Genomic DNA, 57,082 nt, shown 5'->3' with positions numbered 1-57,082 from the left:
GGGTGGTGAGCGAGAAGGTCAGCGACCGCCGGCCGTCCGGTGTGGCCGCGATCAGCTGGGTGTAGCCGGGGAAGTTCCCGGTGTGGCCGAGGACCACTCCGCAGCGGGTGGAGTAGCGGAAGATCGCCTCCCCCGCCTTGTTCTCACCGGGTCCCGCCGGCTCCGAGGCCCCTTCGATCCAACGGCGCTGCTCGCGCAGGGTCGCCTGGGAGATCAGGGCCCCGCCCGCGTACCCGCGGATGAAGCGGGTCAGGTCCGCCGGGGTCGAGATGATGCCCCCCGACGCCCATACGCCCGACGCGCTGAGCGCCTCGCTGACGTCCTCGGGGGGATTCGGCGGCGTGACGTCGTAGCCGTGCATGTACGGCCGCGGCATCTCGAAGCCCTGCGGGAGGCTCGTGTCGCGCAGACCGAGCGGCCGGTAGACGAGCCCGCGCAGCAACTGCTCGTAGCGCACGCCCGTCGCCGCCTCGGCCATCAGCGCGACCGCGATGTTGTCCGAGTTCGAGTACTGGTACCGCGATCCCGGCCGGAAGAGCAGCGGTTCACCGGCCACGTAGTCGAGCAGTCGGCGCGAGTCGAAGTGGTGGTGCGGATCGGCGGTGAGGACCTTGATGAAGTCGGGGCTCTGCGAGTAGTCGGGCAGCCCGCTGGTGTGGTTCAGCAGCTGGCGCAGCGTCACGGCGTGCCACTGCCGGGGCAGGGACGGCAGCCGGCGGCCGATGGTGTCGTCGAGGGAGAGCGCGCGCCGGTCCACCAGGCGCAGCGCCACGGCACCGCTGAACGCCTTCGCGGTACTCGCGATCCGCGTGTGGTCGTCCGGCTCGATCGGGCGTCCGCCGCCCAGCTCGGCGACCCCCGCGCGCACGACACGGGACCGGCCCTCGCGGGTGAGGACGGCGATGACACCGGGCGGGCCGCCGGGGCTGCGCACCAGCGCTTCGAGCTGCTGCCGCAGGGCGCGGTCGTGGTCACGGTCGACGGAACCGGAACCGGAACCGGCGTCGGCCGGTCCGGCCATGGCGCCGGTCAGGCAGGCGGCGGCCAGCAGGGCGCCGAGGGACGAGCGCAGCCGGGGGCGGCGGGGCAGGGGCATGGGGGTCTCCCGAGTCGGGCGGGCCTGGGCACGCCCAGCTTCGGCCCCGGGTGATCGCCCCGCCTGCGCCGCTGCTGCATACGGAGGAGCGGACGCCCGGGGGTTGGGCCGTCCGGCTGCCCCGGCGGCGCGGGAACCCGGCCCGGGCGGCCGATGAGTTTCCCGTGGCGCCGGGGTCTACCCCATGGGACCGCGCCCACGGCCGTGCCTCGCGGGCATCCCGGCATGCGCACGGGCGCCCCACGGACATCTCCCGTGGGTCCCCGATGTGGATGCGAAGACGGACACACGTACTGAAGACGGACACACGTACTGAGGAGAATCGGATGACCGGCCAGACCTTCGATTTCGGGCCGCAGGCCCTCGTCGTGGCGCGCCTCGTGGAGGGTGTCACGGACGCGCAGCTCGACGGGGCGACGCCCTGTCCCCGGTACGCGGTGCACAACCTGCTCGGGCATCTGGCCGGACTGGCCGTCGCCTTCCGTGACGCCGGGCGCAAGGACCTGGGCCCCACGACCGACACCAGCCCCGCCGCCACCGTGCCCGACATCGAGCAGGGCTGGCGCGCGTCCCTGCCGAAGGCGCTCGACGAACTCGCCGACGCCTGGCGTGACCCGGCCGCCTGGACGGGCACGACCCGGGCCGGGGGAGTGACCCTGCCGGCCGAGGTCGCGGCGGCCGTCGCCGCCGACGAGCTGGTGGTGCACGGCTGGGACCTCGCGCGTGCCACCGGTCAGGAGTACGTCCCCGACGACACCGCCCTCCAGGTGACGCACCGGTTCCTCGCCGGAGTGGCCGACGACCCGACCCGCGTCGGTGGCATCTTCGGCCCGGTCGTCCCGGTGCCCGAGGCCGCACCGTTCCTCGACCGGGTGATCGGCCTCAGCGGCCGCGACCCGGGCTGGAAGCGGTAGCGCGCCCCTCCCGGAGAGGGCCCGCCGGGATGCCGCCGCGCCGGAGCCCCTTGCCGGGGTGCCGGCGCGCCGATGAACCACGGGCTGTCCGCCACGCGGGCAGCCCGTCCGCGTACTCCGGTACGGCGGCCCCGATGCCCCGATGCCCCGATGCCCCGATGCCCCGATGCCTCGATGCCCCGCGCGCCCTCAACTCCCTCTGGAATTAACCGTGTCGGAAGCGTTGACGAAAGACGGTCGCGCTCCTACGGTCGACGCGTCGTACTTCGTACGTCATATATGGGACGTGCTACGCGAGACCGGAGAGGCGCGCATGACCTCTGTGCCCATCCCGATCCCCTCCCGCACCGAGTTCGTGCTCGAAGGGATCAGACACCGCATCCTCACGGGGCAGTTGACCCCGGGACAGGCCCTGGTCGAGACCGAACTCGCCGCCCACTTCGGGGTGTCGAAGACCCCGGTGCGCGAGGCGCTCAAGACCCTGGCCGGCACCGGGCTCGTCGTGATGAGCCAGTTCAAGGGCGTCACGGTGCGCAGGGTCGACGCCGACATGGCACGCGAGGTGTACGACGTACGGCTGCTCCTCGAACCCGAGGCGCTGCGGCGGGTGGTGCGCCGTGGGGCCTCGCTCGACGCCGCCCGCGACGCGCTCACCCGCGCCGGCGCCGCCGCCGACACCGCCGAACGGTCCCTGGCCAACCGGGAGTTCCACCGGGCCCTGTATGCGCCCTGCGGCAACCCGCTGCTCGTCCGGATGCTCGACGAGGTGCGCGACCAGGCGGCCCTCGTCTCCGCCGTCGCCTGGGCCGTTGCCCCCTCGTGGGAGCGGGAGGCGGGCGAGCACGGGGAGATCCTGCGTCTCGCCCTGGAAGGCGACGCGGACGGCGCGGCCGCGGCCCTGCACGCGCACATCGCCTCGTTCGTGCGACGGGCCTTCCCGGAGGGCCAGGAGGAGGACGGAAGGGAATGACGGCGACCTTCGAGACCTCGCGGGCGGCACTCGCCGAGGTCGTGGCGATCCCGGTGACCCCGTTCGCCGAGGACGGCACGATCGACCGCGACGCCCACCGGGCCCTGCTGCGCCGGCTGATCGACGCCGGCGTCCGCACCCTCACCCCCAACGGCAACACCGGCGAGTTCTACGCCCTCACCCCCGAAGAGCGCCGTACCGTCACCGAGTCGACCGTCGAGGAGGCCGCCGGCCGCGCGGCCGTCCTCGTCGGCGTCGGCCACGACGTGCCGACCGCCGTCGCCTCCGCACGGCACGCCCGCGCCCTCGGCGCACCGATGGTGATGGTCCATCAGCCCGTGCACCCGTACGTCTCGCAGCGCGGCTGGGTCGCGTACCACCGGGCGGTCGCCGCGTCCGTGCCGGAGCTGGGCGTCGTCCCCTACATCCGCGACCCGGCGCTCGCGGGCGCCCGGCTCGCCGAACTCGCGGACGCCTGCCCGAACGTCATCGGCGTGAAGTACGCGGTCCCCGACGCGGCCCGCTTCGCGTCCTTCGCGCGGGACGCCGGTCTCGACCGGTTCGTCTGGGTGGCCGGACTCGCCGAGCCCTACGCCCCCTCGTACTTCTCGGCCGGTGCCACCGGATTCACCTCGGGCCTGGTGAACGTCGCCCCGGCCCTCTCGCTGGACATGATCGGTGCGCTCCGCCGCGGCGACCACCCGGCCGCGATGAAGGTCTGGGAGCGGATCCGCCGCTTCGAGGAACTGCGCGCCGCCGACGCCTCCGCGAACAACGTCGCCGTCGTGAAGGAGGCCCTGGCCTCGCTCGGTCTGTGCCGCCGCGATGTGCGTCCGCCCAGCGCACCGCTGCCCGAGAGCGAGCGTTCCGAGGTCGCCGCCCTGGTCGCCGGATGGGCCCGGTGAAGCGGCCCGAGGAGCTCAGGAGCCATCAGTGGTACGGCACCGACGGGCTCCGCGCGTTCAGCCACCGGGCCAGGACCCGGCAGCTCGGCTATCTCCCCGAGGAGCACCTGGGCAAGCCGGTCGTCGCGATCCTCAACACCTGGTCCGACATCAACCCGTGCCACGTACACCTGCGCGAGCGCGCCCAGGCCGTCAAGCGGGGCGTGTGGCAGGCCGGCGGATTCCCGCTGGAATTCCCGGTGTCCACGCTGAGCGAGACCTTCCAGAAGCCGACCCCGATGCTCTACCGCAATCTGCTCGCGATGGAGACCGAGGAGCTGCTGCGGTCCTATCCGGTGGACGGGGCGGTGCTGATGGGCGGCTGCGACAAGACCACGCCCGCGCTGCTCATGGGGGCGGCCTCGGTCGATCTGCCGACCGTCTTCGTGCCGGCCGGGCCGATGCTCCCGGGCCACTGGCGCGGCGAGGTCCTCGGATCAGGCACCGACATGTGGAAGTACTGGGACGACAAGCGCGCGGGCCTCATCGGGGACTGCGAGATGACCGAGCTGGAGGCCGGGCTCGCCCGGTCGCCGGGACACTGCATGACGATGGGCACCGCGTCCACGCTGACCGCCGCCGCCGAGGCGCTCGGCGTCACCGTTCCCGGTGCGTCGAGCATCCCCGCCGTCGACTCGGGACACGAGCGGATGGCGGCCGCGGCCGGGCTCCGGATCGTCGAACTGGTCCACCGGGACCGGAGGTTGTCCGCCGTCCTCACCGCGGACGCCTTCACGGACGCGGTCACGACCGTGCTCGGCCTCGGCGGTTCGACGAACGCTGTGATCCATCTGATCGCCATGGCCGGACGGGCCGGAGTCCCGCTCACCCTGGACGACTTCGACCGGATCGCCCGGACCGTGCCCGTCCTCGCCGACGTGCGGCCCGGCGGACGGAAGTACCTCATGGAGGACTTCCACTTCGCCGGCGGTCTGCCCGGCTTCCTGTCGCGGATCACCGACCTGCTGCACCTGGACCGGCCCACGGTGTCGTACGACAGCATGCGCGAGCAGCTGGCGGGCGCCCGGGTGCACGACGACGATGTCATCCGCACCCGGGACAACCCGGTCGCGGCCGAGGGCGGCGTGGCCGTCCTGCGGGGCAACCTCTGTCCCGACGGAGCCGTCATCAAGCACATCGCGGCCGCGCCCCACCTGCTCAGGCACACCGGCCCCGCGGTCGTCTTCGACGACTACCGCACCATGCAGCGCACCATCGACGACCCCGCTCTCGGCATCACCGAGGACAGCGTCCTCGTGCTGCGGGGCTCGGGCCCCAAGGGCGGCCCCGGCATGCCCGAGTACGGGATGCTGCCCATTCCCGGCCATCTGCTGAAGCGGGGTGTCCGGGACATGGTGCGGATCTCCGACGCCCGGATGAGCGGCACGAGTTACGGCACCTGCGTGCTGCACGTGGCACCCGAGTCGTACGTGGGCGGTCCGCTCGCCCTCGTCCGGAGCGGGGACCGGATCACCCTGGACGTGGGGGCGCGGTCGCTCCACCTCCACGTGGACGAGGCGGAGCTCGAACGCCGACGAGCCGAGTGGACCCCGCCGCCCGTCCGGTACGAACGCGGCTACGGCGCGCTCTACAACGACCAGATCACCCAGGCCGACACCGGCTGCGACTTCGCGTTCCTGGCCCGGCCGGGCCAGGTGCCCGACCCGTACGCGGGCTGAGGCCCCCGCGCCGTCGCACGGGCCGCCGTGGCGCTCAACCGGTGCCCGCCGGAGGGTGCTTGGGTCTCAAGTAGGCCGAAAAGTATGTATCGATCGGGCAAAGGGCCTCGCGCTCCGGGGTGTTACGCGCGTAGAAAACCTGTCATGCATAAGCCACTCCGCATCGCGGCCGTCGCCGCGACCTGTGCCGTCGCCGGTGCCGCCCTGTACGGCACCGGTGTCGCCACCGCCGGTCAGTCGACGGCGAACTCGACGCACGAGCCTTACAACATCGGCGTTCTCGTCAAGGACATCGACACCTACTACGGCACCACCGCCGACAGCAACGGTGTCTACCAGGCGTCCCCCGACAGCCAGTACGCCAAGGACCTGGCCCGTCTCGACGCCGCCGCCAAGCGGCACATCGACCAGGCGGCCCGCAAGGCCCACCACCGGCACGAGAAGGCCGCGGTCGTCTTCGACATCGACGACACGCTGCTGCTCTCGCTCGACTACGAGAAGAAGACCAACTACACCTACAACTCGGCCTCCTGGGCCGCCTACGTCGCCCAGGCGGACCGTCCGGCCGTCTTCGGCAGCCCCGACCTCGTCAACTACGCCGCTTCCAAGGGCGTCGAGGTGTTCTACAACTCGGGCCTGAAGGAGTCGCAGCGCGTCTCCGCGGTCGAGAACCTGAAGAAGATCGGCGTCGACGTCAATCTCGACTCCGCGCACATGTTCCTCAAGGACGCGGCCAACCCGCCCGCCTACCTGAGCGACTGCGCCACCGCCGCCGCCTGGAACTGCACGACGGTGCAGTACAAGTCCGGCACGCGCAAGCACATCGAGTCCCTCGGGTACGACATCGTCGCCAACTTCGGCGACCAGTACTCGGACCTCGACGGCGGCTACGCCGACAGGACCTACAAGCTGCCGAACCCCACGTACTTCGTGAGCTGACGCGCCCCCATGGTCGAACGCCCCCGCCGGTCGTCACCGGCGGGGGCGTTCGTCTGCCGGCCGAGGGGGGCTCAGGCCGGCAGGTCCACACCCTCGATGACGTCGGAAACGAGGGCGCGGTTGTTTCCGACGGGCGAGGGAATCCCCGCACTTGTACGGCCCTGTCCGCGCGGCGGGTCTCAACTCCGTTTCCGTAACACGGAGAAAACCTGAAACCGGTTGAAGGAGGGAACAATCCAGCCAGCATCCGCACGCCGAACGCGCAGGCAACGAGGAGAATCGCCATGTCCGAAGCTCAAAAGGTCGACAACCGGCCAAGTGCCGCACCACCGGCGGCAGGTGGGGTCGACGGGTTCTTCAAGATATCCGCCAGAGGTTCCACCATCGGCCGTGAGATACGCGGCGGATTCGCCACGTTCTTCACCATGGCGTACATCCTCGTCCTGAACCCCATCATCCTCGGCAGTGCCAAGGACAAGTTCGGGCACACGCTCGACACCGGCCAACTGGTCACCGCCACCGCGCTGGTGGCGTGCGTGATGACCGTCATCATGGGCATCGGCGGCAACCTCCCGCTCGCCATCGCCGCGGGCCTCGGCCTCAACGCCGTCGTGGCCTTCCAGCTCGCGCCACTGATGAGCTGGGACGACGCGATGGGCCTGGTCGTCCTCGAAGGCGTCCTGATCTGCGTCCTGGTGCTCACCGGCCTCCGGGAAGCGATCATGAACGCGATCCCGCAGCAGCTCAAGCAGGCGATCGGCGTCGGCATCGGACTGTTCATCGCCTTCATCGGCTTCGTGGACGCCGGGTTCGTCAGCCGCATCCCGGACATCGCGAACACCACCGTGCCCGTCCAGCTCGGCGCCGTCGGCCGGCTCACCGGCTGGCCCGTCCTCGTCTTCTGTCTCGGCGTCCTGCTGACCATCGCGCTGCTCGCCCGCAAGGTGAAGGGCGCGATCCTCATCAGCATCGTCACCATGACGGTGGTGGCGATCGTCGTGAACTCCGTCGCCGACATCAAGAGCTGGGGCCTGACCACCCCCAAGGTCCCGGACAAGATCGTCGACACTCCGGACTTCGGGCTCCTCGGTCACTTCAGCCTGTTCGGCGGCTTCGCCGAGGCCGGTGTGCTCACCGCGGTCCTGCTGATCTTCACCCTGGTCCTGTCGGACTTCTTCGACGCCATGGGCACCATCGTCGGGATCAGCGCCGAGGCCGGGCTGCTCGACGAGCAGGGGCAGGTCCCGGGCATCGGCCGGGTGCTGTTCATCGACGGCGCCGCCGCCGTCGCGGGCGGTCTGGGCTCCGCCTCCTCCAACACCGCCTACATCGAGTCCGCGGCCGGCGTCGGCGAGGGCGCCCGCACCGGCTTCGCCAACCTGATCACCGGCGGCCTCTTCGGTCTGGCCCTCTTCCTCACCCCGCTGCTGACCATCGTCCCGCTCCAGGCCGCGGCGCCCGCGCTGATCGCGGTCGGGTTCCTGATGATGACCCACGTCAAGCACATCGACTGGGACAAGTACGAGATCGCGATCCCGGCGTTCCTGACCATCGTCGCGATGCCCTTCACCTACTCCATCACCGACGGCATCGGCGCCGGGTTCCTCGCCTACGTCGTCATCAAGACGGTGCTCGGCAAGGCGAAGGAGGTCAACTGGCTGCTGTGGGCCGTCTCGGCGCTGTTCCTGGTGTACTTCGCGATCGACCCGGTGGAGCAGCTGCTCGGCGTGAAGTGACCGGCCCGCGCGTGCGGGCCGGCACCTGAAGCCGGCCGGCCGGCACCCCCGAGCCCCGTACATGAGCGGCCCCGCACCCCGTCCGATACGTCCGACAGGGTGCGGGGCCGTCCCGCGTACGGGCCGGGCGCGCCTCAGTTCTTCAGCGCCGCCCGCATCATCGCCTTGGCGACCGGCGCCGCGAGGCCGTTGCCGCTGACCTCGGAGCGTGCCGCGTCCGACTGCTCGACCATGACCGCGACGGCGACCTCCTTGCCGGTCGCGTCGGACTTCGCGAACGACGTGAACCAGGCGTACGGCGTCTTGCTGTTCTTCTCGCCGTGCTGGGCCGTGCCGGTCTTGCCGCCCACGGTCGCGCCGGGGATCAGGGCGTTGGTGCCCGTACCCTTCTCCACGACCGTCTGCATCGCGGAGCGGAGCTGAGCGGCGGTCCCCGAGCTCACGATCTCCTTGGTCCCCGCGCTGTCGTCGTAGTTCTTCAGCACATCGCCGCTGGAGTCACTGGTCTGCGACACCATGTGCGGCGAGACCAGCTTGCCGCCGTTGGCGATCGCGGCGGACACCATGGCCATCTGGAGCGGGGTGGCGGTGACGTCGTACTGACCGATGCCCGTCAGCGCGGTGGACGACCTGTCCATGCCCGTGGGGTACACACTGGCGAACGCCCGCACCGGCACGTCCTGCTTCGTGTCGTTGAACCCGAACTTCTCCGCCATCGCCCTGACCTTGTCCTGGCCCAGGTCGACGGCCATCTTGCCGAAGACGTTGTTGCAGGAGTACTGGAGGGCGACCCGGATCGAGGCGTCCTTGCAGGGCGCGGACCTGTTCTCGTTGCTCAGGGGGGTCGTCGTGCCCGGCAGGGTGTACGGGTCGGGGCTGTCCGTCTTCTTGTCCACGTTCGGGTAGAGGCCATCCTCCAGCGCGGCGGCCGCGACGACCAGCTTGAACGTCGAGCCCGGCGGCAGCGGCTGCCGCAGCGCGCGGTTGACCAGCGGCTTGTCCGGGTTCTTGGTCAGCCCGGTCCAGACACTGCTGTTGCCCGCGCTGATCGAGGCGGGGTCGTACGACGGTGTCGACACGACCGCGAGGATCTTGCCGGTCTTCGGGTCGATCGCGACGGCCGCGCCCTTGTTGTTCCCGAGCGCCGCGTATCCGGCCTTCTGCACGGCCGGGTCGATCGTCGTGACCACGTCACCTGGATCGGCGCGCTTGCCGGTGAGCGTGTCCAGCGGGTTCTTCAGCGTGTTGTCCGAGCCGTCCAGCAGCTTTTGGTAGACGCCCTCCAGCAGCGTCGCACCGTAGACCTGCGAGCTGTAGCCGGTGACCGCCGCGTACAGGCTGCCGTCCTTGTACGTGCGCTTGTACTTGAGGTCGCCCCCTGTCGTCTGCGCGGAGCCGGTGATCGCCTCACCGCCCACGATGATGTTCCCGAGCGGGTTCGCGTACAGCGCTATCGCGTTCCGCCGGTTGTCCTTGTCGTCCGCGAGTGCCTGCCCGTCGTAGAACTGCACCCAGGTCGCCCTCACCAGCAGAGAGAGCACGAGCAGCAGAGTGAAGACGGCGGCACGCCTGATCGTCTTGTTCATTCCGCACAGAAGGACGAGTGATCGGGGTCGAATCGTTCCCGTGCGCCCTGATTCTCATCGATCCCTCAGGAGGCCCGCCCCGCGCGGCACCGGCCCCTCCCGCCCGTCAGAGCCTGCGGGTGGCCAGGGTGAGCCGGTCGCGGGCGTCGAACAGGGCGTCCTTGACCATCTGCTCGTGCGCCGGGGTGAGCCGGGCCACAGGCACCGAGCAGCTGATCGCGTCACGGGAGGGCGTGCGGTACGGGATCGCCACGCCGAAGCAGCGCAGGCCCAGCGTGTTCTCCTCGCGGTCCACCGCGAAGCCCTGCTCCCGCACCTGGTGCAGCTCCTCGATGAGCTTCTCCCGGTCGGTGATCGTGTGCTCGGTCAGCGCGGGGAGCGTCTCCGGCAGCATCTTGCGGACCTGCTCGTCGCCGTACGTGGCGAGCAGCGCCTTGCCGAGCGAGGTGGAGTGGGCGGGGAGGCGGCGGCCGACCCGGGTGAAGGGGCGCAGATAGTGCTGCGACTGCCGGGTGGCCAGATAGACGACGTTCGTGCCGTCCAGGCGCGCGAGGTGGATCGTCTCGGTGGTGTCGTCGGAGAGGCGGTCCAGGGTGGGGCGGGCCGCGGCGACCACCTCGTCGCCGTCGATGTACGAGGTGCCGACCAGCAGGGCCCGTACGCCGATGCCGTACCGCGTGCCCGTCGCGTCCGTCTCGACCCAGCCGAGCTCCACGAGCGTGCGCAGCAGCATGTACAGGCTGGACTTGGGATATCCGACGGCCTCCTGGACCGAGGCGAGGGAGTGCATTCCGGGCCGGCCGGCGAAGTACTCCAGCAATTCAACGGTCCGCACCGCGGACTTGACCTGCGCCCCGCCGCTTGTCTCGCCTGCCGACATCGCCCTTGACCCCTTCGTTGGACGGGAAATAGTCTCCGACGGAGAGTTCATCATCAGAGACAGCGTTCAGCATATCGAACAGCCCTGGTGAGCGACACAAGAACGGTGGCATTACAGGTGAAGGGACCCTCGGTGGCAGCAGCACCAGTCTGGAGTGTCGACCCCCGTACCGGGAAGCAGCGGGAACAGGTTGCGGTGGAGGCCACAGACCAAGAGGTGGACGAGGCCGTCCGGGCGGCGCACGCCGCGCGGCCCGCGCTCGCCGACCGCGCCGTCCGCGCCGCGTTCCTGCGCACCGCCGCCGACCTGCTCGAAGGCGCCAGAGACCTGCTCGTCGAGGCCGCCGACGCGGAGACCGCGCTCGGCCCGGTCCGGCTCACCGGCGAACTCGCCCGCACCTGCTACCAGTTGCGCGCGTTCGCCGGAATCGTGGACGAGGGCGCCTTCCTCGACGTCGTGATCGACCACCCGGACGGCACGGCCACCCCGCCGATCCCCGACCTGCGCCGCCACAAGGTGCCGCTCGGCGTGGTCGCCGTCTACGCGGCCTCGAACTTCCCCTTCGCCTTCTCGGTGCCCGGCGGCGACACGGCGAGCGCGCTGGCCGCGGGCTGCCCGGTCGTCGTCAAGGCCCACCCCGACCACCCGGCCCTGTCCGAGCTGGTCGCGGCCGTCCTGCGCCGCGCGGCCGCCCGGCACGGCATCCCCGAGGGCGTCCTCGGCCTGGTGCACGGCTTCGCGGCCGGCGTCGAGCTGGTCAGGCACCCGCTGGTCACGGCGGCCGGCTTCACCGGCTCCGTCCGCGGCGGGCGCGCGCTGTTCGACGCGGCCGCCGCACGGCCGGTGCCGATCCCCTTCCACGGTGAGCTGGGCTCCCTCAACCCCGTGGTCGTCACCGAGGCGGCCGCCGCGGAGCGCGCCGAGGAGATCGGCACGGGACTCGCCGGCTCGATGACCCTGGGCGTCGGCCAGTTCTGCGTGAAGCCGGGCCTGGTGCTCGCCCCGGCCGGCGCCGCGGGCGACCGGCTGCTGAAGTCCCTGACCGACGCGGTGAGCGACACCGCCGCCGGGGTCCTGCTCGACCACCGCATGCGTGACAACTTCGTCGCCGGGGTCGCCGAGCGCGCCGCGCTCCCGGACGTCCAGGCCCCGGTCACCCCGGGCGCCGCGAGCGAGCACACGGTGAGCCCCGGCTTCCTGACCGTGCCCGCGAGCAGGCTCGCCACCGAGGGCGAGCACGATCTGCTCCTGGAGGAGTGCTTCGGGCCGCTCACCGTCGTGGCGCGCTACGAGGACGAGTCCGAGGCGGGCGCGGTGCTCTCCCGGCTCCCCGGCAACCTCACGGCCACCGTGCAGCTGTCCGCCGAGGAGGCCGCCGGCGAGGGGCGCGGCGCGGAGCTCCTCGCCGAACTCACCTCCCTGGCGGGCCGGGTCCTGGTGAACGGCTGGCCGACCGGTGTCGCCGTCGCTCCGGCCCAGCACCACGGAGGGCCGTACCCCGCGACGACCTCGACGTCCACCTCGGTCGGCGGCAGCGCCATCGAGCGCTGGATGCGGCCGGTCGCCTACCAGGGCGTGCCCGAGGCCCTGCTGCCGCCCGAGCTGCGCGACGACAACCCGCTGGGGCTGCCCCGCCGTTACGACGGACGCCTGGAGCGCTAGCACTCCTTCGTCGCGAAGGGCCGGTTCCGTGCGGACCGGCCCTTCCGGCGTGACCGCGGGTGCCGCACGGCCGGTCGCGCGGCCCCTCGCTCCGGTGGGGCGGCCCCGGACCTGACAGACTCGGAGCCATGGACGTCACACTCCCCGAACTCCCCTTCTCCTTCCGCACCTACGGACCCGACGGGCACTGGTCGTACGAGGACGGTGTGCTCACCGGGTGGGCCGGACCCCGGCAGGACCGCTTCGTGCCGCCCACCGGCGAGGGACTCGACCCGGCCTCCGACGCGCCCCGGCTGCTCGGCTCTCCGGAGGGGGACTTCCAGCTGATCGCCCGCGTGACGGTGGGCTTCGGGGCGGCCTTCGACGCGGGCGTGCTCTACGTCCACGTCGGGGAGCGGGCCTGGGCCAAGCTGTGCCTGGAGAACTCCCCGGACGTGCCCACCGTCTGCACGGTCGTCACCCGGGAGCACTCCGACGACGCCAACTCCTTCAGCGTGGACGGCAGTTCCGTCTGGCTGCGGGTCAGCCGCACCGGCCGCGCCTTCGCCTTCCACGCCTCACGCGACGGCGAGCGCTGGACCTTCGTCCGCCTGTTCACCCTGGGCGGCGAGAAGGAGACCGGGGCGGCGCTGGTGGGCTTCATGACCCAGTCGCCGATGGGGGAGGGCTGTGTGGTGACCTACGACCACATCGAGTTCAGGCCCGACTGGCCGAGCGACCTGAGAGACGGAAGCTGAGGGCGGACGTCACCGTCAGCAGGGCCGCGCCGGTGACCAGGCTCAGCCGCATGCCCGTCTCGAAACCGTCCGCGACCAGCGCCCCGAACACCGCGATGCCCATGCCTCCGGACACCTGACGGGCCGCGTTGAGCACCCCGGCCGCCAGCCCCGCGCGCTCGGCGGGCACGGCATCCATCATCGCGGCGGTGAGCGGCGGCACCGTCAGGGCGCATCCCAGCGCCAGCGGGATCAGCAGGAGGGCCACCAGCACCGGGGGCGTGCCCGCGTCGACGCACAGGAGGACCAGCAGCCCGGCGGCGGCCACCGGCTGTCCCACCAGCATCGGCAGCCGGGGCCCGTAGCGCCCGGTGAGCTTGCCGGCCACCACGTTCGTCACCGCGATCAGGCTCGTCATCGGCAGGAACAGCAGCCCGGCGTACAGCGCGGAGTGGTGCTGGACCTGCTGGAAGAAGAGCGAGAAGACGAACACCATGCTGTAGAAGGCCACGCTCACCGCCGAGCCGGCGGCGACCGCGGTGGCCACGGTCCGGTCGCGGAACAGGCCGAGCGGCACCACCGGGTGCGCCTGGCGCGCCTCGATCCACAGGAACGCGGCGCCCGCGACCACGGCCACCGCCACCGCGGCCAGGCCCGCCGTCCCGCCCTCGATCACCGCGAAGGCCAGTGCCGCGAGGGCCACCACCGCCGTCAGCTGTCCCGGCAGGTCCAGCGGGGCCGGGCGGGGCCGCGAGCGGGGCGCCCGCAGGAGCAGCAGCAGGATCACCGCCCCCACCGGCACGTTGACGAAGAAGATGCCGCGCCAGTTCCAGGCCGTGGTCAGCGCGCCGCCGGCCACCGGACCGAGCGCGACCGCGAGGGATCCGCCCGCCGCCCAGGCGGCCACCGCCCGGGCCCGCCGCGCCGGCTCCGGGTACGCCTGGCGCACCAGTGCCAGCGAGGCCGGGAGCACGACCGCCGCCGCGACCCCCTGCACCACCCGGGCGCCGACCAGGGCCGGCAGGCCCGGGGCCAGTCCGCAGGCCACCGAGGCGAGCGTGAACACCGCGGTGCCCAGCGCGTACGCCCGGCTCGCCCCGGCCCGGTCCGAGAAGGCGCCGGTGGACAGCATCAGCGCGGCGAAGGCCAGGGTGTAGGCGTCCACGACCCACTGGAGGCCGGACATCCCGGCGCCGAACGAGGAGCCGATCGTCGGCAGGGCCACGTTCACCACGGAGGCGTCGAGACAGGTCAGCCCGAAGCCGAGCAGCGCGGCGGTGAGGGTGAGCGCGGAGGAGGGCTTCCCGGACCCCGACTCCCCCCGGGCGAGGGCGGGTTCGAGGGTCCTGGACATCTGGTTCGTCGGCATGTCCCCCATGCTGCGGACTCGGGGCGCCGTACAGTAGTGGCCCGAATGCCATACGTCCGGAGGTTCTGGCCATGTCCGAGCGGCTCGCCCCCCACCGCGTCACCGTCATCGCCCCTTCCCCCGTGGCGCTGTTCAACCTCGCGATGCCGGAGATGCTGTTCGACAAGGTCCGGGTGGACGGCCGTCCCGGCTACGAGGTGGTCGTCTGCACGGCCGAGCCGGGACCCGTGCCCACGACCGGCGGACTCGACCTGTACGTCCCGCACGGGCTGGAGGCCGTGAGCGAGGCGGACACGGTGGTCGTCGCGGGCACCGGGGCGCCCTTCGAGCCCGACCCGAGGATCGTGGCGGTCCTCCGCGAGGCGGCCGCCGCGGGCAAACGCATCGCGTCCATCTGCACCGGCGCCTTCCAGCTCGCCGAGGCGGGCCTGCTCCAGGGCCGCAGGGCCACCACGTACTGGGCCCACGCCGGGGCGATGCGCCGGCGCTACCCGCAGGTCGAGCTGCGCGGCGACGTGCTGTACGTCCAGGACGGCCCGTACCTCACGTCGTCCGGCTACGCCGCGGGCATCGACCTGTGCCTGCACATCATCCGCACCGACTACGGCGCCGCCGTCGCCAACGAGGTCGCGCGCCTGGCCCTGGTCGCCCCGGTACGGCCCGGCGGCCAGACCCAGTTCACCCAGACCCCGCTGCCCCCCGAGCGCGGCAACGCCTGCGCCGACACCCGCGGCTGGGCCATGCGCAACCTCGACAAGCCGCTCACCCTGACCGACCTGGCCCGGCACGCGGGCGTCAGCGTGCGCACCCTCACCCGCCGGTTCCACGCCGAGAGCGGGGTCAGCCCCCTCCAGTGGCTGCTCCACCAGCGCGTGGAGCGGGCCAAGGAACTCCTGGAGACCACCACCCTGCCGATGGACCAGGTGGCCGCTGCCTGCGGACTGGGCACGGCCGACTCGCTGCGCGCCCACGTGGTCCGCCGCACCGGTCTCACCCCGAGCGCCTACCGGGCCCAGTTCAGCCGGCACGCGACCGCGACCGGAGCCGGGACGGGACCGGCGACCCGAGCCGGGACGGGACCGGCGACCCGAGCCGGAACCGTGAGCGCGGCCGTGACGTCCTCCGTCGCATGATCAGTGACCGTGCGACCGGCGGGCTGGTGATCCGCACCGCCCAGTGGCAGGCGGACCGCAAGCGCACGGCGACCCTCGACGTGCACACCGGCAATCTCCGCGCCCAGGCCTTCTACGCCCGCCTCGGCCGGGTCCCCGCCCCGGAGAACCCGCCCGAGGAGGGCGATCACCACCTGTACCCGCGGTACACCGTGGCCGGGCGGGTGGACGCGGCCGGGGAATGACCCGAGCCGCTTGAATGTTCACCTAATGACGACCCCGAAGGGTGTCCCGTACCCGTACGACCTGGAGAGAGCCGAAGAATGCGCGTCGAGATCTGGTCCGACATCGCCTGCCCGTGGTGCTACGTCGGAAAGGCCCGCTTCGAGAAGGCGCTCGACGCCTTCCCGCACCGTGACGAGGTCGAGGTCGTGCACCGCTCGTTCGAGCTGGACCCCGGCCGTGCCAAGGGCGACATCCAGCCGGTGATCACGATGCTCACCAAGAAGTACGGCATGAGCGCGGCGCAGGCGCAGGCGGGCGAGGAGAACCTCGGCACCCAGGCCGCCGCCGAGGGCCTCGACTACCGCACCCGGGACCGCGACCACGGCAACACCTTCGACATGCACCGCCTGCTGCACCTCGCCAAGGCGCGGGGCCGCCAGGACGAGCTAATCGGCCTCTTCTACAAGGCCAACTTCGCCGAGGAGCGGACCGTCTTCGGCGACGACGAGCGGCTCGTGGAGCTTGCCGTCGCCGCCGGGCTCGACGCCGACGAGGCCCGCGCGGTGCTGGCCGACCCGGCCGCGTACGCCGACGACGTCCGCGCCGACGAGCGCGAGGCGGCCGAACTGGGCGCGAACGGCGTCCCCTTCTTCGTCCTGGACCGCACCTACGGTGTCTCCGGCGCCCAGCCCGCCGAGGTCTTCGTCCAGGCACTGACCCAGGCCTGGGGCGAGCGTCCCGGGCTCACGCTCATCCAGGACGAGACCGCCGACGCCGAGGTCTGTGGTCCGGACGGCTGCGCCGTCCCGCAGAACTGAGAAGCGCCCGAGGGGGCCCCGGCGCGGGAAGCCGCAGGTCGGGGCCCATGCATAAGCGTCGCTTGGGGAAACCGCGTAGAACTGCGCAATGGACTTGGGCATCGTCCGGGCCCACAGTGGTCCCATGGAGACCTTCGAGACCCTCGTCCGTGCCGAGTTCGCCCCGGAGAACACCTTCCTGAACACGGCCAGCAGCGGTCTGCTGCCGGCCCGTACCGTCGCGGCCCTGCACGGGGCGGTGGCGCTGCGGGCCGCGGGCAGGCCCCTCGACCCGCTCTTCGAGGACGTGGAGCTGGCCCGCGCCTCCTTCGCCCGGCTGGCCGGGGTCCCGGCCGCCCGGGTCGCCGCCGGTCCCTCCGTCGCGGCCCAGAGCGCGCTCGTCGCGACCGGCCTGGCCCCGGGCGCCGAAGTCCTCACCGCCGAGGACGACTTCACCTCCGTCCTGAACCCGTTCCACGTCCGCGGCGACCTGAAGGTGCGCGCCGTACCGCTGGAACGGCTCGCCGAGTCCGTGCGGCCCGGCACGGCGCTCGTCGCGGTCAGCGCCGCGCAGTCCGCCGACGGGCGGATCGCCGACCTGCCCGCGCTGCGCGAGGCCGCCCGCGCCCACGGGGCGCGGACCTACGTCGACTTCTCGCAGTCGGCGGGCTGGCTCCCGTTCGACGCAGCCGCCTACGACTTCACGGTGTGCACCACCTTCAAGTGGCTGCTCGGCCCGCACGGCGCGGCCTTTCTCGTCGTGCCCGAGGACTTCGGCGGACTCACCCCGCTGCTCGCGGGCTGGGTCGCCGCAGAGGAGCCCTGGAACAGCTGCTACGGCCCCGTGCAGGAACTCGCCCACTCCGCACGCCGGTTCGACGTGAGCCCCGCCCTGTTCACCTACACCGGGGTGCGCCACTCCCTCGCGCTCATCGAGGAACTGGGCGTGGACGCCGTGCACGCGCACGATCTCGCGCTGGCCGACCGGTTCCGTACGGGGCTGGGCGCGCTGGGCCACGAGCCGCTGCCCGCACCCGGCTCCGCCATCGTCTCGGTGCCCGGACTCGGCCACCGCCAGGGCGAGTTGAGCCGGGCCGGGATCGAGGTGTCGAACCGCGCGGGCAATCTGCGGGCCTCGTTCCACCTCTACAACACGCCGGCCGACGTCGACCGGCTGCTGGACGTACTCGCCGGCTGACCTGCGCGAACGGCGGACGGCCCCGGGGAGCGTGTTCCCCGGGGCCGTCCGCCGCTCATCGGGCGGGATCACCGGACCGGCGTGATCACCGGACCGGCGTGAAGTCCCGGGCCCCGATGAACTCCGGCCTGCGCACGGGCGCCGCGAACGGCTCCACCGCGGCGTTCTCCACGCTGTTGAACACGATGAAGACGTTGCTGCGCGGGAACGGCGTGATGTTGTCCCCCGAGCCGTGCATGCAGTTGCAGTCGAACCAGGTCGCCGAACCGGCCCTGCCCGTGAAGAGCTTGATGCCGTGCCGGCTCGCGAGCTCGGTGAGCGCCTCGTCCGAGGGCGTCCCGGCGTCCTGCATCTGGAGGGACTTCTTGTAGTTGTCCTTCGGCGTGGCCCCCGCACACCCGAGGAACGTCCGGTGCGACCCCGGCATGATCATGAGGCCGCCGTTGGTGTCGTGGTTCTCGGTCAGCGCGATCGAGACGGACACCGTCCGCATGTTCGGCAGGCCGTCCTCGGCGTGCCAGGTCTCGAAGTCCGAGTGCCAGTAGAAGCCGCCCGCCCCGAAGCCCGGCTTGACGTTGATCCGCGACTGGTGGACGTACACGTCCGAGCCGAGGATCTGGCGGGCGCGGCCCACCACCCGCTCGTCGCGCACGAGCCGGGCGAAGACCTCGCTGATCCGGTGCACCTCGAAGACGGACCGGATCTCCCGCGATCCCGGCTCGACGACCGAACGCTCGTCGGCGCGGATCGCCGGATCGGCCACGAGCCGCTCCAGCTCCCGCCGGTAGACGGCGACCTCGTCGTCGCCGATGAGCTGCTCGACGGAGAGGAAGCCGTCGCGCTCGTAGGAGTGGAGGTCGGGGACCGAGATCGGGCCGGGTTCGTCCGGCGCGCCCCAGACGACCGGGTCCTGGCGGGGCGCGGCCATCTCGGTGGCGGCGCGGCTGGGGTACAGATCGGTGAGTGCGGTCATCGGTGTGTCACACCTCCTCGGGTTCGGTGAGCAGGGGGTAGACGCCGTTCTCGTCGTGGTCCTCCCGTCCGGTGACGGGCGGGTTGAAGACGCAGACGCAGCGGAAGTCGGTCTTGGGGCGCAGGGTGTGGCGCTCGTGACCGTTCAGCAGGTACATCGTTCCCGGCGCGATCCAGTGCTTCTCGCCGGTCTCGTGATCGGTGAGTTCGGCCTCGCCCTCGACACAGAGCACGGCCTCGATGTGGTTCGCGTACCACATCGACGTCTCCGTGCCCGCGTACAGGATCGTCTCGTGCAGGGAGAAGCCGACCTTCTCCTTGGCGAGGACGATGCGCTTGCTCTCCCACGTCCCGGTCGCCGCTTTCACGTGCCGGTCGGTGCCTTCGACATCCTTGAACGAACGGACTATCACGCTGGTGCGATGCCTCTCTCTCGTGCTTCTCGTGCTTTCCGGCCGGTCTCCCGGGGGAGCCGGCTCAGACGGTCTCCCGGACGGCGCGTTCGAGGGTGCGCAGGCCCTCGTCGAGCTCGTCGGGGGTGATGGTGAGCGCGGGCAGCAGTTTCACGACCTCGCTCTCCGGTCCCGACGTCTCGATGAGCAGCCCGAGTTCGAAGGCGCGGCGGGCGACGCGTGAGGCGCGGGCCTTGTCCTTGAACTCCAGGCCCCAGACGAGCCCGCGGCCCCGGTACTCCTTGACGTCGGCGAGGTTCTCCTCGGTGATGGAGACCAGCGCCCGCTCGATCTGCTCGCCCCGGGCGCGGGTCTGCTTCTCCATCGCCGACCCGTCGGTCCAGTAGGCCTCCAGCGCGGCCGCGGCCGTCACGAACGCCGGGTTGTTGCCGCGGAAGGTGCCGTTGTGCTCGCCCGGCTCCCAGACGTCCAGCTCGGGCTTGAACAGGCACAGCGACATCGGCAGCCCGTACCCGCTGATGGACTTGGACACGGTCACGATGTCGGGCACGATCCCCGCCTCCTCGAAGGAGAAGAACGCGCCGGTCCGCCCGCAGCCCATCTGGATGTCGTCGACGATCAGCAGCATGTCGCGGCGCGCGCACAGATCGGCGAGGGCACGCAGCCACTCGGGCCGCGCCACGTTGATCCCGCCCTCGCCCTGGACGGTCTCGACGATCACCGCGGCGGGCTGGTTGAGCCCCGAGCCCTGGTCCTCCAGGAGCCGTTCGAACCAGAGGAAGTCCGGGACCTGTCCGTCGAAGTAGTTGTCGAACGGCATCGGGGTGCCGTGCACCAGCGGGATGCCGGCGCCCGCGCGCTTGAAGGCGTTGCCGGTCACCGCGAGCGAGCCGAGCGACATCCCGTGGAAGGCGTTGGTGAACGACACGATCGCCTCGCGTCCCTTCACCTTCCGCGCGAGCTTCAGCGCCGACTCGACCGCGTTGGTGCCCGTGGGGCCCGGGAACATCACCTTGTACGGCAGGTCGCGCGGCCGCAGCACCAGGTTCTGGAAGGCCTCCAGGAAGCCGCGCTTGGCGGTCGTCGACATGTCGAGACCGTGGGTGACGCCGTCGCGCTCCAGGTAGTCGATCAGGGCCCGTTTGAGGACGGGGTTGTTGTGTCCGTAGTTCAGCGATCCGGCGCCGGCGAAGAAGTCGAGGTACTCGTGGCCGTCCTCGTCGTACATGCGGCTGCCCCGGGCCCGGTCGAAGACGGTGGGCCAGTTGCGGCAGTAGCTGCGCACCTCCGACTCCAGGGTCTCGAAGACGCTGAGGTCCGGCTGGGTGATCGTCAAGGTGATTCGCTCCTCGAAGCGGTGGGGGGAGGGGAGGAAGAGGGGGGAGGTTCAGGCGGCGAACGGGCCGATGCGGTACAGCACTTCGGGGTCGTGCGGTCCGTCGGGGAACTGGCCCGTCTCGAACAGCACCTCGCGCTCGACGGCCGCGCCGTGGCGCCGCGCGTACGACGTGAACAGGCGCTCGGAGGCGACGTTGCCCGGCGTGATGGTGGTCTCGACGGCGGTCAGCCCGCGCTCGGCCGCCACCCGCGCGGTCAGTCCGTCGAGCAGCCGCGCGGCCAGTCCTCGGCCGCGGTGGGCCTTGTCGACGGCCACCTGCCACACGAGCAGGGTCCGGGGGTGCTCGGGGCGCACGTACGCGGTGACGAAACCGACGGGGCGTCCCTCGGCGTCGCGCGCCACCGCCGAGGTGCCGGCGAAGTCACGGCACCACAGCAGGTAGCTGTACGAGGAGTTCAGGTCGAGGGTTCGGGAGTCCTTGGCGATACGCCAGAGGGCGGCCCCGTCGGCCACCTCCGGACGGTCGATCCGAAGGCCATCCGGCATTTCCAGGAATTCCGCTGACAGGTCTGCTTGGGCGACGGTCATGCGGATTGAATTTACCGACGGAAAGCTCGAATTGCATCGTCGGACCGGGTTACGGATGGAGCATGGGTGTGTTATCACGCGCCCGTGAAAGAGTGACCACGGACACGGCTCTATGGCAGGTTTTGCCCGGAAAATACCGCGGAAAAGGGGCGGGTTGTGGAGTGCGTCACAACGTTGAAAAGCGTGGGAGACCTGCGGGGATCGCGCCGTTCCGTGCACGCGAAATCTTTGCGTTTAGTCACGGGAAAAGCGGGCAGAAGAATGCAGGAAGCTGAACCGAATTAATTCCGCGCCATTTCGTGAATCGTATGTGACGCGGTGTCCGGCACGAAAGCGATGCACGGGCTTTCCGCGACCCGGCGGCCCTGTGGGTCCCGGCCGAGGCAAAGGGCGCCTCGGCCGGACGTGCGTGCCCCGGCGGGACGTGGCTGCCTGCGCCGGAGGCGAGGGTGCCCCCGACGGGGGACGGGTGTGCCGCGTGCCCCGGCGAGGGTTGCCCCCGACGGGCGACGGGTGTGCCGCGTGCCCCGGCAAGGGTCGCCCCCGACCGGGACTTGCGTGCCCGGGCCGGGGAGTGGGTGCCTCCGACGGAGCCGGGGCGTGCCTCCGACGGAGGTGAAGGTGCCCCAGGTCGGGACGTGCGGGCCCCGGCGGGACGTGCGTGCCTCTGTCGGAGGTGAAGGTGCCCCAGGTCGGGACGTGCGTGCCCCGGCGGGACGTGCGTGCCTCCGACGGAGGTGAAGGTGCCCCCGACGGAGACGGATGTGCTTCGGGCGGAGGCGAGGGTGTCCCGGCTGGGACGTGCGTGCCTCCGCCGGAGGCCAGGGTGCCCCGACGCGGACGTGGGTGCCTCCGCCGGGGATGTGCGTGCCCCGGCGGGCGCCGGGTGACCCCGTCGGGGAAGGTGCCTCAGTCCCAGGCCAGGGCCACGGCTCGGCGCGCCCCTTCGAGGTCCACCTCGAAGCCCGCCTCGGCCAGCGCCGCGCCCAGGCCCGCGAGGCTCGCGTGGACCGCGCCGCGGGTGGCGTCGGGGCCGTAGTGGTTCACGCGGATCATCGACTGCGCGAGAGCGCCGCCGCCCGCGGCGAGCGGCAGCGCGGGATCCGCGGCCAGCGCCTTCGCGACCACCGCGGACGCGTCCACGTTCTCGGGCACCCGCAGGGTGGTGGCGACGGGCGCCGCGTCCGAGGCCGCGTCCACGTACGGCGCCAGACCGCCGCCGAGGGCCAGCGCACCCGCCCGGGTGGCCGCCGCGGCCGAGGCGTGGCGCGCCATCACCGCGTCCAGGCCCTCGCCCTCGATCCGCTCCACGCAGGCCTCCAGCGCCAGCATCTCCAGCTGCGCGGGCGCGTGCAGCAGCGTCTTGCGGCCGCCGTCGATCCAGCGCTCCTTCCAGTCGAGGAGGGAGAGGTAGGAGCGGCGCGGCGCGCCGGGGTTCGCCGCCATCCGCGCCCACGCCCGCTCGCTCACCGACACCGCCGACACGCCGGCGGGACCGCCCATCGCCTTCTGCGCCCCGATCACGCACAGGTCGACGCCCCAGGCGTCCGGCAGCACCGGCTCGGCGCCGATCGAGGCGACGGCGTCCAGGTAGAAGAGGGCGCCCTGCTCGCGTACGGCCTCGCCGATCTCCGCCACCGGGTTGGTGTTGCCCGTGGCGGCCTCGGCGTGCACGAGCGACACGAAGTCGATCGACGGGTGCTCGGCGAAGGCCGCACGGATCTGCGCGGCGGTCACCGCGGTGTGGAACGGCACCGCCAGATCGATCACCGTCGCCCCGCAGTCGCGCAGCCAGTTCCCGAACGTCTGGCCGTAGGGGCCGGTGACGACGTTCAGGGCGGTGGTGCCGGGACCCGCCGTGCCCCGGATGGCCCCTTCCAGGGGGAGCAGCGCCTCGCCCTGCGTGATCACGACGTCCTGTGCGGTGGAGAGCAGCCGGGCGACACGGTCCTCGATCGACGCGAAGTGTGCGGCGGTCAGTGGGGCGAGGTCCAGGAACGGGTGTGTCACGGCGGTGCTCTCTTCACTCTTGGGGTACAGGTGACGAGATTAACCGTCGTGCCCCCGTCCCCGCCCACTGGTGACTTCTTAGGTCAAGCGGCCCTGTGGCCATCGGTTTGATTTGAGAGCCTCAAACATCTCCTTATAATCGGAACCCACAGTTCCCTGACAGGAAGGCCCGCCGTGAACACCCTCTCCGGCCGCCGGACCCGAGTCCTGGCCGCGATCACCCTGACGGCCGGGCTGACGCTCGTGGCCGCCTGCACCTCCAGCGGGAACGGCGGAAGCGGCTCCAAGACCGCGTCCGGCGGGGTCGAGCTCGTCAAGGCGGGACAGCTCACCACGTGCACCCACCTGCCCTACCCGCCGTTCCAGTCGGAGATCGACGGCAAGGTGCAGGGCTTCGACGTGTCGCTGATCGACCTCGTCGCCAAGGACCTGGGCGTGAAGCAGGCCATCGTCGACACGCCCTTCGAGAACTTCAAGACGGGCGCGTTCCTCAACTCCGAGCAGTGCGACCTCGCCGCGGCCGGCATGACGATCACCCCGGAGCGCAAGAAGAACGTCGACTTCTCCGACCCGTACTTCGACGCCACCCAGGGTGTGCTGGTCGACAAGAAGAGCGGCGTCACCTCGCTGGACGACGTCAAGGCGAAGGGCAAGAAGCTCGGGGCCCAGGCGCAGACCACCGGTGAGGACTACGCCAAGAAGCAGGGCTTCGACCCGGTCTCCTTCGAGTCCTCCGACGCGGTCCTCAGCGGACTGCGCAGCGGTCAGGTCCAGGCCGTCATCATCGACTACCCGGTCGTCCAGGGCTGGCTCAAGGACAAGGCCAACGCCGACGCCTTCAAGGTGGTGGACAACCTCAACACCGGTGAGCAGTACGGCTTCACGGTGAAGAAGGGCAACGCCAAGCTCCTCGCCGCCATCAACAAGGCCATCGCGGACGCCAAGGCCGACGGCACGTACAAGAAGCTCTACGAGAAGTGGATCGGCCCCTACGACGCGGCCGCGGCCTCCGCCTCCCCGTCCGCCTCATGAGCGGTGCCGACACGCCCCTCCAGCCCCACAGGTCCGGCCTGAGCCGGCGCCGCAAGCGCCAGATCTCCCGCGGTGTGCAGTACGCCGTCTTCGTGGCCGTCGTGATCGTCTTCGCGGTCACGGCGGACTGGAGCCGTCTTCAGAACCAGTTCTTCCAGTGGGACCTGGTCAAGCAGATGTTCCCGGACGTCATCACCCTGGCGCTGAAGAACACGGTCATCTACACGATGTCCGGCTTCGCCGTCGGTCTCGTCCTCGGCATCGTCATCGCCCTGATGCGCCTGTCCTCGGTGGGCCCCTACCGCTGGTTCGCCGGGGTCTACATCGAGGTCTTCCGCGGCCTGCCCGCGCTGATGATCTTCATCTTCGTGGGCGTCGCGGTACCGCTGGCGTTCCCGGGCACGGAGATCATCGGCGGAACGTACGGAAAGGTCGCCCTCGCGCTCGGTCTGGTGGGCGCCGCCTACATGGCCGAGACCTTCCGCGCGGGTATCCAGGCCGTGCCCAAGGGGCAGATGGAGGCGGCCCGTTCGCTGGGCTTCTCGCACGCCAGGGCCATGGTCTCGGTCATCGTCCCGCAGGCGTTCCGGATCATCGTCCCGCCGCTCACCAACGAACTCGTGACCCTCTTCAAGGACTCCTCGCTGGTGCTGTTCCTCGGTGTCACCCTGGAGGAGCGCGAACTGTCCAAGTACGGCCGTGACCTGGCCAGTACGACCGCCAACTCCACGCCGATCCTGGTCGCGGGTCTCTGCTACCTGCTCGTCACCATCCCGCTCGGCTTCGTCGCCCGACGCCTCGAGGCGCGGCAGAAGGAGGCCACGAAGTGAGCACGCCCGAGATCCAGGTGAAGGACCTGCACAAGTCCTTCGGCGACAACGAGGTGCTGCGCGGTATCGACCTGGAGATCGGCCGGGGCGAGGTCGTCTGCGTGATCGGCCCCTCCGGCTCCGGCAAGTCGACCCTGCTGCGCTGTGTGAACCTCCTGGAGGAGCCCACCAAGGGCCAGGTGTTCGTCGGCGGGACGCAGGTCACGGACCCCGACGTCGACATCGACGCCGTACGCCGCCGTATCGGCATGGTCTTCCAGCAGTTCAACCTCTTCCCCCATCTGTCGGTGACCGGGAACCTCACGCTGCCGCAGCGCCGGGTGCTGGGCCGGGGCAAGGAGGAGGCGGCCCGGATCGCCGCCGAGAACCTCTCCCGGGTGGGTCTCGCGGAGAAGGCCGACGCCTTTCCCGCCTCGCTCTCCGGCGGCCAGCAGCAGCGCGTCGCGATCGCCAGGGCGCTCGCGATGGGGCCCGACGTGATGCTCTTCGACGAGCCGACCTCGGCACTCGACCCCGAACTCGTCGGTGACGTGCTCTCCGTCATGCGGGTGCTCGCGGACGAGGGCATGACGATGATGGTCGTCACGCACGAGATGTCCTTCGCGCGCGAGGTCGCCGACCGGGTCGTCTTCATGGACGGCGGGGTGATCGTCGAGGAAGGCGCCCCGGCCCAGGTGATCGGCAACCCGGCCCACGAGCGCACCCGGCACTTCCTGTCCCGGCTGCTCGACCCCGCGATGGCGGACGTCCCCGAGGGGACACCGGACGCGGGCGCCGGGAACAGGACAGGGCGGGACGGGACCGGCGAGTCGCCTCACTAAGGTGCCGTGCATGAGCGATCACCCGGTACTCCACGTGAAAGGGCGGGTCCTCGTCGGGCCCGACGACGTCCGCGACGAACTGTGGGTCGTCGGCGGACGGATCTCCTACGACCGTCCCGCCGGCGCCCGGGACATCCGCACGGTCGAGGGCTGGGCGCTGCCCGGCCTGGTCGACGCGCACTGCCACGTCGGGCTCGACGCCCACGGCCCGGTCCCGGCGGACGTCTCCGAGAAGCAGGCGCTGACCGACCGCGACGCCGGCACCCTCCTCCTCCGGGACGCCGGTTCACCCTCCGACACCCGCTGGACCGACGACCGCGACGACCTCCCGAAGATCATCCGCGCGGGCCGGCACATCGCCCGCACCCGCCGCTACATCCGCAACTACGCCCACGAGATCGAGCCGGAGGACCTGGTCGCGTACGTCGCCCGGGAGGCCCGGCGCGGTGACGGCTGGGTCAAGCTCGTCGGGGACTGGATCGACCGCGGCACAGGCGACCTGAGCGCCTGCTGGCCGCGCGACGCCGTCGAGGCGGCGATCGCCGAGGCGCACCGGCTCGGTGCCCGCGTCACCGCGCACTGCTTCGCCGAGGACTCGCTGCGGGACCTGGTCGAGGCGGGCATCGACTGCGTCGAGCACGCCACCGGCCTCACCGAGGACACCGTCCCGCTCTTCGCCGAGCGCGGTGTCGCCATCGTCCCGACCCTCGTGAACATCGCCACCTTCCCGCGGCTCGCGGACGGCGGCGAGGCCAAGTACCCGCTGTGGTCGGCGCACATCCGACGCCTCCACGAGCGCCGCTACGACACGGTGCGGGCCGCGTACGACGCCGGGATCCCGGTCTACGTGGGCACCGACGCGGGCGGCTCCCTCGCCCACGGCCTCGTCGCGGCCGAGGTCGCCGAGCTCGTCACCGCGGGCATCCCGCCCGTCGAGGCGCTCTCCGCCACCACCTGGGGAGCCAGGCGCTGGCTCGGGCGGCCCGGCCTCGACGAGGGGGCGCCCGCGGACCTCGTGGTCTACGTGGGGGACCCGCGCGACGACGTACGGGTCCTGGCGGATCCGCGCCGCGTGGTCCTGAGCGGACGGATCGTCGGTTGACGGAGCGTGACGGCCGGGGTGGGGCGCTCGTTACCCACCACCGGTCGCGCTCCGGCGCGTCGGCGTCCACCGGTCGGCGCGTCAACCGGCGCGCCCGGCCGGGTGCGTTGAGCGAGTGACGGTGGAGAACAGCCGTGCCCAGGGATTCGAAGGCGTGCGCGGTGAACCCACGAAGGAGTGAACTCACGTCAGGTACCTGACTGTTCACTCTCAGTGCGTAATTCTTTCCGGGTCCCAGGCTTTCTCCTATGGGGGTCCCACCCTTGAACAGCATCAACCACCGCATGCCCGCGCGCCGTTTCGCCGTCACCGCGGCCGCCGCCGTCCTCGCCGCGGGTCCCACCGCGCTGGCCGGCGCGGGCTCCGCCCAGGCGAGTGACGACCACGGGCGCGCGAGCGCCGTCGTGCTCCGCACCGGGCTCGACGTGTCCCTCCTCAAGAAGACCGTGAACGTCCCGCTCGCGGTCTCCCTGAACGAGGTGCAGGCGCCGCAGAGCGCCGAGAAGACCGCGCTCACCGCCCAGTTGGACGGCGTCGACGGAGGGCGCCCGTTCAGCGTGCTCCGCGCGGACGTCGCCACCGCCAGGGCCACCGTCTCCGCCACGAAGGCCGAGGGCTCCACCCGCCTCGCGCACGCCGCCGTCCATGTCCCCGGACTGCCGCTGCTGTCGCTGATCGAGGTCGAGGACGTGACCTCGAAGGCGACCTGCGAGGCGGGCAGGAAGCCCGTCGCCACCGCCAACCTGCTGGGTTCCGTCACCGTCCTCGGCAAGAAGGTCACGCTGACGACGGGCGGCCCCACGCATGTGAAGGTCCCCGGGATCGGCGAGGTGCGGCTCGATCTCTCCAGGACGGAGACGACCTCCCGGACGGCCGCCGCCTCGGCGCTCGAACTCAACGTGTCCGTCGACCCGTTGAAGCTGGGCGTGGCCGCGGTCGAGGGCACGGTGACACTGGCGAAGGCCACCTGTGAGTCCCCGGACGGGCCCGCGCCCGCCGCCCAGGAGTCCGTGTCGGCCACGCCTTCGAAGGAGTCGGCCGCCCCGGTGGCCGAGGCGAGTCCGCAGGGCGCTCCCGAAGGGGGAGGCCTCGCCGAGACCGGAAGCAGTTCCATGACGCCGTACCTGGCCGGCGGCGCGGCGGTCCTGCTCGCCGCGGGCGCCGGAGCGGTGGCCGTCTCCCGCCGCCGCAGGAGCTGACGCCCCTCTCCCGGCCGAACGGCCTTGGCCCGTCCGGGGGGCGGGGGGACGGGCCGGTCGGGTCGGGGAGAACCCCCGCGGGCCGGCCGGGGCGGAGCGGTGCGGCGGCGCCGGGCCTGGCGCTCGACGGCGCCGTCCCGACGCTGCCGGGGCCGGAACGACCCCCGTTTCCGGCCCGTCCGCCTGCGCCACCGGAGGCGCTTGGGTGTCGGCACCGGTTGGAGCGCCCTTGCCTCCAGGGGCCCGGGCGTCGGCACCACCCCGGCCGCCTGGGTCTTCGGGTACCCGGGCGCTCGTACCGGCTGCACCGCTTTCGCCTCGGCGGGTCCGGCAGCGCTCGCACCGGCGGCCTTGCCGTCGCCTCCCCGGGTTCCGACGCGCGTCGGCCGGGTCGTCTCGGCCTCAGCCGGTCCCGGTGTCCGCGTCGGCCGTGGTGCCTTCGCCGGGCCCGGTTCCCGCAGTGCCCCAGGTGCCCTCGTCCCCGGCGGGGTGGGAACCGCCGTCCCCGGCGACGGTCATCGCCCGGTCCAGGGCCTGGAGGAAGCGGTTGACCGTCGTCCGGTCCCGTACCGCCAGGCGCAGCCACTCGTCCCCGAGGCCGGGGAACGTGTCCCCGCGCCGCACCGCGAACCCGAGGTCGCGAAGAGCACGGCGCACCCCCGCGGCCCGCGGCAGCCGGACCAGGACGAAGGAGCCCTCCGCGGGCTCGACCACCCGCAGCCCGTCGGTGCAGGCGAACTCCCGCAGTCCCGCGACCAGATGGTCCCGGTCCTTGGCGATCCGCCGCGCCGCGTGGGCCGCCTCCGCGAGCGCCTGCGAGGACACGCACGCCTCCGCCGCCGCGAGCGCGGGCGTGGACACCGGCCACAGCGGCTGAGCCCGCTCCAGCCGGGCGATCGTCCCGGGGTCGGCGAGCACGTAGCCGATCCGCAGCCCCGCGAGACCCCACGTCTTCGTGAGGCTGCGCAGCACGACGAGTCCGGGGACGTCGGTCCGCCCGGCCAGGCTCTCGCGTTCGCCCGGCACCGCGTCCATGAACGCCTCGTCGACCACCAGCACCCGCCCGGGACGGGCCAGTTCGGCCAGCGTCCCGGCAGGGTGCAGCACCGAGGTCGGATTGGTCGGATTGCCGATCACGACGAGATCGGCGTCCTCGGGGACGGCGGCCGCGTCGAGCCTGAAGCCGTCCTCCTCGCGCAGCAGGACCCGGCCGACCGTGTGCCCGGCGTCCCGCAGCGCCGCCTCCGGCTCCGTGAACTGCGGATGCACGACGACCGGACGGCGTACCTCGAGGCCGCGCGCGAGCAGCACGAACGCCTCGGCCGCGCCCGCCGTGAGCAGCACCCGCTCCACCGGCAGCCCGTGCCGTGCCGCCACCGCCGCCCGGGCGGACCGCCCGTCCGGGTAGGCCGCAAGCGACGGCAGCGAGGCGGCGATCCGGTCAAGCAGCCACGCGGGCGGGGTGTCCGCCCGGACGTTCACGGCCAGATCGGTCAGCTTGGAACCGTCGTCGCGCACCTCGGCGTCGCCGTGGTGCCGCAGATCGTGCCCGCCCTCGGCGGCCTCTTCAGTGGGCATGGGAATGCGTGTGTCCCCCGTGATGGTGGTGCCCGTGACCGTCCTGGTGGCCGTCGTCGTCCGGGTGGAAGTGCGGCTGCTGGGGGAGCCCCACCTTGTCCTCGAAGCCGGGCAGCGCGATCCGGTAGACGCAGGAGTCGCAGTTCATCCGCAGATCGCCCGCGACGGCCTCCCGGTAGCGCTCCATGACCAGGTCGAGCAGTTCGGGCTCGGGACCGATGACCTCGGCGGAACCCACCTCGACCTCCGGGTGCGCGGCGGCCCAGTCCCGCGTCTGCCGCCGTACCCGGTCCGGGAGGATGCCGGTGAACAGGAAGTAGGGCAGGACCACGATCCGGCGCGCGCCGAGCCTCACGCAGCGGTCGAGGCCGGACGGCACGTCGGGAGCCGCCAGGGACACGAACGCGGTCTCGACGCCGGCGTAACCCCGGCCCTCCCACAGCAGCCGCGCGGCCTTGTGCACCTCGGCGTTGGCGTCCGGGTCGGTGGACCCGCGGCCCACGAGCAGCACGGTGACCGCGGCCCGTGCCTCGGGGGTCGCGGCGCCGTCGCCGAGGACCTCGTCCAGCCGCCGCTCCAGCACGGCGAGCAGCGAGGGATGCGGGCCCAGCGGACGCCCGTACGTGTACGAGATCCCGGGGTGCCGCTCCTTCTCGCGGGCCAGCGCCGCCGGGATGTCGCCCTTGGCGTGCCCGGCGGACACCAGCATCAGCGGAACGGCGGCGAAACGCCGTACGCCCTGTCCGACGAGTTCGCCGACCGCCTCGCCGAGCGGCGGCGGCGACAGCTCGATGAACCCGCCGGCGACGGGCAGTTCGGGATGGCGGCGGCCCAGCTCCCGTACGAAGGAACGGAAGGCCTCGGCTCCGGCCTCGTCCCGGGTGCCGTGTCCGGCGATGAGCAGGGCGGGGGGCGGGGTGGTCACGATGTCTCCTCGGCGGCGGGGTGGGCCGCGGTGGTCGTCGGGGCCAGGTCGGCCCGATCGGTCTGCTTGCGGGCCAGGTCGGCCCGATCGGTCTTCAACCGGGCCAGGTCGGCCCGGACGGTCTTCATCCGGTCCGGCCCGGCCCGGACGGTCTTCAGCGGGGCAGGGCAGACCCGAGCGGTGGTCGTCGGGGCCGGCTCGGCCCGGACGGTCTTCACCGCGGCCGGGCAGGCCCGGACGGTCTTCCTCGGGGACTGGCCGGCCCGAGCGGTGTTCCGGGGAGCCGGCCGGGCCCGCGCGGGCTTCCTCGGCGCGGCGCCGGCCCGCGGAACACGGGGGTGGGTGGCGGTGGACTCCCGCCCGGCGTGCTGCGCGGCCCGGGTCCCGGACCGCGCCTGGCTCACGGGGCTCACTCGGTCTCCTTCTGCCAGCGGTAGCCGCGCGGTGTCACCATGCGCCCGGCGATCTCGCGGGTCGCGGTGTTGCCCACGGTCACCACCGTCATCATGTCGACGATTCCCGGATCCAGGGACCCCAGCGTCGTGACCCGGCTCGATTCGTCGGGCCGGGAGGCGTTGCGCACGACCCCCACCGGCGTCCCCGGTTCCCGGTGCTCGGACAGGACCGCGAGCGCCTTGGGGAGCTGCCAGTCCCGGCCCCGGCTGCGCGGGTTGTAGAAGGTCACGACGATGTCGGCCTCCGCCGCGGCGCGCACCCGGCGCTCGATGACCTCCCACGGCGTGTGCAGGTCGGACAGGCTGATGGACACGTGGTCGTGGCCGAGCGGCGCGCCGAGGATCGCCCCCGCAGCGAGCGCGGCGGTCACCCCCGGCACCCCGACGACGTCGATGTCGTCGGACGCCTCGGCCAGCGCGGGCGACGCCATCGCGTACACGCCCGCGTCACCGCTGCCGATCAGCGCGACGGCCTGTCCGCGGCGCGCCTCGGCCACCGCCGTGCGCGCCCGCTCCTCCTCGGCGCCGAGGCCCGACTCCAGGACCAGGGTGCCGGGCCGCAGCAGATCGCGGATCTGGTCGACGTACTGGTCGAGCCCGACGAGCACGGCGGCCCGCCGCAGTTCCGCCGTCGCGCGCGGGGTGAGCAGATCGCGGGCCCCGGGGCCGAGGCCGACGACCGCGAGCCGTCCGCGCCCCGGGCGGCGGACGACCGCGCAGGTCGCCATCGCGGGCAGCCCGTCCGCCCGTACCGACTTCCGCTTGGGTACGAGGAGTTCGCCCCCGCCGATCAGCGCGGCGGCCTCCGCCACGGACGGGGTCCCCACGGCGGCGAGCGGCGGGCCCGAGGGGTTCGGGACCGTCACGGCCGCCAGCTCCTCTGCGCCGTACGTGACGAGCGGGACCCCGAGCCGGGCCGCGGCCCCGACGAGCCCGGGCTCCTCGGACTTGGCGTCCACGGTGGCGAGTTCGGCCACCGACGAGACGGAGAGCCCGGCCTCGCGCAGCGCGTCCCCGACGAGATCGAGGACCTCCTCAACGGGCGCGCCCCGGGAGGCGCCGACCCCCACGACGAGGGTCGGCGGCCGCAGGACGACCTCGCGCGCGGCGCTCTCCCGCACACGGTCGCTCACCCGGACGACCGCGGCACCCGGCGCCGCCGGGCTCCCCACGTTCGGCGGCAGGGCGGGCAGCGGCCAGGCCGACTCCCGCTCCAGCACCACCGGTTCGCCGTCCAGCACGGCCCGCGAGACCCCGGCGAGATCCCCCTCCACCGGAAGGCCGAGCGTGTCGAGACCCGGCACGCCCACCGCGTCCGTCGCCGTCGTCACCACCGGCTCGGCGCCGAGCAACCCGCCCACCTCGCGGGCGAGTTCGTTCGCCCCGCCCGCGTGGCCGCCGACCAGCGACACGGCGAACCGCCCCGCCTCGTCGACGCACACCACCCCGGGGTCCGACCTCTTGTCGCCGAGCAGCGGAGCGACGAGCCGTACGACCGCGCCCGTGGCGAGGAAGCACACCACCTGGTCGCACTCCGCGAAGGCCCGCCGCACGGCGTCCGCCACGGGCCCGTCGTACACCCGGGTCCGCGTGGGCCAGGCGGCGGCGAGCCGGTCACGGGCCGCCGCGCCCGCCGCCGTGGCGGAAATCAGGCCGATCACTGGGGGACTCCTTCGGTAGTGGCCGGAGGCCGGACGCCCCACAGCACGAAGACGGGATTGGCCGCCGCGAGCCGGGAGACCTCACCCGGCAGCGGGGCGAGCCGCGAGGACTGCAACAGGACGCCGTCGCAGGTGAATCCGGCGGCGGTCAGCGCGTCACGGGCGGCGGGCACCCGGTCGAGCGCGGCCATCGCGACCACGACGGTCCGCCGGGCCCGGCGCGCGCACACCGCGACGATCTCGGACAGCTCCCGGCCGCCGCCCCCGATGAACACCGCGTCCGGGTCGTGGGGGCCGTCCAGGGCGGACAGCACGGACGGCGCGTCTCCGTGCACGACCCGCACGTCCACGCCGTGCGCCGCCGCGTTGGCGCGGACGCGCTCGCAGCCGTCCGCCGTCTTCTCGACGGCGGTGACCGCGGCGCCGAACCGCGCGCACTCCACGGCGACGGAACCGGAGCCCGCGCCGATGTCCCAGACCAGGTCGCCGAGCCGGGGCCCGATCCTGGCCAGCGCCAGCGCCCGCACCTCGAACTTGCTGATCATCGAGTCGCGGTGGGCGAACTCGCCCTCGTCCAGGGCCCATCGGCTCGGACCGGCCACCGGCCCGGCGACGGTCCGCACGGGAGCCAGGGCCCGCGAGGCGTCCAGGCACAGCACGACACTGACCGCCGGACCCCAGTCGCGGGCGGCGGCCTCGGCGGGCGTGACCCGCTCGACCCGCTCCCGCTCCGGGTCGCCGAGGGCGCTCGCCACCGCCAGGACGCGCTCGGCCCCGGCGTCGGCGAGGGCCGCGCCCAGCTCGGCGGGCCCGGACCCGGGAGCCGTCAGCACGGCCACCTTGGGATGCGACCGGCAGATCAGCACGGCCGTCCGCGGATCACGCCCGTGCGCGCTGACCACGACCGCGTCGTCCCAGGGCAGCCCGAGCCGGGCGAAGGCGGCCGCCACGGACGAGACTCCGGGGCGCACGTCGAGGCGCCCGGCCCCGAACCGCTCCGCGAGCGCCCGTACGATCCCGAAGAAACCGGGGTCGCCCGACGCGAGCACCACGACCGGGCCCCCGGGAGCCCCGTCGTCCGTGTACCGCCCGATCCGGTCAAGGGCCGGTGCCAGCGGCCCGAGCACCAGCAGTTCCGCCCGCTCCGGCGTCCGGGCCGCCTCCAGGTGCCGCCGGGCCCCCACGACGAGCCCGGCCCCGGCGAGCGCCTCCTCGGCGTCCGGGGGCAGCGGCGCCCCCGTGCCCGTACCGACGACGGTGATCACGGCGGAGCGGTCCGACGGACCGGCGGATCCTCCCGCCGCGACGGTGACGTGCACGCTCACGACGCGGGACCCTGCGGACCGCCCGCACCGCTCCGGCGCGCGGCGCGCAGTTCGGCACGGGCCAGCGGGTCGGCCTTGCGGAAGCCGTGGAAGTGACCGGGGTGGTAGAGGTGGGAGCGGGTGCCGCTCGCGTCGAGCGCGGGGCCGACCAGGAAGAGCGTGTGCTTCCAGAGCTTGTGCTCCTTGACCGTCTCCTCCAGCGTGCCGACCGTGCACCGCACGATCAGCTCCTCCGGCCAGGTCGCCTGGTAGGCGACCACGACCGGGGTGGTCGTCGGATAGCCGCCCTCCAGCAGCTCCCGCACCAGCTGCCCGCTGCGCGCGGCCGACAGGAACAGCGCCATCGTCGTGCCGTGCCTGGCGAACTCCCGTACGTCCTCCCCGGGCGGCATCGGCGTCTTGCCGCCGCCGAGCCGGGTCAGGATCACGGACTGCGCGACCTCGGGGATCGTCAGCTCGCGCTGCGCGATCGCGGCCACCGCGGAGAACGACGAGACACCCGGCACGATCTCGGTCGCGATGCCGAGCTCCGCGCACCGGTCGACCTGCTCCTGCGTACCGCCCCACAGGGCCGGGTCGCCCGAGTGGATCCGGGCCACCCGCAGGCCCTGGTCGCGGGCCCGCTCGTAGACGGCGACGACGTCCTCCAGCGACATCGTCGCCGAGTCGAGGATCTCGGCGCCCTCGCGCGCGTGGTCGAGGACCTCGGCCTGCACCAGGCTGGCCGCCCAGATCACGACATCGGCCTCGGCGATGGCGCGGGCGGCGCGGAAGGTCAGCAGGTCGGCGGCGCCGGGGCCGGCACCGACGAAGGTCACTTTGCCGGTGGGGGCATCGGCCATGGGAATCGGTCCTCTCCTACGAGAAATCGGGGGTGCTGCGAACGCTTCGGCGGGCCCGGGGCCGTCGCCCCGGGTGCGGACACGGGGGTGGATCGGATAGCAAGGGCCTATGGCGGTCCTCGTCGCGCTCGGCGCGTTCCTGATGACGCTGGTCGGCGGCTGGACCGCGCAGCGGGTCACCGACCGCCGTCATCTGGTGCTCGGCCTGGCCGGCGGCCTGATGCTCGGCGTGGTCGGCCTCGACCTGCTGCCCGAGGCGCTGGCCGCGGCGGGCACCGAGGTGTTCGGCGTACCGGCCGCGCTGCTCCTGTTCGTGGCCGGCTTCCTGCTGGCCCATCTGGTCGAACGGCTTCTCGCCCACCGCCAGGCCGCGCACGGCGGTGAGGAGCACGCCGGACGCGCGCCCGAGGTGGGCCTCACGGCGGCCGCCGCGATGGTCGGCCACAGCGCGATGGACGGCGTGGCGATCGGCGCCGCGTTCCAGGTCGGCGGCGGGATGGGGCTGGCGGTGTCCCTCGCGGTGATCGCGCACGACTTCGCCGACGGCTTCAACACGTACACGATCACGAGCCTGTACGGGAACGCCCGCCGCAAGGCCCTGCTCATGCTGTACGCGGACGCGGCGGCCCCGATGATCGGCGCGGCCTCGACGCTGTTCTTCACCATCCCCGAGCGGCTGCTCGGCGGCTACCTCGGCCTGTTCGGCGGTGTCCTGCTCTACCTCGCCGCCGCCGAGATCCTCCCCGAGGCGCACCACGAGCACCCCGCCCGCTCGACCCTGCTGTGCACGGTCGCGGGCGTGGCCTTCATCTGGCTGGTGGTGGGCCTCGCGGGCTGAGCCGGTGGAGTCCGCGGGGTGCGAGGGCGTCACAGCTTTCCGCCGCGTGTGCCGTCGCGGCGCGCGGGCGCGATGAGCGTCGACAGGTACGGGAGCGGCTCGCCGTCGAGTTCGGCGGCCGGCCGGATCGACTCGGCCTCCAGGCCCAGCGCCGAGCCCCAGACGGCGTTCTCGAGCCGCCCGCTGTCGCGCAGCGCCTCGGCCACCTCGGCGGCCTGCCGCCCGAACTTGTACGCGACGACCGTGCCGGGCCCGTTCAGGGCGTCCTTGAGCACGGCGGCGCCCGCGGTCACCGGGACGAGCGTGAGCGGCTCGGTCCCCTCGGTGAGGACGGCGCCCGACCGGGCGGCGAGGTCCTGCATGGCGGTGATGCCGGGCACGGTCTCCACGACCGTGCCGGGAACCAGCTCCCCGATCGTGTAGGCGAGGTACGTGAACGTCGAGTACACGTTCGGGTCGCCGATGGTGGCGAAGGCGACCGTGCCGTGCAGGCCGAGCAGGCCCGCGACCCGCTCACCCGCCGCGTCCCAGGCCGCCTCGCGCCGCGACCGGTCGCTGCGCTCGTTCAGCGCGAACACCACCCGGACGACCTTCTCCTCGGGCACGTAGTGCAGGACGGTCGCCTCGGCCCGGCCGCGCTCGCCGCCGTCCCTCCCGTCCGGTGCGGCCATGACGGGGACGACGACGACGTCCGCGGCGCGCAGGGCGTTGACGCCCTTGACGGTCACCAGCTCCGGGTCGCCCGGGCCGACCCCGACCCCGATCAGCTTGCTGCTCATGACGTCAGGCACCTCTCGACGAACCGACGGGCCACGCCGGGCTCGGACGCCCAGTGCGTGTGCAGATAACTCGCGTGCACGCCTTGCTGCACGAAACCTTCGACGCGCCGCTTCGGGGCGCGCATCCCCCAGGCGGGAGACTCGCCGGCGCCCGGTTCCACGACCGTGCGGTGGAACTCGTGCCCGCGCATCCGGGTGCCGGCCACGGCGAGCGAGCTGTCGGCGAGGGCCACGGCGTCCCGGTAGCCGAGGGTGAGCCGCTCGTCCATCCGGGCCACGGCGTCGAGCACCCCGCACATGGGACGGCCGTCGAGCTCCCGCGCCAGATACAGCAGCCCGGCGCACTCGGCCGCGACCGGCGCCCCGGCCGACGCCAGCTCGGTCACCGCCTTGCGCAGCGGCTCGTTGGCGGACAGCTCGGCCGCGTACACCTCGGGGAAGCCGCCGCCGATGACCAACCCGCCCGTCCCGTCCGGCAGTTGCTCGTCGCGCAGCGGATCGAAGGTGACGACCTCGGCACCGGCCGCGGTGAGCAGTTCGGCGTGCTCGGCGTACGAGAAGGTGAACGCCTCCCCACCGGCGACGGCGACGACCGGCGCCCGCTTCTCGGCCGGGCGAGTCGGGTGGTCGTGGGTGGGCGAGTCGACGGCCTCGGCCGCGTCCCAGGCCGCACCCGGCAACGCACCAGCACCGCGCGCCAGCGCCGCCAGCGCGTCCAGGTCGCACCCCTCGGCGACCTGGGCCGCCATCGCCGCGACGGCCGCGACGGCCTCCGCCCGCCGCTCGGCGACCGGTACGAGACCGAGGTGCCGCGAGGGCGTGTCCACCTGCGGCGCCCGCCGCAGCACGCCGAGCACCGGAACCCCGGAGGAGTCCAGGGCGTCGCGCAGCAGTTCCTCGTGCCGGTCCGAGGCGACCTTGTTCAGGATCACGCCCGCGATCCGCACCTCGGGGTCCCAGGAGGCGAACCCGTGCACCAGCGCGGCCACGGACCGCGACTGCGAGGACGCGTCGACGACCAGCACCACGGGCGCCCGCAGCAGCTTCGCCACCTGGGCCGTGGACGCGAGTTCCCCCTCGCCCGCGGCCCCGTCGTACAGCCCCATCACGCCCTCGACGACCGCGAGATCGCACCCGCGCGCCCCGTGCGCGAACAGCGGCCCGATCAGCTCCGTGCCGCACAGGTACGCGTCGAGATTGCGTCCCACGCGCCCGGTGGCGAGCGCGTGGTACCCGGGGTCGATGTAGTCGGGTCCCACCTTGTGCGGGGACACGGCGAGCCCCCGCGCGGTGAACGCGGCCATCAGCCCCGTGGCGACGGTCGTCTTGCCGCTGCCCGAGGAGGGCGCGGCGACGACCAGCCGGGGAACGGAGGACATCACCACTCGATGCCCCTCTGGCCCTTCTGGCCGGCGTCCATCGGATGCTTGACCTTGGACATGTCGGTCACGAGATCGGCCAGTCCGACCAGCTTCTCCGGGGCGTTGCGCCCGGTGATCACGACGTGCTGGGTGCCGGGACGGTCCCGCAGCACCGCGACGACCTCGTCCGTGTCGATCCAGCCCCAGTGCATCGGGTACGCGAACTCGTCCAGCACGTACAGCCTGTACGTCTCGGCGGCCAGGTCGCGCTTGACCTGCTCCCAGCCCTCGCGGGCCTTCTCCTCGTTGTCCATCTGCGCGTCGCGCTGGACCCAGGACCAGCCCTCGCCCATCTTGTGCCAGTCGACGGACCCGCCCTCGCCCGAGGCCCCGAGCACCCGCAGCGCGTTCTCCTCGCCGACCTTCCACTTCGCCGACTTGACGAACTGGAACACCCCGATGGGCCACCCCTGGTTCCAGGCGCGCAGCGCGAGCCCGAACGCGGCGGTCGACTTGCCCTTGCCGATCCCCGTGTGCACGATCACCAGCGGCCGGTTACGACGCTGACGGGTCGTCAGACCGTCGTCCGGCACGACACTCGGCTGCCCCTGCGGCACTACGCGGCCCTCCCTCGTACGTCCTTCACCAGTCCGGCGATCGCGTCCGCCCGCAACTCGCCGAGTGTCACCGCCGTACCGCCCAGATCCCCGGCCAACTGCCCCGCCAGGCCCAGACGTACGGGCCCTGACTCGCAGTCCACGACCACCGAGGCGACGCCCTCGGCGGCGAACAGCCGGGCCGCGCGCGCCGAGAGCGCCACCGGCTCGGGCCCTCCGGTGGCCCGCCCGTCCGTCACGACCACGACCAGCGCCCGCCGCGCCGGATCGCGCAGCCGCTCCACCCGCAGCACCTCGTGCGCCGTGAGCAGCCCGGCCGCCAGCGGGGTGCGCCCGCCCGTCGGCAGCGACTCCAGCCGGGCCGCCGCCGCGTCCACCGACGACGTCGGCGGCAGCGCGACCTGCGCGTCACGGCCCCTGAAGGTCACCAGGCCCACCTTGTCCCGCCGCTGGTAGGCGTCGAGCAGCAGGGACAGCACCGCGCCCTTCACGGCGCTCATCCGCTGCCGCGCCGCCATCGAGCCGGAGGCGTCGACCACGAACAGGACGAGGTTGCCCTCACGGCCCTCGCGGGTGGCCTGCCGCAGATCGTCGCGGCGCACCACCAGGCCCGGTCCCGACCGCCCGCGCGCCCGCTGGTGCGGGGCGGCGGCCTGCACGGTCGCCGCCAGATGCAGCTTCGTCAGCGCCCCGCGGGGCCGCCGCGACCCGGTGGTGCGGCCGTGCTCGGTCCGTGCGCGAGAGCGCCGCCCGGCCGCGCCCTCACCCAGTCCCGGCACGCTCAGCGCCTTCGTGCGGAACGGCTCCGCGGCCCGGACCGGGGACTGCTCCGCGCCGCCCGACGCCTGCGGCGCCCCGTCCTCACCGGCCTCGGGCCGGGCGCCCGTGTCACCGTCCTGCGGACCGGAGTCCGGGGCGGGCTGCCCGCCGCCCCCGCCCGGACCCCCGCCGTCCGGGTCGGAGTCGGGATCGGGGTCGCCTTCGTCCTCGCCGGCGAACTCCTCCAGCGTCTCGTCCAGCTTGTCCTCGTCGAGTCCGGGGGCGTCGAAGGGATTGCGGCGGCGCCGGTGCGGCAGGGCGAGCAGGGCCGCCTGCCGCACGTCCTCGGCGATCACCTCGGTGCGCCCCGCCCACGCGGCGAGCGCGGTCGCGGTCCTGGCCATCACGATGTCCGCGCGCATGCCGTCGACCTCGAAGGCCGCGCAGGTCGCCGCGATCTGCCGCAGCGGCCCGTCGCCGAGCCGCACGGAGGGCAGCAGCGCCCGGGCCGCCACGATCCGCGCCCGCACGGCGGCCTCCTCCTCGGCCCAGCGTGTCGCGAAACCGGCCGGGTCGTCGTCGTGGGCGAGCCTGCGCCGTACGACCTCCACCCGCTGGTCGGGCTCGCGCGAGGCGGTGACCTCGACGGTGAGACCGAACCGGTCGAGCAACTGCGGCCGCAGTTCGCCCTCTTCGGGGTTCATCGTCCCCACGAGCAGGAACCGCGCCGCGTGCCGTACGGAGACGCCCTCGCGTTCCACGTACGAGGCGCCCATCGCGGCCGCGTCCAGCAGCAGGTCGACCAAGTGGTCGTGGAGCAGGTTGACCTCGTCGACGTAGAGGATGCCGCGGTGCGCGTCGGCCAGCAGTCCGGGCTCGAAGGCCTTCACGCCCTCGGCGAGCGCCCGCTCGATGTCCAGGGCGCCCACCAGCCGGTCCTCGGAGGCGCCGACCGGCAACTCGACCATGCGGGCCGGGCGTTGCGCGCCGGTGCCCGCCGCGTGCGCCTCGTGCGGACCGTCCGGGCACGCCGGGTCGGGGGCGGCCGGATCGCAGGAGAACCGGCAGCCGGGCACGACCGCCACCTCCGGCAGCAGCGCCGAAAGGGCGCGCACCGCCGTCGACTTGGCGGTGCCCTTCTCGCCGCGCACCAGCACACCGCCGACGGCGGGCGAGACGGCGTTCAGCAGCAGCGCGAGCCGCAGGTCGTCCTGGCCGACCACCGCCGTGAACGGGAACGGGGTACTCACTGGTCGTCGCCCTCCAAGTCGCCTTCGAGCTCCAGGTAGGTGGCGCGCAGCCGTTCCAGCGTGTCCGCGTCCGGCTCGGCCCACAGCCCGCGGTCGGCGGCCTCCAGCAGCCGTTCGGTGATCCCACGCAGCGCCCAGGGGTTGGACTTCTTCATGAAGTCCCGGTTCTCCGCGTCGAAGACGTACTCCGCGCTGAGCTTCTCGTACATCCAGTCGTCCACGACCCCGGCGGTGGCGTCGTACCCGAACAGGTAGTCCACGGTCGCCGCCATCTCGAAGGCGCCCTTGTAGCCGTGCCGGCGCATCGCGGCCATCCAGCGCGGGTTGACCACCCGGGCCCGGAAGACCCGGTGCGTCTCCTCGCCCAGCGTGCGGGTCTTCACCTGGTCGGGGACGGCCGAGTCCCCGACGTACGCCTCGGGGGAGGACCCGGTGAGATGGCGGACCATCGCGACCATGCCGCCGTGGTACTGGAAGTAGTCGTCGGCGTCGACGAGATCGTGCTCGCGGGTGTCGACGTTCTTCGCCGCCACTGCGATCCGCCGGAAGGCCGTCTCCATGTCCCCGCGCGCGGCCCGTCCGTCGAGCCCGCGCCCATAGGCGTAGCCGCCCCACACCGCGTAGACCTCGGCGAGGTCGGCGTCCGAGCGCCAGTTGCGGGCGTCGATCAGCGGCAGCAGACCCGCGCCGTACGCGCCCGGCTTGGAGCCGAAGATACGGGCCGTCGCGCGCCGCCTGTCGCCGTGCTCGGCGGTGTCCTCGTCGGCGTGCCTGCGCACGAAGTTCCGGTCGGCGGGCTCGTCCAGCTCGGCGACCGTCCGCACGGCGTCGTCAAGCAGCCCGACCACGTGCGGGAACGCGTCCCGGAAGAACCCGGAGATGCGGACCGTGACGTCGATGCGGGGGCGGCCGAGCTCGTCGAGCGGGACGATCTCGAAGCCGGTGACCCGCCGCGAGGCGTCGTCCCACACCGGGCGGCAGCCGAGCAGCGCGAGGATCTCCGCGATGTCGTCGCCCTGGGTGCGCATGGCCGAGGTGCCCCACACCGTCAGCCCGACGGACGTCGGATAGTCGCCGGTGTCCTGGAGGTAGCGCTGCACGAGCGAGTCCGCGAGGGACTGCCCGACCTCCCAACTGAGCCGGGAGGGAATGGCCTTGGGGTCGACCGAGTAGAAGTTGCGGCCGGTCGGCAGGACGTTGACCAGCCCGCGGGTCGGTGAACCCGAGGGGCCCGCCGGGACGTAACCGCCGTCCAGGGCCTTGAGGATGTGCCCGATCTCGTCCGTCGTCCGCGCGAGCCGCGGCACGACCTCGCGGCAGGCGAACTCCAGGACCGCGACGGCGTCCGGGAGTTCGGTACCGAGGACCTCCCGGACGAGCGCCGGGACGGCCGCCGTGTCCCAGCCGCGCTCCTCCATGCCGAGCGCCGCCCGGCGGCACAGCTGCTCCAGCAGGTCGATCGCGTCGGCCGCCGAACGGGCCGGGCCCTCCACGAGGTCCGTCAGCTCGACGGGCGCCTTGACCGGGGCGCCCGGCTCGGCGAGCAACTCCTTCTCCACCAGGCCGAAATGCTCCGCGAGCGCGGCGCGCAGACCGGGCAGCGCGTTGGCCGCCCCGCCCCACACCTGCGAGGCGCGCAGCACCGCGAGCACCAGGTTCACCCGCGGTTCGGCCTCCGGCCCGCCGCCCAGGATGTGCAGGCCGTCACGGATCTGCACGTCCTTGATCTCGCACAGATAGCCGTCGATGTGCATGACGAACTCGTCGAAGTCGCCGTCGTCCGGCTGCTCGTCGACATGCAGGTCGTGATGCAGCTCGGCCGCCTTGACCAGGGTCCAGATCTGCGCGCGCACCGCCGGGGCCTTCGTCGGGTCCAGGTCGGAGACCAGCGCGTACTCGTCGAGGAGCTGCTCCAGCTTGGCGAGGTCGCCGTAGGTGTCGGCGCGGGCCATCGGCGGCACGAGGTGGTCCACCACGGTGGCGTGCCCGCGCCGCTTGGCCTGCGTGCCCTCGCCGGGGTCGTTGACGATGAACGGGTAGATCAGCGGGAGTTCGCCGAGGACGGCGTCGGGCGCGCAGCCGCCGCTGAGCCCGAGCCCCTTGCCCGGCAGCCATTCCATGGTGCCGTGCTTGCCCATGTGCACGACCGCGTCCGCGCCGAAACTGTTCTCCAGCCAGCGGTAGGCGGCCATGTAGTGGTGCGACGGCGGCATGTCGGGGTCGTGGTAGATCGCGATCGGGTTCTCGCCGAAGCCGCGCGGCGGCTGGATCATCACGACGACGTTCCCGAACTCCAGGCAGGCGAGCACGATGTCGTCGCCGTCGACGTAGAGCGAGCCCGGCGGCTCGCCCCAGGCCTCCAGCATGCCCTCGCGCAACGCCGGGTCGAGGGTGTCGAACCAGGCACGGTAGTCGGCGAGCGGCACCCGCGCCGGAGCGGCGGCGAGCTGCTCCTCGGTCAGCCACTCCACGTCGTGGCCGCCGGCCGCGATCAGCCGGTGGATCAACTCGTCGCCGTTGTCCGGGTACTGGGTGAGGGCGTAGCCCGCGTCCCGGAGCGCGTCGAGGACCCGTACCGCGGAGGCCGGGGTGTCGAGGCCGACCGCGTTGCCGACCCGCGAGTGCTTGGTCGGGTAGGCGGTGAAGACGATCCCGAGCTTCTTCTCCGCGTTCGGCTTGTGCTTCAACTCCGCGTGCCGCAGGGCGATTCCGGCGACCCGGGCGGCCCGCTCGGGGTCGGCGACGTACACGGGGACGTCGTCGGGGCCCTGTTCCTTGAACGAGAACGGCACGGTGATCAGACGGCCGTCGAACTCAGGGATGGCGACCTGCATCGCCGCGTCCATGGGGGACAGGGCGGCGTCGGAGGCGTCCCAGGCGGCCTTCGACGAGGTCAGGCAGAGCCCCTGGAGCACCGGGACGTCGAGGTCGGCGAGGGCCCCGATGTCCCAGGCCTCCTCGTCGCCGCCCGCCGACGCCTGCGAGGCGTGCGTGCCGCCCGCGGCCAGGACCGTGGCGACGATCGCGTCCGCCCGCCCCAGGATCTCGTACAGGCCGGGGTCGGCCCCGCGCAGCGAACCGCAGTACACGGGAAGGGCGTTGGCGCCGCGCGCCTCGATCGCCTCGCACAGGGTGTCCACGAAGGCGGTGTTCCCGGACAGTTCGTGCGCCCGGTAGAACAGCACGCCGACCGTCGGCCGGCCCTCGGCGTACCCGAACGCGCCGTGCACGCCGAACTCGGCCGTCCGGTGCGGCTCCTCGAAGCCCTCGCCGGTCAGCAGCACGGTGTCGGACAGGAACCGGGCCAGCTCGCCGAGGTTGGCGGGACCGCCCTCGACCAGATAGCGCAGCGCCTCCGCGACCACACCCGCGGGCGCCGACGACTCGGCCATCAGCTCGGCGTCCGGGACGGACTCGCCGCCCAGCAGCACGGTCGGGATCCCGGCCGCCTTCAGGAAGGCCAGACCGTCCTCCCAGGCCCGCTTCCCGCCGAGCAGCCGTACGACGGCCAGGTCCGCGCCCTCGACCAGCGAGGGGAGTTCGCCGGTGACGTCCACCCGGGTCGGATTGCCGATCCGGTAGGCGGCGCCGCTGGCGCGGGCGGCCAGCAGGTCCGTGTCGGCGGTCGACAACAACAACACAGTGCTCATGCGGGTGCTCCCGGTGGAATGAAGGGCAGTCCTCGCGGCGCGCCGGACTCGATGAGCCGCCACAGCGCGTCCGTGTCCGCGTGTTCTTCGATCAGGTCGCCGAGCCGGTCCAGCTGCTCCTCGCGCAGCGCCGCGAACGACGTGTCGGGGGCCGGCACGAAGCGGCGGCCCGCGGTGGCGGCCACCTCGCGCAGGAAGGCCCGCCGGAAACCGTCCGACTCCAGGGAGCCGTGCCAGTGCGTGCCCCAGACGGAGCCGACCCGGCAGCCGTCCAGACCTGCTCCCGCGGCGTCGGACATGAAGGTCTCGCCGCCGGTGACCTCGGCGACGCCGTGATGGATCTCGTACCCCTCGACGCGCTCGCCGAGGGCCTCGCCGACCGGACGGGCCAGCGTCTTCTCCCGCGCGAACCGCACGCGTACGGGCAGGAGTCCGAGCCCGTCGACACGGCCGGCGCGGGACTCGACGTCGTCCTCGATGTGCTCGCCGAGGAGTTGGTAGCCGCCGCAGACGCCGAGGACGGGACGCCCCTCGGCGGCCCGGCGCGCGATGGCGTCCGCGAGGCCGCGCTCGCGCAGCCACCGGAGCGCCCCGACCGTGCCCCGGGTCCCGGGCACGACGACGAGATCGGCGTCGGCCAGTTCCTCGGCCCGGTCCACGAACCGCACGACGACGCCGGGTTCGGCGGCCAGCGCGTCGACGTCGGTGAAGTTGGACATCAGCGGGACCGCGCAGACGGCGACCCGCAGGACGTCCTCGCCGACGGGGGAGGAGACCGCCGACTCGCGGACCGCCCCGCGCAGCGAGACGCGCAGGCCGTCCTCCTCGTCGATGCCGAGCCCGTGCTGAAAGGGCAGCACGCCGTAGGAGCGCCGCCCGGTGAGGCCGTGCAGCATGTCGAGCCCCGGCTCCAGCAGGCTGACGTCCCCGCGGAACTTGTTGACGAGGAACCCGGCGACGAGCGCCTGGTCCTCGGGGGACAGCAGCGCGACCGTCCCGAAGAACGAGGCGAACACCCCGCCCCGGTCGATGTCGCCGACGACGAGCACGGGAAGCCCCGCGTTGCGCGCCACCCCCATGTTCACGATGTCGGTACGCCGCAGATTGATCTCGGCCGGACTGCCGGCCCCCTCGCAGATCACCGCGTCATACGTGCCCCGCAACCGCTCAAGACAGTCGAGGACGGTCGCGAGGAGTCCCTCCCGGTGCCCGCCGCGCAGCCGGTCCCCGGTCGGGGCGCTGCCCGGAGGGGGGTCCGTCAGGGCCCCGGGCGTCCCGAAGAACCCGCGCGCGCTCATCTCGCCCACCGGCCTGCCCATCAGGACGACCTGACTGGTGCGGTCGCCGCCGGGCTTGAGCAGCACGGGGTTCATCAGCGCGGTCGGCTCCACGCGGGCGGCCTGCGCCTGCATGGCCTGCGCGCGCCCGATCTCGGCGCCCTCGCGGGTCACGAACGAGTTCAGCGACATGTTCTGCGCCTTGAAGGGCGCGACCTTGACGCCCTGGCGCACCAGCCACCGGCAGATCCCGGCGGTCACGACGCTCTTGCCCGCGTCGGAGGTGGTCCCGGCGATCAGCAGCCCGCCGCTCATGCGGTGCGCCCCTTCCTGGTGGACGGAACCGGAACCGGGGCCCGTCCGGCTCCGGTGAGCAGGATCCGGCCGGCGGCGCTCACCCCGAGCGCGAGCCAGCCGACCCGCCGGGAGAGCCGTACGGCCCGTTCGATGTCGTGGACCTGGACGGCCCGCCCCGTGCCGTTGAGCACGGGCCGGTGCTCGACCCGTCCGCCGTACGAGAGGGTGCCGCCGAGCCGTACGCCGAGCGCGCCGGCGAACGAGGCCTCCACGGGACCGGCGTTGGGACTCGGATGCCTGCGGGCGTCCGTCCGCCAGGCGCGCACGGCACCGCGCGGGTCGGATCCGGCCACCGCCGCGAGGACGGCGGTCAGCCGGGCCCCCGGCCAGCCGGCGACGTCGTCGAGCCGGGCGGAGGCCCAGCCGTAGCGCCGGTAGCGGGGGGACTTGTGCCCGACCATGGCGTCGAGGGTGTTCACGGCGCGGAAGGCGACGAGCCCGGGCACACCGGCGACGGCGCCCCAGAACAGGGCCCCGACGACGGCGTCGGAGGTGTTCTCGGCGACGGACTCGACGACCGCGCGCGCGATCCCGTCGGCGTCCAGGGCCTGGGGGTCGCGTCCGCACAGATGCGGCAGCCGCTCCCGGGCCGCGCCGAGGTCACCGGCCGCGAGCGCGCCGCCGACGGCCCGCGCCTCACGGCCGAGGGAGGTCCCTCCGACGACGGACCAGGTGGCGGCCGCGGTCAGGGCGATCGAGGCGGTACGCGAGGGGCGTACGCGGCGGCTCGCGAGCGCGGCGAGTCCGGTGGCACCGCCCACGCAGACGGCGGTGTGCAGGGCGCCCCACCCCCGGTGGTCCCGCCACAGTGCGCGCTCCACGGCGGCGGCGGCCCGCCCGAACGCGGCGACCGGATGCCCTCGGCGGGGATCGCCGAGCAGCAGGTCGCCGAGAAGGCCGGCGGCGGCGCCGTACGCGAAGACGCGATCGGCACGCACGGGGTCAGCCGGCCGTGGGGTGGAGCGGAACCCTCGTACTCAGCGAAACGGGCAACGGGCAGCCGCGCATGGCGATATGTCCTCACTCAGGGTGTCCACGCCCTGGTTCGACGAGACCGGCGGTGAGAGTTCCTGGCTCCCGGGGAGTTTCTTCCCCGATGACAGTGGCGGGACCGCGCCGGATTCGCACCGGCTTCCTCTCATGCCGCCGTACTTGGCTCCGGCAGTCCACCACGGGGTGCGAACGGCCGTCAACTGGCTGTTGACCTGCGGAGGGACAGTGTGCGCAGGCCCACATACGCGTGGGGTGCGGGACGGTGATCCGTCCCGCACCCCACGCGCGGTACCGCTCGGCCCGGCCCGGTTCCGGGCCGCCGGGGCCTGCCGTCGCGACAGGCCCCTGTGGCGGGCTACTTGGTGATGATCAGGGAGATGCCGTACGCCACCGCAGCGGCGCAGGCCGCGAAGCAGACGTAGGCGCCGGTGGCCGCCGCGACAGCGGAACCGCCCTGGGCCGACTCCTTCTTGGCGAGGCCGGCGACGCCGAGGGTGAAGAGGGCGACGAGGGCCACGGTCACTCCGAGGCTGACCCCGAAGACGGACCCGAGGGCTGACCAGTCGATGTTCATGCTGTTGCTTCCTTTGGTCTCAGGCCACTCGGGACTGGGCCGACGGGTTCGCCGTGGGCTCGGCCGGAGCCGGGATGGTGGCCGTGAGGCCTTCGGCCACGGAACCGGCCGGGGGCGGGGTGACGGCGGCGATGGCCTGCGTCACCACACCCGCGGGCTCCTCGGCGTCGTTCACGTTGTTGTGGTCGATCACCTCGCGGCGCGAGCGGCGCCAGATCGCGAAGCTGGAGCCCACCAGGAAGACGGCCACGAGCGCGGTGCCCCAGGCGCCGAAACCGGTCACCCATTCGGCGCCGGCGCCGACCAGGGCGGCGGCGGGCAGGGTGAGGACCCAGGCGACGACCATGCGCTTCGCGGTGGACCAGCGGACCACGCCACCCTTGCGGCCGAGGCCCGCGCCCATCACGGAACCGGAGACCGAGTGCGTGGTGGAGAGGGAGAAGCCGATGTGCGACGAGGCCAGGATGACCGTGGCCGCGCTGGTCTGGGCGGCGAAGCCCTGCTGCGGCTGGAGGTCGGTCAGGCCCTTGCCCATCGTGCGGATGATGCGCCAGCCGCCCAGGTAGGTGCCGAGCGCGATCGCGAGACCGGCGGAGAGGATGACCCAGACCGGCGGGTCGGAGTCGGGAGCGACGGCGCCACCGGCGACCAGGGCCAGGGTGATGATGCCCATCGTCTTCTGCGCGTCGTTGGTGCCGTGGGCCAGCGAGACCAGGCCCGCGGAGGCTATCTGGCCGGCGCGGTACCCCTTCTTGGTGGCCTTGGTGTCGGTGTCACCGCTCAGCTTGTACGACAGCCGGGTGGCGACCATGGCGGCCAGACCGGCGACGATCGGGGCGGCGACGGCGGGCAGAAGCACCTTGCCGACCAGGACGTCACCGTGCACGGCGCCGGTACCGGCGGAGGCGATGGTGGCGCCGACCAGGCCGCCCATGAGGGCGTGCGAGGAGCTGGACGGGAGTCCGACGAGCCAGGTCACCAGGTTCCAGAGGATCGCGCCGACCAGAGCGGCGAAGATCACCTCCGGCCGGATGCCGGCCTCGTCGACGAGGCCCTTGGAGATCGTGTTGGCGACCTCGACGGAGAGGAAGGCGCCGACAAGGTTGAGGGCGGCGGACATGGCCACCGCGACCTTGGGCTTGAGTGCGCCGGTCGAGATGGTGGTGGCCATCGCGTTGGCGGTGTCGTGGAAACCGTTCGTGAAATCGAACACGAGAGCGGTGACGATCACGATTCCGAGGAGGAGCGTGATGTGTTCCATTTACCCAGGCTTCTGTTGGACGTCAGTGGCAGGTGGACCGTAGGCAACCTGGGTGAACGGAAGATGAACTGAGCCGGACGTCGTGGTGTCCCGAACGGTGGAATGGCATTCCGCTTGTGTTGGGGCGGGGTTCGGTGGGTTCGAACGGATTCGGAATTCCGTACTCCGCTTGGGGTCCGGGCCCGGGGTCCGCGGCCCGGTCTGAGGGGGGTTCAGGTGACGAGATCCGTGTCACGCCCAGGTTGTAGCCGTCGTCACACCGCCCGAAGGCCCGAAGGGGTCGCCCGGCGGAGGGTGTTCGGGCGCCCCCGGCGCCGTAGCGGGTCGACCACGCGGTGTGATCCGCGGCAAATGTCCGACCTCGGCAACGTCGATGATCCGTTGGTCTGATGTGACTCAAATCACATACAACCGTGGGCTCTTGGCGGGTCGTATACGTCCCGGAGCCCGCCCGTACGGGGTGCGCGGAAGGCCGTGGCTGGCAGGATCGCGTCATGACTGAGCGGCACCGGGACGCGCGGGACGGACACGAGCACCGACGGACGACGGGCGGCCCCGGCGAACCGCCCCCGGCGGAGGACCGGGACACCCTCCGGCGGGCCTGGGACGAACTGGTCTCGACGGCCCGCCGCACGGTCGCCGACGGACTGGTCGTCGGCACCTCCGGCAACGTCTCGGTCCGCGTCGGCGCCACCGTCCTCGTCACCCCCACGGGCGTGCCCTACGACCGGCTCACCCCCGACGACATCGTCGGCGTCGGCCTCGACGGCGGGCAGGTCCTCGGCACACTGCGCCCGACCAGCGAACTGCCGATGCACCTCGCCGTGTACCGCGGCACGGAGGCACGGGCCGTCGTCCACACCCACGCGCCGCACGCGACGGCCGTCTCGCTCCTCGTCCCCGAACTCCCGCTCGTCCACTACATGGCGGCCGCCATGGGCGGCCCCCTCCGCGTCGCCCCCTACGCGGCCTACGGCACACCGGAGCTGGCCGCGCACACGCTCAGGGCTCTGGACGGCCGCACCGCCTGCCTCCTCCGCAACCACGGCACCATCGCCCACGGGGCCTCGCTCGACCAGGCCTACGACCGCACGGCCCAGCTGGAATGGATGTGCCGCGTCTGGCTCCTGGCCTCCTCGGTCCCCGGCCTCACCCCCGCACTGCTCTCACCGGAGCAACTGGCGGACGCGGGAGAGCGGCTGAGGGGCTACGGCCAACAGGGCTGAGCCCCCCGCGCGAGTGCCGGGCGTCACCCCTGGAGGCGTCTCCGCTGGCCGATGGGCCGGTACCCCGGGAAACTGGTCGGGTGCGCACCCTAAGAGCCACGGCAGCGGCCGTCACCGTAGCCATAGCCGCGGGCGCGGCCTCCGTGGCGGCGGGCCGGCTGGCCAGCGACGCCGCGCTGAAGACGAGGCCCGGCAAGCCCCTGCCCACCGAGCCCCGGCTCACCGTGCACGCGACGACGTCGGGCGGGATCACCCTCACCAGGGCCCTCGCCTCCCGGCGCCCGGGAACCTACGGCCTCGCCGGCGACGGCTCCCACGCGGTCGTCGGCCCCCTCCAGAACTCCGTGCCCCACACCGCCGACACCGTCGTCCGCACCCTGGAACGCGTCACGCACGGATCCCTGGAGCCCGGCGACAAGGTGTGGCTCACCCCCAACCTGTACGTCGGCGACCCCGGGTCCGCCCTCGGACTCGAACACGCCGACGTCGACGTGCCCGGAGAACTCGGAGCCCTGCCCGCCTGGTTCGTGCCCGCGGTCCGCGACACCTGGGTCATCACCGTCCACGGCCTGGGCGCCACCCGGGAACACCCCATGAACCTGATGGGGTTCCTGAACGACCGGCACTTCCCCGTCCTCGACCTCGCCTACCGCGGCGACCTCGGGGCACCCCGCCCGCCGGACGGCCTGAACCACCTCGGCGAGACCGAGTGGCGCGACCTCGACGCGGCCATCCGCTACGCCGTGCGGTTCGGCGCCGAGCGCGTCGTCCTCTACGGCTGGTCCACCGGCGCCACCATGGCCCTGCGCGCCGCCGCCCACTCCGCGCTGCGCGAGCGGATCTCCGGACTCGTCCTGGACTCGCCCGTCCTCGACTGGGAGACCACCCTGCGCGCCCTCGCCGGCGCCCGCCACACCCCCGGCTTCCTGCTGCCGCTCGCGGTGCGCGCCGCACAGGGACGCACCGGCGTACGCGGAGACCGCATCGCGCACGCCGCGCACCCCGACCAGGTCAAGGTGCCGACCCTGCTGGTCCACGGCCCGGACGACCGCATCGCCCCCTGGGGCGCCTCCCGCCGCCTGGCCGCGAGCCGCCCCGACCTCGTCACCCTGCACACCGTCCCCGACGCCCCGCACGGCGCCATGTGGAACGCGGGACCGGCGGCCTACGAAGAGGCCCTGCGCCGCTTCCTCACCCCCCTCATGTAGCCCGCGGCACCCCACCGGACGCCCACCGCCACGGCCCCCGGGCCGGCACGGGGAACCCGCTTCCGGTCGGCGTCCCGGCCACTGTGCCCGGCCCGCTCTCCCGCGTGCCGGGCACCCCGGCGGGGCCCCGCTGCCGCCGCCCCCGTGGCCTGCGAGGGCATTCCGTTTGGGTTTTCGGACTGTCAACCGCAAGACTGCACCCGTGACGTCCCGTAACCCGCGCGACTCCAGGCTCCGACTCGTCAGCCCGCGGTCCCTCGCGACCGCCCCCCGAGCGGTGACCCAGCGCCGCACCCGCCGCCCCGCACCGCGACCGCCGGAAGGCACACCGCCGCCGGCCGAACTCGCCCGCATGGCGCGCACCGGCCTGTCCGACGCGGCCCGCGTGGCGCGCTGGGCCGACGCCGCCCTGCGCCCGGGGCGCGACGGCGCGAACCCCGACGGCAAGGGCACCCTCTCCGACGCCACCGCCGAACGGGCCGCCGCCGATCTCGGACTCACCCCGGTCCAGGTCCGCGCCGACTGGGACACCGCCCGCCTGGCCGGCCTCATCGAGGTGCACGGCGGCGACGCCCGCCCCGGATGGCGGCTGCGCGCCTGGAGCCGCGACGACAGCGCCGTCCTGCGCGGCTGGGTCGCCCTCTTCGACGCCTGGTCCCTCGCGTACCCCGAACCGGCGGACCGCGAGCCCGCGGCCGTCGCCGAGGTCGTCTCCGCGATGCCCCAGGTCCTCTCCTTCCTCCAGCTCTCCGCCGGACCCGTCCCCGTGGACCAGCTGCTCGACCTCCTCGGGCAGCGCGTCACGGAACTGCGCACCGAGCGCTGCGAGATCTCCTACGGCCCCGACCCCGGGACCGACCCCGCCCCCGAGCCCGCGGAGGTCCCGGACGCCCCCCTCGCCCCGCTCCTCGACTGGGCCCTGGAGGCCCTCGCCTCCGTCGGCGCGCTGACCTGCGGCGAGGGACAGGCCACCCTCACCGCGCTCGGCAGCTGGGCGGTCTGGGTCAAGCTGGAGCAGATCTGCGTCGCCGCCCAGAGTCCCGCCGGGAACATCGAGCAGTCCGCCGAGGACATGCTCCGCGGCTGCGCCCAGCTCCGCCCCAACGCCGCCCGCGCCGAGTACCGCGCCTGGCTCGCCGCCCGCACGGTCGGCGGCGCCGTCACCGAACTGATCGCCGCGGCCCGCGGTGAGGACGCCCTCACCCGCGGCCTCGCCTTCGAGGCCCTGCGCGTGGTCGGCGCCCCCGCCGAGCCGGACGTGCGTGCCGTGGTCGAGGAGACGCCGCTGCGCCCCTACGCCCTGCTCTGGCTCGCCGAGCACGACGGCTACGACCCCGAGGACGCCCACGAGGTCCTCACCCGCGCCGAGTCCACCTGGCTGTGGGTCGACACCGCCGCCGCCGTCGCCGACCACGGCGAGGCCCCGCTCCTCGTCCGGCATCTGGAGTCCGCGGTGCAGCCCACCGTTCCCGCGCTCCTCGACGAGGTGCGGGCGGTCGGACACCCGCGCACGGTGCAGGTGCTGGTCGCGCTCGCCGCCGCCCACCCCGACCCCGCGCTCGCCAAGGCCGTACGCAGGGCCGCCTTCCAGGTGCACACCGGAGGAAGCTGACCGGACCGGCCGGCCGGCCGGGACCGCGGCCGGCCCGACCCCGGAGCGGTCCTACGCGCCTATCTCCGGGGCGTAGGTTCCGAAGCTCCAGATGTTGCCCTCCAGATCGCGGGCCATGTAGTCCCGCGAGCCGTACTCCTGGTCGGTCGGGGCCATCAGGATCTCCGCGCCGTGGTCCACGGCCCGCTGGTGGTGCGCGTCGACGTCGTCCACCACGATGTACACCCCGCACGGGCCCGCGCTCTTCATCGCCTCGTCGAAACGGCCGCCGCGCCCCTTGGACCCGAGCATCACCGCGCCGTTGCCCTGCACCAGCTCCGCGTGCATCACCGAGCCGTCCTCACCCTCGTAGACCGCCAGCTCCGAGAAGCCGAAGGCCTCCGTGAGCTGCCTGATCGCCGCCTTCGCGTCGGCGTACAGCATCGAGGGGTAGATACTCGGGCGCCCGCCGTTCATGCCGGCCATACCGATCACTCCGTCCCGTGACAAACTGCCGGATTCCGAACCGCTGACCAGTCTGGCACCCGCCACTGACAACGCCCCGCGCCCGGCCTCCCGGCTCACCGGAACGTGTTGCACTGAGCCATGTCACCGCTGGTGAAGCCCTGGTAGAACCACTGCTGCCGCTGCTTGGCCGACCCGTGCGTCCAGGTCTCCGGCGTCACCCGGCCCTGGTACCTCGCCTGGATCCGGTCGTCGCCGACGGCCGCCGCCGCGTCGAGGCCGTCGCGGATGTCGGCGTCCGTCAGCGAGGTCAGCAACGGCTTGCCCGTCGACGAGGACGGCGTGGTGGTCGCGTGCCGCGCCCACACGCCCGCGTAGCAGTCGGCCTGGAGCTCCGTCCGCACCGCATTGCTGTTCGCGCCGGTCACGCCGTCCTGGGACCGGCCCAGCGTGCCCGTCAGGTTCTGCACGTGATGCCCGTACTCGTGCGCCACGACATAGGCCTGCGCGAACGGGCCGCCGCTCGAGCCGAACTTCGTCCTGAGATCGTCGAAGAAGCCGAGGTCCAGATAGGCCTTGCGGTCGGCGGGGCAGTAGAAGGGCCCGACGGCCGAGGACGCGGTGCCGCACGCCGTGTTCACCCGTCCGCCGAAGAACACCGTCGGGGCGCGGGTGTAGGTGCCGCCCCGGCGCGCGAACTCGCGGGACCAGTAGTCCTGGACGCTGTTGACCACCGCCACGGTCCGGCAGTCCTCCCGCGCGTTGGCGTCCCGTCCCGTCCGGCAGGTCTGCTGCACCTGCGCCAGGGAGGAGGCGGTCGCGCCGGGCTGGTCGCCGCCCGAGGAGAGCCCGAGCTGGTCGGGACCCACCCCGAAGAGCAGTCCGAGGACCAGGGCGACGAGTCCCGCGAGCCCGCCGCCGATGGTCGCCCTGCCGCCGGGGATTCGACCGCCACGCTGGTCCTGGACCTCGGAGGTGTCCAGATCGGCGTCGTCGTCGAACTGCATGAGCACACCACTTTCGTCGCTCCGTGGCGCCATCCTCGTACGCTTCCCGGCCCCCGGCCCCGGCCCGCGGTCCGAACGGGCGACCCCGGACCGGGCCGCCGGAGCGTCCCGGAAGGGGGCGAGCGTCACAGTGCGCACCGGAAAAGTGGTTGCACCGCCCCGTTAGACTTGGCCCATGGCCATTCTCCTCGCGCATTAAACGGCGGGAACGTCCTCAGCCGTCCACCCCGCCAACAACCCGCTCTGGAGTCTGACCCTTGATCTCCGCCTCCGGTATCGAGCTGCGCGCCGGTGCCCGCATCCTCATCGAGTCCGCCACCTTCCGCATCACGAAGGGCGACCGCATCGGCCTGGTCGGCCGCAACGGCGCGGGCAAGACGACCCTCACCAAGGTCCTCGCGGGCGAGGGCCAGCCCGCCGCCGGGAACGTCGCCCGCTCCGGCGAGGTCGGCTACCTCCCGCAGGACCCGCGCACCGGCGACCTCGACGTCCTGGCCCGCGACCGCGTCCTGTCGGCCCGCGGCCTCGACGTCCTGATCCGCAAGATGCGCGAGAACGAGCAGCGGATCGCCAACGGCTCCGGCGCCACCCGCGAGAAGGCCCTGCGGCAGTACGAGCGCCAGGAGACGGAGTTCCTGACCAAGGGCGGGTACTCCGCCGAGGCCGAGGCCGCGACGATCGCCGCCGCGCTCAACCTGCCCGACCGCGTGCTCGGCCAGCCCCTGCACACGCTCTCCGGTGGTCAGCGCCGCCGTATCGAGCTGGCCCGCATCCTGTTCTCGGACGCCGACACCCTGTTGCTCGACGAGCCGACGAACCACCTCGACGCCGACTCCATCGTCTGGCTGCGCGACTACCTCAAGACCTACCGCGGCGGCTTCATCGTGATCTCCCACGACGTCGACCTGGTCGAGACGGTCGTGAACAAGGTGTTCTACCTCGACGCCAACCGCGCCACGATCGACGTCTACAACATGGGCTGGAAGCTCTACCAGCAGCAGCGCGAGGCCGACGAGAAGCGCCGCAAGCGCGAGCGCCAGAACGCCGAGAAGAAGGCCGCCGCCCTGCACTCGCAGGCCGACAAGATGCGCGCCAAGGCCACCAAGACGGTCGCCGCGCAGAACATGGCCAAGCGCGCCGACCGGCTGCTCGCCGGGCTGGACGCGGTGCGCGTCTCCGACAAGGTCGCCAAGCTGCGCTTCCCGGAGCCCGCGCCCTGCGGAAAGACCCCGCTCATGGCCGAGGGCCTGTCGAAGTCGTACGGCTCCCTGGAGATCTTCACCGACGTCGACCTGGCCATCGACAAGGGCTCCCGGGTCGTCATCCTCGGCCTGAACGGCGCCGGCAAGACGACCCTGCTGCGGCTCCTCGGCGGCGCCGAGGAGCCGGACACCGGCGAGGTCGTCGAGGGCCACGGCCTCAAGCTCGGCTACTACGCGCAGGAGCACGAGACCCTCGACCCCGAGCGCACGGTCCTGGAGAACATGCGCTCCGCCGCTCCCGACCTGGATCTGGTCGAGGTCCGCAAGACGCTCGGCTCGTTCCTGTTCTCCGGCGACGACGTCGACAAGCCGGCCGGTGTGCTCTCCGGCGGCGAGAAGACCCGGCTCGCGCTCGCGACCCTCGTCGTCTCGTCCGCGAACGTCCTGCTGCTCGACGAGCCGACGAACAACCTCGACCCGGCCAGCCGCGAGGAGATCCTCGGCGCGCTGCGCACCTACAAGGGTGCCGTCGTCCTCGTCACCCACGACGAGGGCGCCGTCGAGGCGCTCCAGCCGGAGCGGATCATCCTGCTGCCGGACGGTGTCGAGGACCTGTGGGGCTCCGACTACGCCGACCTGGTGGCCCTCGCCTGACCCTCGCGCGGCCTCCCGCGGGGGGCCGGCACGCCTTGATCGATGGAGTGATCCACTGCGTATGGATCATTCGGCCGATCCGTGATCCATCATCTGTGTGAGATCTCCTCGTACCGAGGTGTGTCGTACATCGATTTCACGGCCGAGTCCTTTGTTCCCAAGGGCTCGGCCGTTCTGCGTCGCTGACCAGGCACTTCGCGCGGGAACCCGTTCGGCCGCACGGGCGACGTCACCCGGAATCACTTATTCCACTCGTGGGGACGGGCTCCTGTCGTCAAAACCTTGTCTTACGGACCTTGCCGAATGGGTGGCCATGACGCCCGAAAGGGGTGATCATGAGAGTCCAGAGCGCACTTCCCATGAGGAGGACCGGGTGGCCGAGACTCTGAAGAAGGGCAGCCGGGTTACCGGCGCCGCGCGCGACAAGCTCGCGGCAGACCTGAAGAAGAAGTACGACTCCGGTGCGAGCATCCGAGCGCTGGCCGAAGAGACCGGCCGCTCGTATGGCTTCGTGCACCGGATGCTCAGCGAGTCGGGTGTCACGCTCCGAGGGCGTGGCGGCGCGACGCGGGGCAAGAAGGCCGCCTCGGCCTGAGGCCGGGCGTCCCCATCGGCTTCGGTGGTGACCACCCGGTCGGTCGGGTGACCGACCGGGTGGTTACTGTGCAGTCACTTAGGTGCGTTTCTCGTGTCTTCGCGAGGCGCGCGTCTGATCCGACCGCACCCATCGGAGGCACCCCATGGCTTCGCTCGACAAGGATCTCGACCCCGTACTCGACCAGGACGGCGTACGGCTCACCGTCGACGGCGCGACCGCCACGATGACGCTGACCAATCCGGCCAAGCGCAATGCCCAGAGTCCCGCTCTCTGGCGGGCCTTGACGCAGGCCGGGCGGTCACTGCCGGGCTCCGTCCGCGTGGTCGTCCTGCGTGCCGAGGGCCAGTCCTTCTCAGCGGGGCTCGACCGTCAGGCGTTCACGCCCGAGGGCTTCGACGGGGAACCGTCGTTCATCGACCTCGCGCGCGGCTCCGACGCCGAGCTGGACGCGACCATCGCCGAGTACCAGGAGGCGTTCACCTGGTGGCGGCGCAGCGACC

General features: G+C 72.8%; 50 protein-coding genes and 1 riboswitch (2 of these 51 running past the window's edge). Of the genes, 24 read left to right on the top strand and 26 right to left on the bottom strand.

The window, feature by feature from the left end; translation table 11 throughout:
- Positions 1-1,096, bottom strand: the 5' portion of a protein-coding gene (locus WJM95_RS06885) for a serine hydrolase domain-containing protein (protein WP_339128614.1). The gene continues 86 nt to the left of window position 1, outside the view; the window shows 1,096 of its 1,182 coding nt (coding positions 1-1,096); the start codon lies at positions 1,094-1,096; the stop codon falls past the left edge of the window.
- A 326-nt stretch (positions 1,097-1,422) separates the two neighbouring features.
- On the opposite strand from WJM95_RS06885, the gene WJM95_RS06880 reads away from it, so the two are divergent.
- From WJM95_RS06880 to WJM95_RS06855, 6 genes are all read left to right on the top strand, one after another.
- On the top strand, positions 1,423-2,010 hold the full coding sequence (locus tag WJM95_RS06880; RefSeq protein ID WP_339128613.1) for a TIGR03086 family metal-binding protein: 588 nt from the start codon (positions 1,423-1,425) through the stop codon (positions 2,008-2,010).
- A gap of 313 nt (positions 2,011-2,323) precedes the next feature.
- The gene (locus tag WJM95_RS06875; protein WP_339128612.1) at positions 2,324-2,980 is read left to right on the top strand and encodes a GntR family transcriptional regulator; all 657 of its coding nucleotides are present in this window, start codon (positions 2,324-2,326) and stop codon (positions 2,978-2,980) included.
- Complete coding sequence (locus WJM95_RS06870) at positions 2,977-3,885, top strand: dihydrodipicolinate synthase family protein (protein WP_339128610.1); 909 nt, start codon at positions 2,977-2,979, stop codon at positions 3,883-3,885. Before WJM95_RS06875 ends, WJM95_RS06870 begins: the two co-directional genes overlap by 4 nt.
- A complete protein-coding gene (gene araD / locus WJM95_RS06865; protein WP_339128609.1) occupies positions 3,873-5,603 on the top strand; it encodes an L-arabinonate dehydratase in 1,731 nt (576 codons plus the stop codon). Before WJM95_RS06870 ends, araD begins: the two co-directional genes overlap by 13 nt.
- 144 nt (positions 5,604-5,747) lie before the next feature.
- The gene (locus tag WJM95_RS06860; RefSeq protein WP_339128608.1) at positions 5,748-6,542 is read left to right on the top strand and encodes an HAD family acid phosphatase; all 795 of its coding nucleotides are present in this window, start codon (positions 5,748-5,750) and stop codon (positions 6,540-6,542) included.
- 284 nt (positions 6,543-6,826) lie between these two features.
- Entirely contained in the window at positions 6,827-8,278 is a 1,452-nt protein-coding gene (locus tag WJM95_RS06855) for an NCS2 family permease (RefSeq protein WP_339128607.1), read from the top strand.
- A gap of 134 nt (positions 8,279-8,412) precedes the next feature.
- On the opposite strand, the gene WJM95_RS06850 is transcribed toward WJM95_RS06855, so the two are convergent.
- The gene (locus WJM95_RS06850) at positions 8,413-9,864 is read right to left on the bottom strand and encodes a penicillin-binding transpeptidase domain-containing protein (RefSeq protein WP_339128606.1); all 1,452 of its coding nucleotides are present in this window, start codon (positions 9,862-9,864) and stop codon (positions 8,413-8,415) included.
- A gap of 106 nt (positions 9,865-9,970) precedes the next feature.
- Positions 9,971-10,744 (bottom strand): IclR family transcriptional regulator, encoded by a 774-nt coding sequence (locus WJM95_RS06845; protein ID WP_339128604.1) that lies wholly within the window; start codon positions 10,742-10,744, stop codon positions 9,971-9,973.
- Between the two features lie 132 nt (positions 10,745-10,876).
- Between WJM95_RS06845 and WJM95_RS06840 the strand changes: the two genes are divergently transcribed.
- Both WJM95_RS06840 and WJM95_RS06835 read left to right on the top strand, forming a co-directional pair.
- Positions 10,877-12,406: an aldehyde dehydrogenase (NADP(+)) gene (locus tag WJM95_RS06840; RefSeq protein WP_339128603.1), complete on the top strand. Its 1,530-nt coding sequence runs from the start codon at positions 10,877-10,879 to the stop codon at positions 12,404-12,406.
- A gap of 128 nt (positions 12,407-12,534) precedes the next feature.
- Positions 12,535-13,143 (top strand): DUF1349 domain-containing protein, encoded by a 609-nt coding sequence (locus WJM95_RS06835; protein ID WP_339128602.1) that lies wholly within the window; start codon positions 12,535-12,537, stop codon positions 13,141-13,143.
- On the opposite strand, the gene WJM95_RS06830 is transcribed toward WJM95_RS06835, so the two are convergent.
- On the bottom strand, positions 13,103-14,476 hold the full coding sequence (locus WJM95_RS06830) for an MFS transporter (protein ID WP_339135396.1): 1,374 nt from the start codon (positions 14,474-14,476) through the stop codon (positions 13,103-13,105). The two genes, WJM95_RS06835 and WJM95_RS06830, sit on opposite strands and share 41 nt — an antisense overlap.
- Positions 14,477-14,562: 86 nt before the next feature.
- Between WJM95_RS06830 and WJM95_RS06825 the strand changes: the two genes are divergently transcribed.
- The 4 genes from WJM95_RS06825 to WJM95_RS06810 all read left to right on the top strand — a co-directional run bounded on the left by WJM95_RS06825 (position 14,563) and on the right by WJM95_RS06810 (position 17,823).
- Positions 14,563-15,624 (top strand): helix-turn-helix domain-containing protein, encoded by a 1,062-nt coding sequence (locus WJM95_RS06825; RefSeq protein ID WP_339128601.1) that lies wholly within the window; start codon positions 14,563-14,565, stop codon positions 15,622-15,624.
- Positions 15,621-15,848 (top strand): hypothetical protein, encoded by a 228-nt coding sequence (locus WJM95_RS06820; protein WP_339128600.1) that lies wholly within the window; start codon positions 15,621-15,623, stop codon positions 15,846-15,848. Before WJM95_RS06825 ends, WJM95_RS06820 begins: the two co-directional genes overlap by 4 nt.
- A gap of 78 nt (positions 15,849-15,926) precedes the next feature.
- Positions 15,927-16,646 (top strand): DsbA family oxidoreductase, encoded by a 720-nt coding sequence (locus WJM95_RS06815; protein WP_339128598.1) that lies wholly within the window; start codon positions 15,927-15,929, stop codon positions 16,644-16,646.
- 124 nt (positions 16,647-16,770) lie between these two features.
- Positions 16,771-17,823 (top strand): aminotransferase class V-fold PLP-dependent enzyme, encoded by a 1,053-nt coding sequence (locus WJM95_RS06810; protein ID WP_339128597.1) that lies wholly within the window; start codon positions 16,771-16,773, stop codon positions 17,821-17,823.
- A gap of 85 nt (positions 17,824-17,908) precedes the next feature.
- On the opposite strand, the gene thpD is transcribed toward WJM95_RS06810, so the two are convergent.
- The 5 genes from thpD to WJM95_RS06785 form a co-directional block, all read right to left on the bottom strand.
- Positions 17,909-18,796, bottom strand: coding sequence for an ectoine hydroxylase (thpD, locus tag WJM95_RS06805; protein WP_339128595.1), 888 nt, complete (start codon positions 18,794-18,796; stop codon positions 17,909-17,911).
- Between the two features lie 7 nt (positions 18,797-18,803).
- A complete protein-coding gene (locus WJM95_RS06800; RefSeq protein ID WP_326788532.1) occupies positions 18,804-19,208 on the bottom strand; it encodes an ectoine synthase in 405 nt (134 codons plus the stop codon).
- Positions 19,209-19,272: 64 nt separating this feature from the next.
- Complete coding sequence (gene ectB, locus WJM95_RS06795; RefSeq protein ID WP_339128594.1) at positions 19,273-20,544, bottom strand: diaminobutyrate--2-oxoglutarate transaminase; 1,272 nt, start codon at positions 20,542-20,544, stop codon at positions 19,273-19,275.
- A 51-nt stretch (positions 20,545-20,595) separates the two neighbouring features.
- Positions 20,596-21,135, bottom strand: coding sequence for a diaminobutyrate acetyltransferase (ectA, locus tag WJM95_RS06790; protein ID WP_339128593.1), 540 nt, complete (start codon positions 21,133-21,135; stop codon positions 20,596-20,598).
- Positions 21,136-22,044: 909 nt separating this feature from the next.
- Positions 22,045-23,145: an aminotransferase class V-fold PLP-dependent enzyme gene (locus WJM95_RS06785; protein ID WP_339128592.1), complete on the bottom strand. Its 1,101-nt coding sequence runs from the start codon at positions 23,143-23,145 to the stop codon at positions 22,045-22,047.
- A gap of 174 nt (positions 23,146-23,319) precedes the next feature.
- Here WJM95_RS06785 and WJM95_RS06780 point away from each other — a divergent pair, with 174 nt between their 5' ends.
- The 5 genes from WJM95_RS06780 (at position 23,320) to WJM95_RS06760 (ending at position 28,129) form a co-directional block, all read left to right on the top strand.
- Positions 23,320-24,177 (top strand): transporter substrate-binding domain-containing protein, encoded by an 858-nt coding sequence (locus tag WJM95_RS06780; protein WP_339128591.1) that lies wholly within the window; start codon positions 23,320-23,322, stop codon positions 24,175-24,177.
- Positions 24,174-25,007 carry an amino acid ABC transporter permease gene (locus WJM95_RS06775; RefSeq protein WP_339128590.1) on the top strand — a complete coding sequence of 278 codons (834 nt, stop codon included), beginning with the start codon at positions 24,174-24,176 and terminating at the stop codon, positions 25,005-25,007. The genes WJM95_RS06780 and WJM95_RS06775 overlap by 4 nt, the downstream gene beginning before the upstream one ends.
- A complete protein-coding gene (locus WJM95_RS06770) occupies positions 25,004-25,828 on the top strand; it encodes an amino acid ABC transporter ATP-binding protein (protein WP_339128589.1) in 825 nt (274 codons plus the stop codon). The genes WJM95_RS06775 and WJM95_RS06770 overlap by 4 nt, the downstream gene beginning before the upstream one ends.
- A gap of 10 nt (positions 25,829-25,838) precedes the next feature.
- Entirely contained in the window at positions 25,839-26,930 is a 1,092-nt protein-coding gene (locus WJM95_RS06765; protein WP_339128588.1) for an amidohydrolase family protein, read from the top strand.
- A gap of 263 nt (positions 26,931-27,193) precedes the next feature.
- The gene (locus WJM95_RS06760; RefSeq protein ID WP_339128587.1) at positions 27,194-28,129 is read left to right on the top strand and encodes an SCO1860 family LAETG-anchored protein; all 936 of its coding nucleotides are present in this window, start codon (positions 27,194-27,196) and stop codon (positions 28,127-28,129) included.
- A gap of 402 nt (positions 28,130-28,531) precedes the next feature.
- Here WJM95_RS06760 and cobC read toward each other — a convergent pair whose 3' ends face one another.
- From cobC to cobM, 6 genes are read right to left on the bottom strand one after another with little or no spacing between them, the layout of a single operon-like run.
- The gene (gene cobC, locus WJM95_RS06755) at positions 28,532-29,707 is read right to left on the bottom strand and encodes an Rv2231c family pyridoxal phosphate-dependent protein CobC (RefSeq protein WP_339128586.1); all 1,176 of its coding nucleotides are present in this window, start codon (positions 29,705-29,707) and stop codon (positions 28,532-28,534) included.
- A complete protein-coding gene (locus WJM95_RS06750) occupies positions 29,697-30,632 on the bottom strand; it encodes a sirohydrochlorin chelatase (protein ID WP_339128585.1) in 936 nt (311 codons plus the stop codon). The genes cobC and WJM95_RS06750 overlap by 11 nt, the downstream gene beginning before the upstream one ends.
- Complete coding sequence (locus WJM95_RS06745) at positions 30,629-31,045, bottom strand: hypothetical protein (RefSeq protein ID WP_339128584.1); 417 nt, start codon at positions 31,043-31,045, stop codon at positions 30,629-30,631. The genes WJM95_RS06750 and WJM95_RS06745 overlap by 4 nt, the downstream gene beginning before the upstream one ends.
- On the bottom strand, positions 31,042-32,748 hold the full coding sequence (gene cobJ, locus WJM95_RS06740) for a precorrin-3B C(17)-methyltransferase (protein WP_339128583.1): 1,707 nt from the start codon (positions 32,746-32,748) through the stop codon (positions 31,042-31,044). The genes WJM95_RS06745 and cobJ overlap by 4 nt, the downstream gene beginning before the upstream one ends.
- Complete coding sequence (gene cbiE / locus WJM95_RS06735; RefSeq protein ID WP_339135394.1) at positions 32,745-34,013, bottom strand: precorrin-6y C5,15-methyltransferase (decarboxylating) subunit CbiE; 1,269 nt, start codon at positions 34,011-34,013, stop codon at positions 32,745-32,747. Before cbiE ends, cobJ begins: the two co-directional genes overlap by 4 nt.
- A 56-nt stretch (positions 34,014-34,069) precedes the next feature.
- Positions 34,070-34,915 (bottom strand): precorrin-4 C(11)-methyltransferase, encoded by an 846-nt coding sequence (gene cobM, locus WJM95_RS06730; protein WP_339128582.1) that lies wholly within the window; start codon positions 34,913-34,915, stop codon positions 34,070-34,072.
- Between the two features lie 109 nt (positions 34,916-35,024).
- On the opposite strand from cobM, the gene WJM95_RS06725 reads away from it, so the two are divergent.
- The gene (locus WJM95_RS06725) at positions 35,025-35,753 is read left to right on the top strand and encodes a ZIP family metal transporter (protein WP_339128581.1); all 729 of its coding nucleotides are present in this window, start codon (positions 35,025-35,027) and stop codon (positions 35,751-35,753) included.
- Positions 35,754-35,782: 29 nt separating this feature from the next.
- On the opposite strand, the gene cobI is transcribed toward WJM95_RS06725, so the two are convergent.
- The 9 genes from cobI to WJM95_RS06680 all read right to left on the bottom strand — a co-directional run bounded on the left by cobI (position 35,783) and on the right by WJM95_RS06680 (position 48,631).
- A complete protein-coding gene (cobI, locus tag WJM95_RS06720; RefSeq protein ID WP_339128580.1) occupies positions 35,783-36,532 on the bottom strand; it encodes a precorrin-2 C(20)-methyltransferase in 750 nt (249 codons plus the stop codon).
- Positions 36,529-37,911 carry a cobyrinate a,c-diamide synthase gene (locus WJM95_RS06715; protein WP_339128579.1) on the bottom strand — a complete coding sequence of 461 codons (1,383 nt, stop codon included), beginning with the start codon at positions 37,909-37,911 and terminating at the stop codon, positions 36,529-36,531. The genes cobI and WJM95_RS06715 overlap by 4 nt, the downstream gene beginning before the upstream one ends.
- On the bottom strand, positions 37,911-38,510 hold the full coding sequence (gene cobO, locus WJM95_RS06710) for a cob(I)yrinic acid a,c-diamide adenosyltransferase (RefSeq protein ID WP_339128578.1): 600 nt from the start codon (positions 38,508-38,510) through the stop codon (positions 37,911-37,913). The genes WJM95_RS06715 and cobO overlap by 1 nt, the downstream gene beginning before the upstream one ends.
- Positions 38,510-40,519 carry a putative cobaltochelatase gene (locus WJM95_RS06705; RefSeq protein ID WP_339128577.1) on the bottom strand — a complete coding sequence of 670 codons (2,010 nt, stop codon included), beginning with the start codon at positions 40,517-40,519 and terminating at the stop codon, positions 38,510-38,512. Before WJM95_RS06705 ends, cobO begins: the two co-directional genes overlap by 1 nt.
- Positions 40,516-44,169 (bottom strand): cobaltochelatase subunit CobN, encoded by a 3,654-nt coding sequence (gene cobN / locus WJM95_RS06700; protein ID WP_339128576.1) that lies wholly within the window; start codon positions 44,167-44,169, stop codon positions 40,516-40,518. Before cobN ends, WJM95_RS06705 begins: the two co-directional genes overlap by 4 nt.
- A complete protein-coding gene (locus tag WJM95_RS06695) occupies positions 44,166-45,761 on the bottom strand; it encodes a cobyric acid synthase (RefSeq protein ID WP_339128575.1) in 1,596 nt (531 codons plus the stop codon). The genes cobN and WJM95_RS06695 overlap by 4 nt, the downstream gene beginning before the upstream one ends.
- On the bottom strand, positions 45,758-46,741 hold the full coding sequence (locus tag WJM95_RS06690; protein ID WP_339128574.1) for a cobalamin biosynthesis protein: 984 nt from the start codon (positions 46,739-46,741) through the stop codon (positions 45,758-45,760). Before WJM95_RS06690 ends, WJM95_RS06695 begins: the two co-directional genes overlap by 4 nt.
- 105 nt (positions 46,742-46,846) lie before the next feature.
- A riboswitch (cobalamin riboswitch) is annotated at positions 46,847-46,990 on the bottom strand.
- A 161-nt stretch (positions 46,991-47,151) separates the two neighbouring features.
- The gene (locus WJM95_RS06685) at positions 47,152-47,370 is read right to left on the bottom strand and encodes a hypothetical protein (RefSeq protein WP_339128573.1); all 219 of its coding nucleotides are present in this window, start codon (positions 47,368-47,370) and stop codon (positions 47,152-47,154) included.
- 19 nt (positions 47,371-47,389) lie between these two features.
- A complete protein-coding gene (locus WJM95_RS06680; RefSeq protein ID WP_339128572.1) occupies positions 47,390-48,631 on the bottom strand; it encodes an inorganic phosphate transporter in 1,242 nt (413 codons plus the stop codon).
- Positions 48,632-49,125: 494 nt separating this feature from the next.
- Here WJM95_RS06680 and WJM95_RS06675 point away from each other — a divergent pair, with 494 nt between their 5' ends.
- The 3 genes from WJM95_RS06675 to WJM95_RS06665 all read left to right on the top strand — a co-directional run bounded on the left by WJM95_RS06675 (position 49,126) and on the right by WJM95_RS06665 (position 52,677).
- Positions 49,126-49,857, top strand: coding sequence for a class II aldolase/adducin family protein (locus WJM95_RS06675; protein WP_339128571.1), 732 nt, complete (start codon positions 49,126-49,128; stop codon positions 49,855-49,857).
- 80 nt (positions 49,858-49,937) lie between these two features.
- Complete coding sequence (locus WJM95_RS06670; RefSeq protein ID WP_339128570.1) at positions 49,938-51,065, top strand: alpha/beta fold hydrolase; 1,128 nt, start codon at positions 49,938-49,940, stop codon at positions 51,063-51,065.
- A 202-nt stretch (positions 51,066-51,267) separates the two neighbouring features.
- A complete protein-coding gene (locus WJM95_RS06665) occupies positions 51,268-52,677 on the top strand; it encodes a hypothetical protein (protein ID WP_339128569.1) in 1,410 nt (469 codons plus the stop codon).
- 51 nt (positions 52,678-52,728) lie between these two features.
- On the opposite strand, the gene WJM95_RS06660 is transcribed toward WJM95_RS06665, so the two are convergent.
- Positions 52,729-53,142 (bottom strand): VOC family protein, encoded by a 414-nt coding sequence (locus WJM95_RS06660; protein ID WP_339128568.1) that lies wholly within the window; start codon positions 53,140-53,142, stop codon positions 52,729-52,731.
- Between the two features lie 95 nt (positions 53,143-53,237).
- Positions 53,238-54,128: a neutral zinc metallopeptidase gene (locus WJM95_RS06655; protein WP_339128567.1), complete on the bottom strand. Its 891-nt coding sequence runs from the start codon at positions 54,126-54,128 to the stop codon at positions 53,238-53,240.
- Positions 54,129-54,385: 257 nt separating this feature from the next.
- Between WJM95_RS06655 and WJM95_RS06650 the strand changes: the two genes are divergently transcribed.
- The 3 genes from WJM95_RS06650 to WJM95_RS06640 form a co-directional block, all read left to right on the top strand.
- Positions 54,386-55,984 (top strand): ABC-F family ATP-binding cassette domain-containing protein, encoded by a 1,599-nt coding sequence (locus WJM95_RS06650; protein ID WP_339128565.1) that lies wholly within the window; start codon positions 54,386-54,388, stop codon positions 55,982-55,984.
- Between the two features lie 373 nt (positions 55,985-56,357).
- A complete protein-coding gene (locus tag WJM95_RS06645) occupies positions 56,358-56,579 on the top strand; it encodes a helix-turn-helix domain-containing protein (protein WP_006123601.1) in 222 nt (73 codons plus the stop codon).
- A 145-nt stretch (positions 56,580-56,724) separates the two neighbouring features.
- On the top strand, positions 56,725-57,082 hold the 5' portion of the coding sequence (locus WJM95_RS06640; RefSeq protein WP_339128564.1) for an enoyl-CoA hydratase/isomerase family protein. It continues 446 nt past the right edge of the window; the window shows 358 of its 804 coding nt (coding positions 1-358); its start codon is at positions 56,725-56,727; its stop codon lies off the right edge, out of view.

It is taken from the genome of Streptomyces sp. f51, from assembly GCF_037940415.1.
Classification (GTDB): domain Bacteria; phylum Actinomycetota; class Actinomycetes; order Streptomycetales; family Streptomycetaceae; genus Streptomyces.
Note: the sequence above shows the minus strand (reverse complement) of the source record. Positions and strands in the feature narration are given on the sequence as shown.

Excerpts from the sequence above, each read along its gene's own strand:
- WJM95_RS06715 (WP_339128579.1), bottom strand. The coding sequence starts at position 37,911 with ATGTCCTCCGTTCCCCGGCTGGTCGTCGCCGCGCCCTCCTCGGGCAGC.
- WJM95_RS06855 (WP_339128607.1), top strand. The coding sequence starts at position 6,827 with ATGTCCGAAGCTCAAAAGGTCGACAACCGGCCAAGTGCCGCACCACCG.
- cobI (WP_339128580.1), bottom strand. The coding sequence starts at position 36,532 with ATGAGCAGCAAGCTGATCGGGGTCGGGGTCGGCCCGGGCGACCCGGAG.
- WJM95_RS06870 (WP_339128610.1), top strand. The coding sequence starts at position 2,977 with ATGACGGCGACCTTCGAGACCTCGCGGGCGGCACTCGCCGAGGTCGTG.
- WJM95_RS06775 (WP_339128590.1), top strand. The coding sequence starts at position 24,174 with ATGAGCGGTGCCGACACGCCCCTCCAGCCCCACAGGTCCGGCCTGAGC.
- WJM95_RS06845 (WP_339128604.1), bottom strand. The coding sequence starts at position 10,744 with ATGTCGGCAGGCGAGACAAGCGGCGGGGCGCAGGTCAAGTCCGCGGTG.
- WJM95_RS06680 (WP_339128572.1), bottom strand. The coding sequence starts at position 48,631 with ATGGAACACATCACGCTCCTCCTCGGAATCGTGATCGTCACCGCTCTC.
- WJM95_RS06850 (WP_339128606.1), bottom strand. The coding sequence starts at position 9,864 with ATGAACAAGACGATCAGGCGTGCCGCCGTCTTCACTCTGCTGCTCGTG.
- WJM95_RS06815 (WP_339128598.1), top strand. The coding sequence starts at position 15,927 with ATGCGCGTCGAGATCTGGTCCGACATCGCCTGCCCGTGGTGCTACGTC.
- WJM95_RS06810 (WP_339128597.1), top strand. The coding sequence starts at position 16,771 with ATGGAGACCTTCGAGACCCTCGTCCGTGCCGAGTTCGCCCCGGAGAAC.
- WJM95_RS06835 (WP_339128602.1), top strand. The coding sequence starts at position 12,535 with ATGGACGTCACACTCCCCGAACTCCCCTTCTCCTTCCGCACCTACGGA.
- WJM95_RS06765 (WP_339128588.1), top strand. The coding sequence starts at position 25,839 with ATGAGCGATCACCCGGTACTCCACGTGAAAGGGCGGGTCCTCGTCGGG.
- WJM95_RS06880 (WP_339128613.1), top strand. The coding sequence starts at position 1,423 with ATGACCGGCCAGACCTTCGATTTCGGGCCGCAGGCCCTCGTCGTGGCG.
- WJM95_RS06860 (WP_339128608.1), top strand. The coding sequence starts at position 5,748 with ATGCATAAGCCACTCCGCATCGCGGCCGTCGCCGCGACCTGTGCCGTC.
- WJM95_RS06725 (WP_339128581.1), top strand. The coding sequence starts at position 35,025 with ATGGCGGTCCTCGTCGCGCTCGGCGCGTTCCTGATGACGCTGGTCGGC.
- WJM95_RS06675 (WP_339128571.1), top strand. The coding sequence starts at position 49,126 with ATGACTGAGCGGCACCGGGACGCGCGGGACGGACACGAGCACCGACGG.
- WJM95_RS06820 (WP_339128600.1), top strand. The coding sequence starts at position 15,621 with ATGATCAGTGACCGTGCGACCGGCGGGCTGGTGATCCGCACCGCCCAG.
- cobM (WP_339128582.1), bottom strand. The coding sequence starts at position 34,915 with ATGGCCGATGCCCCCACCGGCAAAGTGACCTTCGTCGGTGCCGGCCCC.
- cobN (WP_339128576.1), bottom strand. The coding sequence starts at position 44,169 with ATGAGCACTGTGTTGTTGTTGTCGACCGCCGACACGGACCTGCTGGCC.
- WJM95_RS06685 (WP_339128573.1), bottom strand. The coding sequence starts at position 47,370 with ATGAACATCGACTGGTCAGCCCTCGGGTCCGTCTTCGGGGTCAGCCTC.
- thpD (WP_339128595.1), bottom strand. The coding sequence starts at position 18,796 with ATGACCGCACTCACCGATCTGTACCCCAGCCGCGCCGCCACCGAGATG.
- araD (WP_339128609.1), top strand. The coding sequence starts at position 3,873 with ATGGGCCCGGTGAAGCGGCCCGAGGAGCTCAGGAGCCATCAGTGGTAC.
- WJM95_RS06875 (WP_339128612.1), top strand. The coding sequence starts at position 2,324 with ATGACCTCTGTGCCCATCCCGATCCCCTCCCGCACCGAGTTCGTGCTC.
- WJM95_RS06655 (WP_339128567.1), bottom strand. The coding sequence starts at position 54,128 with ATGCAGTTCGACGACGACGCCGATCTGGACACCTCCGAGGTCCAGGAC.
- WJM95_RS06830 (WP_339135396.1), bottom strand. The coding sequence starts at position 14,476 with ATGTCCAGGACCCTCGAACCCGCCCTCGCCCGGGGGGAGTCGGGGTCC.
- WJM95_RS06660 (WP_339128568.1), bottom strand. The coding sequence starts at position 53,142 with ATGGCCGGCATGAACGGCGGGCGCCCGAGTATCTACCCCTCGATGCTG.
- WJM95_RS06695 (WP_339128575.1), bottom strand. The coding sequence starts at position 45,761 with ATGAGCGGCGGGCTGCTGATCGCCGGGACCACCTCCGACGCGGGCAAG.
- cobC (WP_339128586.1), bottom strand. The coding sequence starts at position 29,707 with ATGCCCACTGAAGAGGCCGCCGAGGGCGGGCACGATCTGCGGCACCAC.
- ectA (WP_339128593.1), bottom strand. The coding sequence starts at position 21,135 with ATGACCGTCGCCCAAGCAGACCTGTCAGCGGAATTCCTGGAAATGCCG.
- WJM95_RS06825 (WP_339128601.1), top strand. The coding sequence starts at position 14,563 with ATGTCCGAGCGGCTCGCCCCCCACCGCGTCACCGTCATCGCCCCTTCC.